Genomic DNA, 55,594 nt, shown 5'->3' on the forward strand with positions numbered 1-55,594 from the left:
GCGCCCACAGCCAAGTCTTTAATGCCATATATGGTATCGTCAATCACATCGTCAATACCATCATCAACTCCGTCAACGAAATCAATTACTGTCTTGCCGGCATTGATGATACTTTCACCGACGGACTTCAGCTGTTTTGCTTGTTCAAGCTGCACTGCGTACTGGAGCTGTTCAGGGGTAAGGTTCTCATATCCGACCTTCTTGGCAATGTCTAAATATTCATCTGGATCCGTCACACCGTCTGCTAGCTTCTTCTTTAAATCCTTGATTTCTCGCTCTTTAGCTTCGTCTTTCTTGATCTTCAAATAGGCTTCTGTCTGTTTCGAGATATCGCCTTTTTTCTTATGTATGTCACTTTCACGGTATGCCTTGGCATTGTAGTGGATAGGTGTAGCATTCTTACCCTTGCCAGTGGATTCCTCAAGCTTTTGGAAGTCCTTCTTGATGAATTGCTCGTTTGGCTCTGACTGGGCATATTCAGAAACAAGTGCTTCGTCAGCGCTGTCTATTTTATTGACTGTTTTTTTTGCGTTGGTTCTCCGTATCGGCGAGTTCGTCTTTAAAGGTTTCTGTCGAGAACAAATCAAGCGGAAGAATATCGTCGATATCATGTAGGATATCTTTCATCGCTTTCTTTTGTTCAGACATAATCGCTTTTGATTTTGTGTAAGCATTAGCCAGTTCGTGTTCTAAGAAGGATTCTTCTATATATGCATCAGATAAGCTGGCGTCCTCTAAAGTGCCTGAAATGCTTGTCAAGAAAGCAATTTTCATATCAAGTAAGTCAATCCAATTGTCAGCTACACCGGCGTGGTCTTGATAAAATGCTTTAATGTTGTCGGCGCCTTTGCCGGAAAACTCACTGTCATCTAAATCAGCTACAGCTTTAAAAGCTTTTTTTAGATTGACCATCTGCCTTCTTAATTCCTTGTATTCCTTTGCGCGTCTATCTGCTTCTGAAAGCAGTGATTTAGCTTCAAATACTTTCATGATCATATCCTTTCGTTTGAATAGCTCCAACAAGATTTTACCATGGGAAAATGAAGAAATAGACAGCTATGTGATTCAAAAGTGCGAAATGAATCATTTGATCTGTGTCAATTTCCCTATCCGGCTTATTTGTTTGGGAACTGATGACGCAGTCAGACGGTTCCAGCTGATGAATGGATTAAAGGCTGATGGCGTTTATGGGCCGAAAACGAAGCTAAGTTAGAGAGCTTACTTAAAAAAAACCTTCCTAATAAGTAAGGCTTTTATTCTCTTCTAAAATCGTAAGTATCTATATTAATATCTAAAACTTTTTTATTAATAGATACATGATCCTCGTCTATCCATGTAACTTTTGCATTCTCTTGATCATTTTCCCAATAAATATTTTTCTTCTTGCCATTCTCGGTATTTTCCAGTTCGCCTTTAACAGCGTAGTCAGTAGTAGCACCGCCGTTTGCTCTGTAAATATTGATTTTGTAGTCATTGTTTGGTGATGAATAAGATTCAAGATATTCACCTTTAGGCAGGCTGTTCATTGAAAAAAAGTGGTTGTATATAAAATATGAAAGAGCAAGGATAATCAACAACAATACAGATGAAAAGCCAATAATAACTCTATTTCGAGTTTTCTTTTTTAAAATTTCTAATTCCTTTTCAACAAACTGTTCTTTGTTATGCACTATATAGGCCTCCTATTTTTTGAGGAATTCCTCTAATAATAATAAATGATGTGAGAGTTTAATAGTTGGAATTTCCCTTAAAATAACCTTAAAGATGTCAAGTGAAATGGAATAATATTCATATTTATAGTTATATGGAGTCTCGGCAATAACTGAAGAGAGTTAATGTTGAAGAAAATTTTAATATCATTGAGTACTATTATCTATATGTGTTATAGGAATGAATCCTGAAAAATATTACAACTGATTTTTCTGCAAAAATTAAGCAAAACACAATTAAAATAGCTTATTATGCAATGAATGACAGTACTTATCCGATAGGGACAGGAAGAGAATCCGCCAGTAAGATAAAAACAGGTGGTCCATGGGATTACAAACTAAAATTCGGTCCCAAGAAAATATATATTTTTGACACAAAAGGTGGTTGTTACAACCCTACAGGAGAAGATTTAGGTAACATTCACTATAGTTATGTTGGTAGAGCTGCAGGTTTCTCTGATTCATTCTTAAGAACAGCTGCTGGTGCTTACCAAATTTATAGTGGTACAAGTAGAGTAAAGTGGTATAAATCTTATTTTAATGATCCACAAGATCAAAAGATGATTGATTTAGGATTACGAATTTACAAAAATAACTGGCTAATCACGAATTGGAATAAAGCAAGTATATCGTCCAAAAGCATAGATACATTTACTGTCCGGTCTGTTTCGCCTTAATCTATTACTAATTTATATAAACAGTTAGATGCTTTAAGTGTTAAGGAGAAAAGAGATTAGAGAAAGAGGAGGGCATTGCTTTTGTAAATATGTTGCAATACATGAATCAAATTTAATAAAATGAGAATTTATAAGTTTAGTTTAATGGAGGAATAGGAGGAGGGAAATGAGGAAATATTTTGGGATAGTGTCGCTTATCATCCTGTTATTTACATTGTGTTTTCTGCCTCATATTCATTGGGCGCTTGGAATGCTAGGAATTGTCGTTGGGAGTATTTTAGCAATCAAATCGCCTAAAGGAATTGCTAAGTATATTTCTTTTGTTATCCTAGCACTTTGTATTCTTTTCCTCTTATTTTTAATTGTGATGGGCGTTTTGATGGCAGGTCTAGTGGGAAATTAACGTTAATTTATAATGCGAATTGGGGAGCAGCTTGTTCATTTTCAGTCAAAATAAATGGGTTTTTATAAGAAATGCGTGTTAGCGAATTCTTTAAAATTTTAAAAATAAGACTTCTATTCGTGTCGGAATATAATCACTGCCTTAACAGGGGGAAGGTCGCTGGTTCGACTTTAATCGGAATTTACTGGCGGTTAGAGGCGCAATATCAATGATCCTAACAAGTTAAGGGATTAAACTCAACTCACTCTTGAACTCATAGAAAAAACACCTCCAAGTCTAATGTCGAATAACAATCATCCGTTTCAAACTTGAAGGTGTTTTTTGTTTGTCTTATTTTATGGGGCAACCCTTGCTCTTTAAAGATAAGCTTACTTACACTGACGGGGTTTGATAATAAGATACAATTCCTATTATTGTTAACACGATGAATATGGCTAGGATGCTCCACAATGTTATTTTTACGCCTTTTGTCATGTTATACCCCTCACTTTTTATTAAGTGCCAACTGGTCTCTCTGCTATTTGCATATCAGTTCCAACTGGTTTTTCGCTAAAATGGAAGTCTGACTGAGCAAACAAACCAGCGCCTGCAGCTAACCCGCTTACGATAATAGCTGTAACAGACACACGAAGTATTAATCTTTTCATCCCATTCCCTCCAACTGCCTCATTTTCTTTTCGGCTAAAATAGCTCGTTTGGAAAATTCAAGCCCATCCTTATAGCATTCTTTCGCCTCGCAGTATTGAGAGATAATCAAGGATAGATCATGCACACTGTCTAAGTCATTCTTTTCTTGAAGGAAATGAATATAACGCCAGCATTTCTCAATCGTTTCGTTTTGATTATCTTGAAGAAGTGCATAAATGATGTTTATTTTAGCCTCATACAATTTATTCTCTTTTTGCGTTAGATTTTCCTGTCCTTTTTTGTAATAATAGACAGCTTTATCTTTTTCACCCATGAGAAATAACTCTTTGGTAATCATATAGAGAGAGTTAATGTAATAGACTGATTGCCGCCATTCTTTATTTCTGATGGCTTTTCTCAGAGCGTTGAGACAGTTTTGGGATTTTTTTGCTGATGAGTATGTAATACTTAAATTATGATGGATTTGTGCTTCGAAAAATTGATCATCAAGAGTTTTTGACATCCTAATGGCCTGAAAATAAGCTTCTTCAGCTTTATCAAATTGGCCGAGATCTGTATAGTTAGTTCCTACAACCATTAGTGCGGTTGCATATTTCCTTTTGTAAAGTTCATTGCCTTTATAAATGGTGAGTGCGTTGTTAATATAATTTAATGAAACAATACTCTGGCGGAGCATCATGTACATAGATGCCACTTTAGAATAAAATTCAGCAGCTTCCATTTCATCAGGAATATTGGATAATTTTTTCTCAGCAATTTTAAATAGGCTGATGGCATTCTCGAAGTTTCGATTGTAGGATTCGTATAATGCTTCAAACAAAAAGAAATAATACTCTATCATGTTATCTGTTTTTTGAATGTTTCTTGCGTGTTCTTTGTTGAAGTAGGAATGCTTTGGGAAATCTGTTCCTTTCACTTGATACAGCATCATTTTATGTCTTTCTTTCAGCAGAGAGTGATACATCAATATTTCTTGATTTTCATCCAAGTCATCAAATAGAGAGCTGACCTTTTTTAAACATTTTTCAGCAGCCTCAACATTCTGCTGTTTAATAGCCATGTACCATTCATTTAAGGAATTAGCGATACACTCAGGAGCAAGTTTACTCATAATAAACCCCTCTTTCTGACAAAATACTCGATCAAATGTTAACACAACTCTAGCATGAAATATAATATATTGAAAAAATTTTCGGCATAACGCAATTTTTTAAGGAGACAATGTAATCGTTTTTAATAAGTGAGATAGTTATCACTGTGTCTAGCGTATTTTTTAGAAAGTGACTTAGCTCTCAAGTTTAACTAGATAAAGGAGAATACATGAAAACCCTTCACATTCTGTGAAGGGTTGGTTATTAATACTCACATACTTTGTCTTCGCACTCGGGCTTTTCGGTTGCATCCACAGTGAAAGATATAACTTCATCATTACCTTTATCATAGATACCCCAGATTTCTTTTTTCTTATTTCCATTGAGGTAACCATTAATTTCAATACCGCCCATTGGATTAATGTCAAAATCATCTGTGTAATCGACTCGTTTAATATCTTTATAGTTTGTTCCAATAAAATCATTCATTCTTTTTTTAGCCAAGGAATACAATTCTTCTTTTTTCGCTTCTTGCGTTTCAATTTTTTTGTCGTGTTGTTCCTTCATGAAAAGCCCTATAAATGTTATAAGAGCTAGAGTAGTAAGTGTAATTATGGCTTTCTTCATAAAACCATCCTTTCCGCCTTTATTTTACAATAGGATGGGGGGCTGTGTATATGAGTGATGCATATGACTATCTACGAGTTTGACAGGCGGTTGCAACAAAATGAAGAACTAAAAAACTGTTGGGTACGAGTCTGAAAACTCATTGCCAGAACCTAAAAGAAGACACAAAAAGCGCATCAGACTTTTCTTCAGCTCAACAAGTGATTGCAGAGATCTATGTTGCGTTATTTTTCTCCATTTGAAGGAAAGGCTAGCATTGGTGCAAAGGTTTAATGAAAATGCGGCTATGCTGACAACTGCCACAGAGAACAGAAGTTTTATTGTGAAGCTCATAAAGAAAAGACAAATTATTAAACGCTGACAATTACATAAAATTAAAAAAAGCAGGCGCCTATATAAAAAAGGTATAGGGCTGCTTTTTTGTTAAGTTTAAAGTTTTTGAAATTGTAATATAAAGCCAGCATATAAAGTCTTTTGATTGGTGTACAAATGGAGATCCTAAGTTCTTAAAAGGCTCCTTAATCGATAGAGGGGAGAGACGCTCAGCATACAGGGAAAACGCTTGGAGAAAAGTACTCCTTGCTGTGTTTTTCTATTTCTGCGGAGCACATTGTGTTATCTTTTTGCAATCAAATAAAGCGAGATGGCTCTTTGGGTTTGAACAGGATTATGAAGGATAATGGCCCATTGATTTCTTCTCCTTGGAAAGCTTGCGATTGCATACAATGGAGCAGTATCGCGTGGAGTGAATCCGCCATTCACCACGTTTATGCTCCTTCCTTCGAGATAACAAACAAGGTATTCACCGGGATTTATGATCTGCTGGTTCGTCCATGCGTAAGAATAAAAACCATTTCCGAGATCCTCAGCGGAAGATGGAGGGATAGTGCCATCTACATTCAATGTGATTTCTCTTCTTCGCTGTCTTTCTGAGTCTGGGCTTCTTTGAGAGGCAGGAGTATGTGTGAAGTGAGGGATTAACGCAGGACCATAAAAGTAATGATACAAAGCAACCACTCCTTAGTTTTACATTCATACCAATTGTATGCGGACGTTTTTCGTTCATTCCTGTTTTGTTTCATGTTTATTAAAAGAAAAGCCGTCTGTTGACAATACAGGTTAGTAGAATATGGCAGCTTCTGATGATAGAATTTATATATTAACTTCAATGAAGAAGATATACATAAATTCGATAGTGGAGGTAAAGTATGGCGAAAAAAATGGCGAAAACCAACGCGGTTCGTTTGATAGAACAGCAGAACATCTCCTATGAGTTATTAGGGTATAAAACAGAAGGCGGCCAACCGACAGATGGCATCTCTGTTTCAGAAAAAATCGGTTATTCCTCAGATTATGTATATAAAACATTGGTGGCAACAGCAGGCGCAAATCGCTATTACGTCTTTGTTGTACCAGTTGCTGAGGAATTGGATGTGAAAAAGGCAGCGAAAGCGGCAGGAGAAAAGAAAATAGAAATGATTGCCATGAAGGAGCTGCTGGGGGTGACAGGCTATGTTCGCGGGGGCTGCTCGCCAATTGGCATGAAAAAATGGTTTCCGACCTATATTGATTCAACCGCTGAATCACTTGATTTTATCATTGTCAGTGCAGGAAAAATCGGTATGCAGCTTAAGTTGGCGCCGCAAGATTTAGCCAAAGCAAGTGATGCGGTATTTGCAGAAATTGTATAGCTGGCAGCGAGAGAAAATACTACTCACATAAACTACACTTTTTATACATCTCGTTCAAATATGTTTCAAACCGTATTGAGGACGAAAATCTGAATGAAAGTCATGATGAGTTACAAGTATAAATCTGATGATTGAAGAACGAGATATATAGCTTAGTTATTTTTTAGCTTAACCCGAGAGGACGTACTGTCTTTTCCTGTGTTGGCTTTATGATTTTATATTTTTAAGAAATAGCAGCAGACCATCTGCAGCTTGGCCCGAAAGATCTGCTGTCTTAGAAGCGGCTTTCATCTGTGTGCCTGGACATTACTTCATCATGACAAGAAAGCGATGGTATTTCATGAACAAAGAAAATTTTAAAAACATACTTATGATTTTTGTAATATGCGCGAGCCTGCGGGAAACCGATGGTATGCGTATTGCAGATAGCTGGATTTTGAGTGAGCTCGTACGATTTTTGATTTGTATGGCTGTGTTTTTTGCCGTAACATTTCTATTAGATGCAGTTTTTCCAAACAAAAAAGAGTCACATTAATGTGTGGCTCTTTTTGCATCACATCATCTAATCAAAAACATCACAAATGAATCAATCATCATGATGAAAAACAGCAAGCAAAAATAAATGAGCGAGTAGACAAACATATCCTTTGCCCACTTCACGTCATCATCTGTTTTGAATCCCCGGATGCTTTTTTTAATCCATATGCCTCCCAGAACGAAGGCGGCTAAGAAATAAAATGGACTGATACGGTCGGGGCCGAGAGTAAAAGGAAATAATAGCGTGACTGGAACCAGAACCGCAATATATTGAATCATTTTTATTTTTGTTACATGATTTCCTTTTACAACAGGCAAGAGCGGGATGCCTGCTGCCTGATATTCCGCCTTGCGCCTGATCCCAATTGCCCAAAAATGCGGGGGCTGCCACAAAAACATGACCGTGTACAACAGCACCGCAGTCACATTGATATCTCCGGTTACGGCACAGTACCCCATCAATGGCGGCGCAGCTCCTGGGAAACTCCCAATAAATGTGCTCCACAACGAGGTTCGTTTCACCCATACTGTATAGATAACCGCATAAAAAATAAAGGCAGCCAGTCCGAGAAGGGCTGTGATCAGATTGAGGGAATACAGCATCGCAAGGCCTAAGATTCCTAAAACAGAGCCATACGTTAAGATCATGGCTGGCGGCATTTTCCCTGTGACTGAGGCTCTGCCGCGGGTGCGTGCCATTTTTGCGTCCATGTGCCGATCAAAAAAGTTGTTATAAACAGTCCCAGAAGCCATGACAAACGCGGTTCCAAGTATGGCTGTCGCCACTGTGATCAAAAATGCCATTACGGATAGCGGTTTTTCTGCACTTGCAAACGCAATCCAAAATCCACCGAAGGCTGCTATCGAGTTGGATATGATAATGCCGGGTTTTGCAAGTTGAATAAAATCGTAAATGGTTACCCGATTTGAAGGTTTTATGTATGGCGTTTCAGATATAGCCGCAGAATCACTTGTATTCTTCAAAATAGACGCCCCCTAAAAAAACTGCATACTATTGTCAGCGTAACAAGCTGGCTATGAAATCGCAAATTTTTCCTATATTTGTCAAGGTATTGTCGTTTTTAAAATGAAAAAAGGGAGCTGGACTGCCCCCATTTTGATGTAGTGTTTAGTATCCGTATCCTCCGCCATATCCTCCGCCGTAACCGTACCAAGGGTAGTAAGGCGGGCGTGGGCGCGGGTAATAATAAGGCGGGCGCGGATAAAAAGGTCTTGGGTAATAAGGGGGATAAAATGGCGGTCTCGGGCGCGGATAATAAGGCTGTCTTTCATCATAAGGTATCATTTGTTCAAGGATCTGTTCATTCAAAGAATAATCCAAGAGGAAAACCTCCCTAGTTTTTTATTCCTTTTACCATATTCTTGATGTTTATGTTAGGTGTATGTACATTCATGAAATCGGTTTTTTATGATGAAATCCTGGGAAAAGGATTGACAAGAACTACTAAATTTCATAGTATTACAAATGTGAAATAAATATTACTTTTATGTTACAAAATTATTTCTTAACAGATACAGTGCTTATTAATGAAAGAGAATTCGAAATGGTTACGAAAGAAGGAATTTGTGTTGTTGGCAAAAAGAATCAAATGGTTTCATATTTTAATCGCAGTTGTATGTGTGGCGGGCTTTATCGGCTTTTTCCACAATTCATTGAAAAAAGAACCGGTCATGAATAAAGTGAAAACTGATTCTCAGTATGGGAATGTGGAGATCGCCACAATGGTGAATGACGGGAAAACCTTCAATTACGCAGTTAACTATCCCGTTTTCAAAAATGAAAAAATAGATTCGGTTTTAAAGAGATTCGCAGAGAAAGAGATTCACCAATTTCAAAAAGAAACAAAAGGTGTCAATCAGGAGCATGCGACAAAACGAAACGAATTAAATGTTGATTATAAAATAGTCCATTATGCTAAGCAGACCGTAGCGATTGTATTTAATGAATATAAATATATCGGCGGTGCACACGGGCAAACTGTGAAAAAAACGTTTAACTATGATTTTAGTAAGCAAGCTTTTCTTTCAATTGATGATATTTTCAAAGAGGACGCCGACTATTTACATCAGCTTTCGTTAATCTCTTATCATGAACTGAAAAAGAATAAAGACATTGCTGCGAATGATGCGCTGTTAAAGGAAGGAACGGCACCGAAAAAAGAAAATTTCAGCCGCTTTGCCATCAAGGAGGATTATATCGAATTTTATTTTGATACATATCAGGTCGCAGCAGGCAACCTTGGAGAGCAATCGATTGCGGTTAAGAAAAGCGTTTTGAAAGACATTGTGAAAGAACAATATATGGATAAAGTAAAAAACAAAAATAAAATCAAAGAACATAAGCCGAAGAATGAAGTCATCTCTTTGCCTAAAGAGGAAACGGTTGATCCAAATCAAAAAGTCATTGCGCTTACTTTCGATGACGGCCCGAATCCTGCGACAACAAATCAGATTTTAGACTCCTTGAATAAATATAAGGGACATGCCACGTTTTTTGTTCTCGGGAGCAGGGTGCAGTATTATCCGGAAACGCTAAAAAGAATACTGAAGGAAGGAAATGAGGTGGGAAACCATTCATGGAGTCATCCGCTTCTTACAAGGCTTTCGATGAAAGAAGCGTTAAAGCAGATCAATGATACGCAAGATATCATTGAAAAAACAAGCGGATACCGTCCGACGATTGTCAGACCTCCATACGGCGGCATTAATGATGAGCTGCGCAGTCAAATGAAAATGGATATCGCGTTATGGGATGTTGATCCAGAAGATTGGAAAGACCGTAATAAAAAAACAATTGTTGACCGTGTCATGAGGCAGGCGGGAGATGGAAGAACCATCTTGATTCACGATATTTACAAGACCTCTGCTGATGCGGCGGTTGAAATTATCCAAAAGCTCACCGACCAAGGCTATCAATTGGTAACGGTCTCTCAGCTTGAAGAGGTAAAAAAACAAAGAGAAGCGAAGTAATACGAAAAGGCTGCCGCGGTTTGGGCAGTCTTTTTTCTTTTTAATACACCTCAGGCATTTGGGGCGGATTCCGAATACTTGCTGAAAACAGATTTTGGCCGGATGCAGCTTTAAGTTGCCGCCCACAGAATCTCTTTTTTTGTGTTGCGGGCCTACTTCGCATTACGATATCCCGTGAAAATCAAAAAAAGACGGCCGGGAGGATGGAGTTCTGGCCGTCTTTGATAAGAGATTAAGCTTTTACATCAATGGTTTTTCCGAGCGTTGGGTGCTGAATCATCTTTAAGGTTTGATCGGCATTTTGCTGGGCCGTGTCCAGCATCTTTTTCGTTAAAGCGATATCAACATTTTGGGCAAGGGATGCTTGATGCATCGCAACTGATAAAGCAGGAATATCCATCGTTCCACCTCCTATGCCTTACCTATCGGCGGTTTTGAATGATTTTACAGAGGAATACGGATTAATTTTCTCTCTTGATCATTATACTGGGCATTCCGTACACTTTTGAAAAATTCCGATGTTATAAAGCTGTTTTCAATGGAATAACAGCAAAGAGAGGATGAATATTGGTATATGAGGATGAAAAAAAGCGTCACATATTGTGTCGCTTTTTACTATTCAGAACAAACAGTTCGATAGCGGCACTGGCGGCAATTCCCATTGTATACGCTTCGATATCGCTCCATAAAAATCCGTACCCCAGCACAAGTCCACCAAGAGTCGTATCTCTGATCCTGTCGATCCATTCGGCGTGATACAGTTGGCTGAATTCAATAATAAAACAGAAAGAAAGACTGATAATGCCCGTCCTCATTGTTTTCAATTTTTGAAATAAAAACCCGCAGCCTGTAAAGATCATGGCAGCCCACAGCGAGTCTCCGAGATATGTATTGACGATATCAGGCAGAACACTGGAGAATGTTCTGGAGCCCAGCCCCAGACCTATGATCACAAAGGTGAGAGCTGCATATATCCATCGATTTCGTTTCATAGAAAACTGATCTCCCGTCTCTTTTCATCTCCCGTGTATTGTAAGGAATATAGCTTCTATTTGTCCAATAAAAAAGCGGCTGAGCAGCCGCGGAAAAGGGTTATTTTGCATGAAGATTTACATGGTCAGCGGTCTGGTCCTTGCCGATGACAAAATGAAGTTCATAACGGCCTGTGTCATATACATAGTCGATTTCATCAGTAAACGGGACGGTTAATATTCGATTAGCGGGACCTAATTGATTCTGAAGCACTTCCGGCGTTACCCCGCCTAAATTCAAGCGCCGTTCCACACTAGTTCCAAAATAGCGGATTTCTGAAATAGTCATGTCTTTATGATAGGAAAATCCATAGCCCGGGTTCCCCATATTCCAATGATATAAATCAAACTGATTGTCTCCTCCAGCTGGTCGTTCCGGTTCGCCTAATTGGGCGTGGACATCGCCTCTTGTACTTTTGTTAACCGTAAGGCCCTGCGCTTGCTGAGGCATTCCCCCTGTGTAGGCGGTGTTGTATAGATTTTTGACAAGCTCGGCTGCTGATTGGTTCGTGTTTTCAGAGAGCGGGGATGTTTGGGCTGCCGCCTTAGCTGGTGTTGAAAAGGAAGCTGCACCCAAGCCGGATAGAGAGCCTATCAGTGCTGCTGCCGCGGTTAAAACAGACATTGTTTTTTTCATGCAGATCCCTCCTTTTTCATTTACCATCTCGTTTCCCGGTGTTTATGCAATAAAACATGTGAATGCGCTATGTATGTTTTGTTGGTTTCTTGTAAGGGAAGAGAAATAGGTAATTCGGCGGTATATATATAAGTAAGAAAGGGGAATGGAGATGGCTGAACAGAAAAAAATCACTATTAACGGCGTTGAAATGGAAGCGTCCGAAGAACAGACGGTGCTGCAGCTTTTGAATAACAGCTCGATTGAAGTGCCGCAAGTTTGCTATCATCCAAGCTTAGGGCCGATTGAAACATGTGATACGTGTATTGTCAGCATCAATGGTGAGCTGAAGAGGTCGTGCTCCGCTGAATTAAAGGATGGGGATGTCATTGATACGCTTTCGTCTGATGTGAAGAAAGCACAGGTCATCGGGATGGACAAGATATTATATAATCACGAGCTTTATTGTACAGTTTGCGATTACAACAACGGAGGATGCGAAATACATAATACGGTGAAGGAAATGAAAATCAATCACCAAAGCATCCCGTTTGATCACAAGCCTTATCATAAGGATGAATCTCACCCGTTTTATCGGTATGACCCAGATCAATGTATTTTGTGCGGACGCTGTGTTGAGGCGTGCCAAGACGTTCAAGTAACGGAGACACTGACCATTGACTGGGAGCGGAAACGCCCGCGCGTCATTTGGGACAACGATGTGCCGATCAATGAGTCGTCTTGTGTGTCATGCGGCCACTGCTCAACTGTCTGTCCGTGTAACGCGATGATGGAAAAAGGAATGGAAGGGGAAGCAGGGTATTTAACCGGTATTGAGAACGAAGCACTCCGTCCGATGATCGAAATCACGAAGGGCGTTGAGACAGGGTACGGCTCAATCCTCACTATTTCTGATATGGAATCTGCCATGCGTGATGAACGAATCAAGAAAACGAAAACTGTATGCACCTATTGCGGTGTCGGCTGTAGCTTTGATGTCTGGACGAAGGGCAGAGATATTCTGAAAGTCGAGCCGCAGGAGGAAGCGCCAGCCAACGGAATTTCCACCTGTGTGAAGGGGAAGTTTGGCTGGGATTTTGTGAACAGTGAGGAGCGCCTGACGAAGCCGCTCATCCGTGAAGGCGATTCTTTCCGTGAAGCGGAATGGGAGGAGGCGTTTTCGCTGATTGCCAGCAAGTTCACAGATTTAAAAGAAGAGTATGGCCCAGATTCACTTGCTTTTATTACATCTTCTAAATGTACAAATGAAGAATCCTATCTCATGCAAAAGCTAGCCAGAGGGATTATCGGTACAAATAATGTTGACAACTGCTCCCGCTATTGCCAATCACCAGCGACGGCCGGCCTGTTCCGGACAGTCGGTTATGGCGGTGACTCAGGGTCAATTACAGATATCGCGCAAGCAGATCTTGTGTTGATTATCGGTTCGAATACATCCGAGTCACACCCGGTTTTATCTACACGCATTAAACGGGCCCATAAGCTGAGAGGGCAAAAAGTGATCGTAGCGGATATTAGAAAACACGAAATGGCAGAGCGCTCTGACTTATTTGTCCAGCCTCGTGCCGGTTCAGATATCGTCTGGATGAATGCGATCGCCAAATATTTGATTGAAAACGGCAAGGCTGATGAACGCTTTTTACGAGAAAAAGTGAACGGACGGGATGAATACGTGAAAAGCCTGGCGCCGTATACACTTGAATATGCCGAGGAGAAAACCGGCATAGATCGAGAAACATTGATCCAAATGGCTGAGATGATTAGCCAAGCTGACAGTGTGTGCGCATTATGGGCCATGGGAGTGACACAGCATATTGGAGGAAGCGATACGAGCACAGCGATCTCTAATCTTCTGCTTGTGACGGGTAACTACGGAAAACCGGGAGCAGGCTCTTATCCATTACGCGGCCATAATAACGTACAGGGAGCAAGTGACTTCGGAAGCATGCCTGACAAACTGCCGGGCTATGAAAATGTAACCGACGAAAAAGTCCGCCAAAAATACGAGCGGGTATGGGGCGTGCCGCTGCCGAAGGAGCCGGGCATGACCAATCACGAAATGATTGAAAAAATCCACTCCGGCCAGCTGAAAGCGATGTATGTAAAAGGAGAAGAGATGGGTCTGGTCGATTCCAATATCAATCATGTACACGCCGCATATGAAAAGCTTGATTTCTTTGTGGTTCAGGATATTTTCTTTTCACGTACAGCCGAGTTTGCTGACGTCGTTCTTCCTGCGAGCCCGAGCCTTGAAAAAGAGGGAACCTTTACGAATACAGAGCGTCGGATTCAGCGGCTGTATCAAGTGTTTGAGCCGCTTGGAGAATCAAAGCCGGACTGGCAGATTATTATGGAGGTTGCCAATAAACTTGGCGCCGGCTGGAACTATAAGCACCCTGGAGAGATTATGAAGGAAGCAGCTATGCTGTCGCCGATTTATGCCGGCGTCACCTATGAGCGTCTTGAAGGCTACAACTCCCTGCAATGGCCTGTAAGTGCTGATGGAAAGGATTCACCTTTACTCTTTACCGAGCGTTTCCCTTTCCCGGACGGCAAAGCCATTCTTTATCCTGTTCAGTGGACAGAGCCTGAAGAGTTCGGTGAGGAATATGACATCCATGTCAACAATGGGCGGCTCTTGGAGCATTTCCACGAAGGAAACCTGACCTACAAATCAAAAGGGATCTCGGAGAAAACACCTGAAGTGTTCTTAGAAATTTCTCCTGAACTCGCGGCAGAACGGGGGATTCAGGATGGAACTCTTGTCAGACTCACATCGCCTTTCGGAAATGTCAAAGTGAAGTGTTTGATTACTGATCGTGTCAAAGGGAAGGAAGTATATCTGCCAATGAACGATTCAGGGGAAGCGGCGATCAATCTGTTAACAGGCAGCCATGCCGATAAGGATACTGATACGCCTGCATACAAAGAAACGTCAGCTAAGATGGAGATTTTGAAGCAGGACGGAACCAATCCGCTGCCTAAGATCAATCACCGCAACGGCAATCCGCAGCCGCAAATTGGTGTGCAGGTGCAAAAGAAATGGGCGCGGAAGGATTATATTTTCCCTGGCGATGCTGTGAAAAGGGGGATTGGACATCGTGGCTAAAGCGATAAAGCGAATTCAGAAAATCGAGATAACGGAAGAAGATCAGCGAAAGCAGGACATGAAAGAAATTGAGGATGCATTAGTCGAAAATAAGGAAGCCATTCTTGAAACGCTGCAAATGCTGGGCCATATGAATGAGAGGGGTGTGCTCCCGTTGCTCCGCGGCCTCTTTGGCCAAGGAGATAAAGTCCTTGAGATTTTGGTGAAAAAGGCAGATACAGAGGAAACAGCCAACACGCTTAAAAATCTGCTTCTGCTGTTTGGAACACTCGGCATGCTGGACGTCAAACAGCTGGAGCCTCTCATTTTGAAGGTGAATGCGGGTGTGGCAAGCGCTGTGGAACAGAAGGACAGCGAAGAAAAAACAGGTTATTTTGATATCATTCGTTCGCTCAAAGACCCGGAAATCAACAAGTCAATTACACTGCTTTTCTCATTTTTAAAAGGAATGGGACAAGATACAAAGGAGATGGAACGAACGACGCAGCCCCCGGAACAACAAAAACAGCAGCAGGAACCCCGAGAGAAAAGAGATATGAATAAACGAGATTGACTATCTGTCCGAGCTGGCTGCTGCCAGTTCGGTTTTTTTTGATGAAAAGGACTAATGAACTAGTAAAAAATATCCAAACGCTAAAAAATAGTTAGTTGGCAATGGATAAAATAGATAAAAACGTTACTTTCTTACCTGTAAGGAAAAGGTAAAATCTGATTATAATAGAAATCGATTACTTTAGATGGGGGAACAGTCGTGAAAAAAGTCTTAATACTATTATTTGTCCTGACGATCGGGCTTGCGCTTTCCGCGTGCAGCCAATCGAGCGATGCGTCAGAAAAAGAAAAACCGAAAGAGAAAAAATCGGAAGAAGAGCTTAAAAAGGAAATCGATAAGGAATTGAAAAAACACGGTGAGCCGAAGATTAAACAAGATGATCAAATACATAAAATAGGAGAAATATTTAAAGCAGGACATACGAATTTTACAGTGAATAAAGTTGATAGCGTGCAAAAAGGTGAATATACGGAATTTGGAGGAGTAGCTGTAGATTCTAAGTCAAAAACAATAAAAGCTGATGAGGAACGGCTCATTATAGAAGTTACGATAGAAAACATAGGGAAAGACTCAATAAGCTACAATTTTATCGGGATAGACTTAAAAGACAAGAATGATCAATCAGTCCGGCCAGTGTTTTCTATAGAAGAGAAGGACAGATTGCTTATGGGAGGAACACTAGCATCAGGGAAAAAGGTTACAGGTGTACTTAGTTATGTCATCCCTAAAGGAGAGCAAAAACATTACACACTGGTATATAATCCGTTTTTAGCTACTGATTTAACAACCACTAAAGTTGAAGAAAGAGTGAAGGACAATATGGATTATTTGGTGAAATTAGATTAGAAATAGATTGACAGTTGCACGTTTTCATCAGTGGGAACGTGCTTTTTTTATAGTGGCAAATAACGTGAAAGGATGAGTGATAAACGTGCAAACCAAATGGCTGGAACGGGCGCTGCGGATTCGGGCAATCGCACAAGCGGGGCTTGCTTTTTCCAAGGATGTGTATGACAGGGAAAGGTACGAAGAATTGATGAGTCTCAGCACAGAGATGATGGCGGATTACTCGCAAACGGAAATGGAAGTCATCACTGATCTTTGGAAACATGAGAAAGGTTATCCGACTCCGAAAGCGGATGTTCGCGGCGCAGTATTCCGAGATGATCAGATTTTGCTTGTCCGGGAGAAGCATGATGAGCTGTGGTCGCTGCCGGGCGGGTTTTGCGAGATTGGTTTATCACCGGCTGAAAACGTAGTCAAGGAAATCAAAGAAGAGTCGGGATACAACACCGAACCGTCCCGCTTGCTGGCTGTGCTAGACAGCCATAAACACCCTCATCCGCCACAGCCTTTTCATTACTATAAAATCTTCATTGAATGCAGCATAACGGGCGGAGAGGGGGAAACAGGAATTGAAACGAATCATACCGCTTTTTTTCCTGAAGATAGGCTCCCGCCGCTTTCCTTAAAACGAAACACACCTTCACAGCTCAGTATGCTGTATAACTTTCTGCGTGATCCAGATAAAGAGACGATATTTGATTAAACAAAGAAAGAGCCAGAAGGCTCTTTCTTTGTTATAGCGCAATATGCTTTTCATTGGCAAGTTTCATAAGGGTCAGAACAGAATCGGCTTGTTTATGGCCGAGTTGCTGCTTTAATTTGTTTTCTTCAACTAATCGGCTGCCGTAAACCTTTACAGTTGCTTTGTCGACGACAGTATGCCAGTTTTCCTGATTTTTTCCTTCAGCAAGCGGTATTTCATGTCTCTCAGAAAAAGAGAACACAAATAGTACAAATGCGAGTGAAAGCAGGATGCCGACAATGTGTTTTTTTACATTAGTCTGTGCTGCCATGTTGTCCTCTCCTTCGCCTTTACCTTCTATTCAATCATAGCAGCAGCTTATTTTACATAATATAAAAGTCACTATTTACGTTAGTTCTATTAGCTTAAAACGGAGTGTTTTCCACCGGATTTCAAGCGATTTAATGTCAGTTAAGTTTGGATGCGTATGCCTAAAATCCCGTTTTAAGCCAAAGTTGAAGTGCTGAATAGAACAAAATTGAGATATTATGGTAAGATGGACAAAATTCGAGAGGGAATATATGATGCCTGCATCGGACATCATGAGCGCCTGCCTGCTGTAATCAATTTGTCTATATGTGATCGTCCCTCTCTTTTTTGAAAGCGGGAGGTGAAGAGAACGTCATTTACTGAATTCTTTCAAGGGGAGTGACAATGCATGAATGTGTTAAACCGCCGGCAAATTTTGCAGCGAGCGTTGCTCAATGGGAAAAATAAACAGGATGCGTATCATCCATTCCCGTGGTACGAATCGATGAGAAAGAATGCGCCTGTTTCCTTTGATGAAGAAAACGAAGTGTGGAGCGTTTTTCTTTATGATGATGTCAAAAAAGTCATTGGGGATAAAGAGCTGTTTTCCAGTCACATGCCGCAGCAGTCAAGCCCTATCGGGAATTCCATCATTAACATGGACCCGCCAAGGCATACGCAGATCCGTTCTGTAGTAAATAAAGCCTTCACGCCGCGTGTCATGAAGCAATGGGAACCGAGAATTCAAGACATTACAGATGAACTGATTCAAAATATTCAGGGACGAGACGAGTTTGACCTTGTGCGCGACTTTTCATACCCGCTTCCGGTGATCGTGATATCTGAGCTGCTCGGAGTGCCTTCAGAGCATATGGATCAGTTTAAAACATGGTCTGATCTTCTGGTCAGCACACCGAAGGACAAAAGTGAAGAAGCTGAAAAATCTTTTTTAGAAGAACGAAACAAATGCGAGGAAGAACTGGCCGCGTTTTTTGCCGGCATCATCGAGGAGAAACGAAATAAGCCGACAGAGGATATCATTTCCATTCTAGTGAAAGCGGAGGAAACAGGCGAGAAGCTGTCCGGAAAAGAACTGATTCCGTTTTGCACACTGCTATTGGTGGCTGGCAATGAAACCACAACAAACCTGATTTCAAATGCGATGTACAGCATATTGGAAACGCCAGGTGTTTACGAGGAACTGAGGAACCATCCTGAATTGATGCCTCAGGCAGTGGAGGAAGCCCTGCGTTTCAGAGCGCCTGCACCGGTTTTAAGGCGCATTGCCAAGCGGGATACAGAGATCGGGGGGCATCTCATTAAAAAAGATGATATGGTTCTTGCTTTTGTAGCATCTGCCAATCGTGATGAAGCGAAGTTCGATAAGGCCCACCTGTTTGATATTCATCGCCATCCTAATCCGCATATCGCGTTTGGCCACGGCAGCCATTTTTGTCTTGGAGCGCCGCTTGCCCGTCTTGAAGCAAATATCGCGCTAACATCTTTGATTTCTGCTTTCCCTCGTATGAAATACGTCAGTATCACACCGATTGAAAACAGCGTGATATACGGATTAAAGAACTTCCGTGTGAAAATGTAATAGAGAAGGAGACTGGTGATTCATGAAAAAGCATCATATTTCGATAATCAACATCCCGGCGTACGGGCATGTCAATCCTACGCTTGCATTAGTGGAGAAGCTTTGTGAAAAGGGGCATCGTGTCACGTATGCGACGACAGAGGAGTTTGCGCCCAGTATTCAGAAAGCCGGTGGAGAAGCGTTGATCTATCAAACATCCTTGAATCTCGATCCTAAGCAAATCAGGGAGACGATGGAAAAGAATGAGACGACGCTCAACATTTTGAAAGAATCACTCAGCATTCTCCCTCAGCTGGAGGATGTATATCAGGACGATCAGCCTGATTTGATCATCTATGATTTTATCGCGCTGGCGGGAAAATTGTTTGCTGACAAACTTCATGTACCGGTTATCAAGCTCTATTCAACATATGGCCAAAATGAATCCTTTCAGCTTGGCAGTGAAGAGATGCTGAAAAAGATAAAAGAAGCAGAGGCTGAATTTACAGCTTATTTGGAGCAAGAGCAATTGCCGCTTGTTTCATTTGAACAGATGGCTGTGCCGGAAGACTTAAATATTGTCTTTATGCCGAAATCCTTTCAGATTAAGAATGAGACGTTCGACGACCGTTTCTGTTTTGTCGGCCCATCTCTTGGAAAACGGACAGCAGAAGAAAGCTTGTCGATTAAAAAAGCTGATCGGCCACTTATGCTGATTTCATTGGGAACGGCGTTTAACGCGTGGCCGGAATTTTATAAGATGTGCATTGAGGCATTTAGGGATTCTTCATGGCAAGTGATCATGTCGGTCGGGACATCGATTGATCCTGAAAGTTTGGGTGACATCCCTGCTCATTTTACCATTCGCCAAAGCGTACCGCAGCTTGAAGTGTTGGCTGAGGCCGATTTGTTTATTTCCCATGGCGGGATGAACAGTACGATGGAAGCGATGAATGCGGGTGTGCCGCTTGTTGTCATTCCGCAAATGTTTGAGCAGGAGCTTACTGCAAAGAATGTTAAGGAATTGGGGCTTGGCGTTTATTTGCCGAAAGAAGAAGTGACGGTTTCCAGACTCCAGAAAGCGGCGAAGGATGTATCCAGTGACCGAGAAGTGCTAAGCCGCGTCAAGGAGATGCAAAAGGATGTAAAAGAAGCAGGTGGAGCGGAGCGCGCGGCGGTTGCGATTGAAGCATTTATGAAAAAATCCGCTGTCCCGCAATAAATCAAAAAACCGAAATCATATATTTGATTTCGGTTTTTTAGTTAAATATTTTTTTTCATCCCGCATCTCCGGCATTCTCTAAGAAATTTCCCGCTTTTTACAGAGCTTTTGAACAGCGTGTAATCACAGTTATCGCAGCGCCCGCTGTGAGCGTCAGGATATGCGTTGAATTCATAAATGATTGATGTATCGTAGCCTTTTGTTTCATATTCTTCTTTTTTTGTTTCCATGATTGAACCCCCGTTAGCAAACGTGTCTGCTGTTTATATTACAGCAAGCCTCCGGCGTATTCAATGGAATTTAGAGGCTTGAGTTTAGCTTGATTTCTCCCATAGTTTGCGCCACAATAACTTTATTAAGCTTGTATACATAAAAAAGCCTATGCAAAGAGGAGAGGAAACACGTATGGGAAAAGGATTGCATGGAAAGCGTGTGGTGATCGGGGGCTCCCGAAAAATAGAAGAAATCAGCACCATCATTGAAAAACAGGGCGGAACACCTGTCATCCGGCCTCTCCAAGGAACGGTTTACTTGGCAGAAAAGCAGGTAGAGCCTGACCTGAGAACATTTGTAGAGAAAAAGGCTGACTGGGTCATTTTCACGACAGGCATTGGCACTGAGACTCTTATTGATATGGCAGAGAAAATCGGTCTGAAAAACGAGTTTCTGCAAGCGATTCGTCAGGCAAAAGCAGCATGCAGGGGATATAAAACGCTGGCTGCGCTGAAAAAGCTTGGGATCACACCTGAAGCTTCGGATGAAGACGGGACAACAAGAGGCTTAATCCGTTCCTTGGAACCCCACGACTTTTCAGGTAAAACAGTCATGGTGCAGCTTCATGGAGAAAACGCGCCGGCCCTCATAGCATTTCTTGAGAAAAAGGGCGCGTCTGTCCTGTCGATTTTGCCTTACCAGCATATTCCGCCTGAGGCGGAAATGGTGGAGCGGTTATGCAGGGAGCTGATGAACGGTGAGATCGACGCTGTTTGTTTTACAACGGCCATTCAGGTTCGATCGCTGTTTAATTATGCTAAGAAGAGCGGCTATATCAACGAAGTAAAAACAGTATTCGAAGAGCGCGCCATTGCTGCGGCTGTCGGAAAAGTGACTGCTGAAGCACTGCGGGAAGAAGGCGTCACGAGACTGCTTGCGCCAGAGATTGAACGGATGGGCGCGATGATTGTTGAGCTGTCCAAGTATTATGAAGAAAAGGAATAACTAGACACCAAAAAATCCGCTTTTCAAGGAGAAAGCGGATTTTGTCTATCATCCATTCTTGAACAGTCTCACTCACATGCGAGCTTTTGCGGGTTATCCCTTACCATATCAGTAGCCCAGAAAAATAAAACAGTCGCAATGATGCCTGAGCTGACGGCAACGATAAAGGATTGAACGATTTGTTCTGCTGTCGGGAGACCGTCTGACCACAAGCCGTAAGCCGCAAATAGCAGCCAGAACAGAAGACTTGCCAAGGTCATTCCAAGCACGCGCTGAAATGTATCAAGCCGGCCGCCGTATTCTTTAAGCATTCTCCGATTCCCTAGCGGATAGGCAAAAGCCGCAATAACAACCGGCAGCACACTGAAGAGCAGCATCTTCCCAGAAAGAGCTTCAGCATGCTGAAGCTGTATCAATGCCGCTCCGATCAGAATGACGACGGACGTGCCAAGTGAAACAAGGGGAATCTTCTCCCGAACAAGCTGGGGACCGTCTGACATGTCTTTTTTTTATATAAAACAAAGGAGACAAGAGCACACCAGCTACAATGGTAATCTGCCAAGTTCCAGCTACAAGCCAACCTGGACCGTATCCAGCCGCAAATGTGATCGGCGCATAAAAAAGCACGAATCCGGCAAAACTCCATTTGATCCAAGATAACGGCTTTTTCCGCATCTTCTGTAAGAGAGGAGCGAATGTCCCTCTCATGATGACAATCAAACATAAAAACGGCACCATAAAAATAAAGCGCAGCGACGAGCTCCAAAGCCAGCTGCCTCCGGACAACTCCATCGCTCTGTTTAAAATAAAAGTTACAGCAAAAAAGAGCGAAGCCAATATTCCGACCACAATGGCTTTCATGATATCCCTCATTCTGGCATTATTTTTTCATACTATACTATTCGATAGCAGGCAGATCAATGGAATCGTGAGAAAAACAGCATGTTTTGCGAACTGCTATGTGTGGAAGACAAAAATAGGGAGGTGGTTTTGATGGGAATAGAGACGCAAACGCACTTTTTTCAGGATGACGGAAGGATTCCGAATCACCCTCATTATCCGCTCATTGTATATCAAGACGCACTCAAGGATACCCGCCAGGCAGAGCAGATCATCAATCGGCACGGCTGGTCAAACAGCTGGTCAGGGAGTGTTTTCCCATATCATCATTATCACAGCAATACGCATGAAGTTTTGATTGCAGTGCAGGGAGAAGCTGTCATTCAGTTTGGGGGAGAAAAAGGAGCCGCTATTTCTCTCAAATCCGGCGACGCAGTCGTGATACCAGCAGGAGTTGGTCATAAAAGGATAAGCGCAAGCGACGATTTTACGGTCATTGGCGCCTATCCGGAAGGCGCTCATTATGATGTGAAAAAAGGAGATTCAGATGAACGGGAGGAAGCGGTGAAACAGATCAGGCAGGTGTCATTACCAATGAAAGATCCGATTTCAGGAAGAAGAGAGCCTCTATTGGAAATATGGGCAAAAAGAAGGGGATAATATTGCTGGATTGTCAATAACTAGTGTTGAAGAAATGTTATGACATGGGCTCCATATAAATTAATTTCATAATCGAAGCAATTCGCGTTCAAATTTTGTTCAAAAAGTGTTATCATATAGAAGGTAATCGAATTGGAGTTTTTTGTGTTTGCTATTTTCAGAGAGAGTAAAGGATTTTTGACTTATTCAAAAGTTTATTTTTGAGATAAAAATAATACTGAATATGGCAAGATGAAAAACTGGGTAGTAAACACTTATTTTTGTAAATGATTGTGCATGAATTCACAATCCTTATTCTTATGCTTTCAAGCGTGAGAACAGGGAGAGGCACTACCCTTTCCAAAAAAATCTGCAAACTGCTTATAGTAAAGGAGAATTGGATATGCCAGAAACAATCGATCAAAAAAATGCGTCTGTCAGCCAAAGCCAGCAAGATCTTGTAGATCAGCTGCTAAAGCCAGAAGTTCAAGAGTCACTGACTGTTTTAGTTGACCAACTTCCAAAGCTGACTGAGTTAGTGAATATTTTAACGAAGTCTTATGATTTCGCTCAGTCTGTAGCAACTGACGAAGTGTTAAAAAGCGACACTGTCGGTGCGATCACTGAAATGCTTGAGCCAGTAAAAGAAACAGCGAAAGAAGTAGCTGCAACTGCAATCGAGGCGAAAGACCGTGCGGATACCAGCAGCGAAACGATTGGTCTTTTCGGCCTGTTGCGCATGCTGAAAGATCCTCAAGCTCAAAAGCTGTTCCGTTTTGCTAACAGCTACCTTGAAGTTATGAACGAACGCGAAAACCAAAAATAATCTTAGATTCAAATTGATATAAAGGACGGAGGATATACGATGTCAAAACATATTGTCATTTTAGGCGCTGGTTATGGCGGAGTTCTTTCTGCTCTAACAGTTCGCAAACACTATACAAAAGAACAAGCACGTGTGACAGTGGTAAACAAATACCCAACTCACCAAATTATTACAGAATTACACCGTCTTGCAGCAGGCAACGTGTCTGAAAAAGCGGTTGCAATGCCATTAGAAAAACTTTTCAAAGACAAAGACATTGATCTTAAAATCGCGGAAGTAGGCTCTTTCTCTGTTGATAAAAAAGAAGTTGCGCTTGCTGACGGTTCTACATTAACTTATGATGCGCTTGTTGTAGGTCTTGGTTCTGTAACAGCATACTTCGGCATCCCAGGCCTTGAAGAAAACAGCATGGTATTGAAATCTGCTGCCGATGCGAACAAAGTCTTCCAACATGTTGAAGATCGTGTGCGCGAGTACTCTCAAACGAAAAATGAAGCTGATGCAACAATCCTTATCGGCGGAGGCGGCTTAACAGGTGTTGAGCTTGTCGGTGAGCTTGCTGACATCATGCCGAACCTTGCGAAAAAATATGGCGTAGACCATAAAGAAATTAAATTGAAACTGGTTGAAGCAGGTCCGAAAATTCTTCCAGTTCTTCCGGATGATCTTATCGAACGCGCGACTGCAAGCCTTGAAAAACGCGGTGTTGAGTTCTTAACAGGCCTTCCTGTTACAAATGTAGATGGAAACGTGATTGATCTGAAAGACGGATCTAAAGTGATTGCCAACACATTTGTTTGGACTGGCGGCGTACAAGGTAACCCATTAGTCGGTGAATCAGGTCTTGAAGTGAACCGCGGACGTGCGACAGTAAACGACTTCTTGCAATCTACATCTCATGAAGATGTATTCGTTGCCGGAGACAGCGCAGTTTACTTTGGTGCGGACGGCCGTCCATACCCGCCAACTGCACAAATCGCATGGCAAATGGGTGAGCTGATCGGTTACAACCTATTCGCTTACTTAGAAGGCAAAACACTTGAAACATTCAAACCAGTAAACTCTGGTACACTTGCAAGCCTTGGACGCAAAGACGCGGTTGCTATTATTGGTGCTAATTCTACACCGCTTAAAGGTCTTCCTGCTTCCTTGATGAAAGAAGCAAGTAATGTACGATATTTGACACATATTAAAGGACTTTTCAGCCTAGCTTACTAATCCTTTATGAACTCGGACATTGCAGAAAGCATTCCTTATGGGATGCTTTCCAGCAATGTCTTTTTTTATTTTTGAAAGGAATGTTTTCGCTTGAAAAATAAACTGCAATACTCTATTACAGTTATGCGGAGGACAGCCGATGGGATCGAAGAGCTTTACATTATCAGGTGTGTGTCCGATTGATTGAGAGAAAGCCGTGCCGATCGCGATCTGCTACTGAACTCACTCAGATTCAGCATTCATCATATGTTAAATGAACAAGGGATTTGATCGTGAAATCAAATGTAAAGGGAACTAGGGATGCTCTGTCGATTCTTTTGATACCATCTATGAAGAAGGCTATCCTCCGAGAGGATAGCCTTCTTCATTAAATCAATTTTAAGCCGCTGATCAAAATGATAGACGCCATAATAAATTGCAGCGGACGCGGAGAGAATCGAGGGGAGAGATGGCTTCCAATCAGCACACCGGGAATTGAACCGAGCAGCAGGTTGGCTGCCAGCATGTAATCTACGCTCCCAAAACTTGCGTTCATAATACCAGCTGCGGTAACAAGAAGAAAGGCATGTGCGATATCAGTTCCGACAATCTGTGACGCTTTCATGTTAAATAAATAAATCATGGCAATGGCAAATAATGACCCGGAACCAATTGATGTTAATCCGACAATAAATCCAAACACGATCCCAATGAGAATCGTCAGCGTCCGCTTATTTTCAAGCGGCATCAGCTGCCAGCGGTTCGGGCGAAGTTTTCGATCCAAAAACAAACGAACGATGATTGAAATGGCGACTAGTGTTAACACATAGCCAAGAGCATGCTTAATAATATCTTCCTGGTGCTGATGAAAGGCGGGGAACAAATGCAGTATGCCAATGGCTAGCGAAGCACTCGGAATACTGCCGATGGCTAAGTATTTTACTAGTTTGAAGTTAATCGTTTTCTGCCGCCAATGCGAGGCAACGCCAAACAGCTTTGTGATCGAGTTATATACTAGATCCGTACCGACGGCGATGGAAGGATTAATTCCAAGCACAATTAAAAGAGGAGTCAATAAGGCCGCTCCGCCCACTCCCGTCAATCCGACTAAGGCTCCGACAAACAAACCCATCAATATGATGCTTACACTCATGATAAAGGCCTCCTGAAAACCCGACTATTTTTATCAGATTGTATATAATTAGGTCATGATTTTGTGCGTTATCTGCTTGAAATGTTGGTTTGCTCATATCTGTATTCAATTGCCCTATAATAAGTGTCTAGACAAGATTGGGAAGTGAGCCGGAGGCACAAAAAAAGATACCCTAAACAGGTATCTTTTTTCACGTTTTTCTTACATGCGCTGCTGATAGAAAGGAAGCTCTGTATGACCCATTTCCCGTACATACACAAACAAATTGCCTTTATGGTGAATTTCATGCTCCATTGCAAGCTGAAGAAGGGAGCTGCCTGTGACTTTTCTGCCGAAAACTGCTGTCAGATCAATTTCTCTGTCTAACTGCTCTTCAGTCAGCTGTTCAAGAATAGCGGTTGTTTTTTCTGTGTACATTTTTGCCAGCTTATTGAGGTCTGTTTCTGTATCTTCCTGTTTGTTTTGAAATGGTGAAGCATTGCCTTCTTTAATGACAGTTGCGAACAAGTGGAAAGACGTCAGAATGTGTTTGACAAGCTCTTCCGCTGACATTGACGTTTCAGCCGGTTTGTAGCTGTACTGGTCTTTACTGATTTTTTCAGCCAACTCATTGGTCACGTTTCGGTGAGATAAGAAATGACTGACAATTTGATTGGGTTGGTTCAATATGATCTCCTCCATATGTAAAAATAATGGTGCAATGAAATCCTATATCAACGGATATCAATTCACAAGTAATATGCTGTGGGATGAAACTAAATATGATGTCACTCGTATATATAACGTTAACAAAATTTGAAATGGAGTACAAACATGACAAACATACCTTTCATTTATCAGCATGAAGAAAAAGAAACGGAAAGAGCTGCTGCAGGATACGGTTCTTTCGGTTATCTGATCACACGGATTGAAAAGACGCTATATGATCAGTACGGTGTTTTTTATGAGCTCTATGCCAGTGATGACCCGAATACTGAATACTGGGAGCTTCTTGAAGAAGATGTCCGCAGCGGTTCAATAGAGTCTGAGCATGTGGCTTATATATTTGAAAAGCTTGAAAAGAAAACATTTGCTTACGATGAAGATGAAAAAGAGCCGGATTATACCGTCCATAAATCGATAAGAAACAGTGTATATGCATATCCAGAAAAGGGGGTTGCTTTTGCCAGAATTCCATATTTTCAAGATGGGAGTATTATAAGTTTCGATTGTCTGTTTGCAGTGAATGATGAAAAGATGCGTGCATTCCTAGAGGAAGTCAGACCGCGTCTCTGGGAACAAAGCAAGCAGAAAGTGACCGTTTTTACGGATGAAGATGGAGGGATGTCAAGAGAGCAGGAAGCCATTGTCAAAGAGGTTCAACGGAGTCAGGTGATCATGGAGCCTCAATTGAAAAAAGAGATATACAGATCAATTGATCAGTTTTTTCATAGTGATAAATCGTTTTATCAAATGTATGATATTCCTTACAAGCGCGGTATTCTATTATATGGACCGCCCGGAAACGGAAAGACGACATTAGTGAAATCAATCGCAGGCAGTATCGATGCACCTGTTGCCTATTGGCAAATTACTGAATTTACGTCAAGCGAGACAATAGAAGAAGTGTTTCAGGCGGCGAGACGTCTTGCTCCTGCCGTTCTGGTCATCGAGGATATAGATTCGATGCCGGAAGATGTGCGATCCTATTTTCTCAATACACTAGACGGCGCAACATCAAAAGAGGGGCTGTTTCTCATCGGTACGACAAACTATCCCGAAAAGATCGATCCAGGTTTGATGAATCGTGCAGGACGGTTTGACCGTGCTTATGAAATCGGGCTTCCGGATGAAGAATTGCGGCTGGAATATATGAAAATGAGAGGCTTCGACATCTTTATGAGTGAAGGGGAAATAAAAAAAACTGCAAAGCTTACAGATGATTTTTCCTTTGCACAGCTGGGAGAATTATATGTATCTTCAGCCCTTCAATGGCACCAAGAAGGAAACCTTCAGATTGAAACCATGGTGAACGACATGACAGGAGAGCATAGGAAAAGCCGGCAGGGAAGCTGGATGGAAAGAAACAAAGTTGGTTTTCACTAAAAGAAAGCACGGGTTTTGAAAAACCTGTGCTTTTTTGTTGCGGTTAGCCGAAATTTGACAATTGCGGTCTTTTTGCGTTCTTCTTTTTCTTGAAAATATGATAAAATATGACATATAACAGGTAAGTCAAAAAGGGGGGATTAATTGAAGATGAAGCAGACGATTCCATCCTCATTTGTCGGGCTTAAAATTAATGAATGGTATACCCATATCCGGCAGTTCCACGTTGCTGAAGCCGAACGGGTCAAGCTCGAAGTAAAAAGAGAAATTGAGGATATGGAAGAAGATCAAGATTTGCTGCTGTATTATTCTTTAATGGAGTTCAGACATCGAGTCATGCTGGATTACATTAAGCCTTTTGGAGAGGATACGTCGCACCTTGAGTTTTCAGAATTATTAGAAGACATTGAAGGGAATCAGTACAAGCTAACAGGGCTTCTCGATTATTATTTTCATTTTTTTCGAGGCATGTATGAATTTAAGCAGAAAATGTTTGTTAGTGCCATGATGTATTATAAACGGGCAGAAAAGAATCTCGCCCTCGTTTCGGATGATATTGAGAAAGCCGAATTTGCTTTTAAAATGGCTGAGATTTTTTACAATTTAAAACAAACCTATGTTTCGATGAGCTACGCCGTTCAGGCAGTAGAAACCTACCAAATGTATGAAACATACACCGTCCGCAGAATCCAATGTGAATTCGTTATTGCAGGAAATTATGATGACATGCAGTATCCAGAAAGAGCATTGCCCCACTTAGAACTGGCTTTAGATCTTGCAAAGAAAGAAGGCAATCCCCGCCTGATCAGTTCAGCCCTGTATAATCTCGGAAACTGCTATGAGAAAATGGGTGAACTGCAAAAGGCAGCCGAATACTTTGAGAAATCTGTTTCTATTTGCAAGTCGGAAAAGTTCGATAATCTTCCGCATTCTATCTACTCTTTAACTCAGGTTCTGTATAAACAAAAAAATGATGCCGAAGCGCAAAAAAAGTATCGTGAAGGATTGGAAATCTCCTGTCAATACGGTGATGAATTATTTATGAAGCTTTTTCGATTTTTACATGCGTTGTACGGGGAAAATATTGACACAGAATCAGTCTCACATACCTTTCAATTTCTTGAAGAACATATGCTGTATCCTTATATTGAAGAGCTGGCACATGATGCTGCCCAATTCTATATAGAAAACGGACAGCCTGAAAAAGCCATTTCATTTTATGAGAAAATGGTGCACGCACAAAAACAAATCCAGAGAGGAGATTGTTTATATGAAATCTAAATGGATATCAGGTTTGTTGCTCATTGCGGTCGGGTTCAGCTTTACTCAGGTGATGGTCCATGCAGGAGAAACAACAGATACAGAGGGGAAAACATTTCATATTGCGGCACGAAATCAAACATGATCATAACAAAAAAGACCCGCAGGGGTCTTTTTTATATCAGCTTCCATTCTTTTATGGTCAGCTCGGAAGATCCGTTAGCCACAAGCGGATCTGTATATCCGATTTCCGCCGCTTCTTCCAGCGAACCTGCTTCGATAACATAGGCTCCGCCTGTGGCGTCGCTGAATGGCCCAAATATTTTTAAGCGCTTTTCGTCCTGTAAGCGGTCCAAAAATTCATAGTGTCCGGCCGCATGCTCCTGATTAAATTGTTGTGTTCTCGTTGTTAGCATTAAGTATGTATTCATGATCATACACTCCTTTTGAATACTATTTTAACACTATTATCCATATAGCGGTGACGAAAGATACGCATTTTTCGTCCTACGAATGCCACCTATTGATGAAAAAGAAAAAGGAGAGATGATAGGTGAGCATTCAAGTAAAGAAAAATTTGGTCTCAGAAGCAAAATACGCGCTGAAGTGCCCCAATATGATGTCAGCTGAATACATTACCATTCATAACACGGCAAATGATGCGTCAGCGGCTAATGAAATCAGCTATATGGTTGGGAACACCAACTCGACAAGCTTTCATTTTGCAGTGGATGATCAAGAGGTGATTCAAGGTCTGCCGTTAAATCGAAATGCCTGGCACACGGGTGATGGCACAAACGGTCCAGGAAACCGCAAATCAATTGGTGTTGAGATTTGCTACAGCAAATCGGGAGGTCAAAAATATGAAAAGGCCGAAGCCTTGGCGATTTCTTTCGTGGCTCAGGTGCTGAAAGAGCGCGGCTGGGGAATAGACCGGGTGAGAAAGCATCAGGACTGGAGCGGAAAGTACTGCCCGCACCGTATTTTATCAGAAGGGCGGTGGGATCAAGTAAAGGCGGCAATTGAAAAGGAACTAAATAGAAGCGCGTCAGCAAAAAAGGTATCAGTTCCTTCTTCGGTTTCTGAATACCATGTGAAAAAAGGCGATACACTGTCAGGGATTGCCGCATCACACGGAGTCAGTATGAAAACACTGCAAAGCATTAATCATATCACTGACCCGAATCATATCGTAGTCGGTCAGGTGATCAAACTGCCGCAGACGGCATCTGCTTCTAAAAGCCATGCCGCATCCTCATATCCGCTCCCATCCGGAGTGATTAAAGTGACAAGTCCTCTGACGAAAGGGACAAACGTAAAACAAGTGCAGACCGCTTTAGCAGCTCTTTACTTTTATCCTGATAAAGGTGCGAAAAATCATGGGGTTGACGGCATGTATGGCTCGAAAACTGCAAATGTCGTGAAACGATTTCAGTCTGTCAATGGATTAACGGCAGATGGGATTTACGGTCCGAAAACGAAAGCGAAAATAGCGGAAAAGCTATAATCAAAAAACGGAAGCTGCCAAGCTTCCGTTTTTTCTTCTTACATACAAACTGCGGCAAGCACCTTTTGAATATCATAAATGCTTTCATCTTTTTTAAACTGCTTTGAGACAGCTGGAAGTTCCGCACCCGAGATCCAAATTTTCAGCTCTGAATCAAGGTCAAAGCGGCCAGCAGTCTCCACGCTGAATCTAGAAATGCTTTTGTACGGAATCGATTGAAATTCTGTTTTCTTGCCGGTGATTCCCTGCTTATCTACAAGAATAAGCCGCTTGTCAGTAAAGACAATTAAGTCACGAACCAGCTTAAATGCGGCCTCGACACTCTCATCATTCAGTAAAATAGGAGCCAGCTCTTTTTTTACCGCATCTGTTGACAATGTTGACGCATTTCCAATTAATCCATCAATAAATCCCATCCTATCTCTCCTCATTCGTATTTTATTACATCATACAATAAAAAAGGTTTTCATTCATAGACGAGTAGAGTAAACTGGTGCTGATTGAAAAAGGAGAGCGTTTAACATGAAAGATATATATGACAGCTTTGCAGCCCTTTCTGCTTCTGAGTCGGAGTACCGGATTATATATGAGGAGAAAAACGGAAGTGAGCTTATTGTTCTCGGTCCCCACGGCGGAAGAATAGAGCCTGGCGTCAGTGAACTGGTGCGGGCATTTTCGGATCAGTGTTCCATTTATTTGTTTGAAGGTGTGAAGCAGCGAAACAACCGTTCTTTACACCTGACAAGCACACGTTTTGACGAGCCGCTGGCTTTAGAAAAAGTGAATGCCCATCATTGTGCATTGGCATTTCACGGATATCATGATCCGAATACCCCGCACACATTGGTTGGAGGCGCGAATCGGAAAAAAGCAAGGCTCATTTGTGAGCGGCTGAATGAAGCGGGCTTCAGCGCTGAGCTCACGAGTGAGAAAGACGGGCTGGCAGGTATTCATCCGAAAAACATTGTCAATCGGACGAAAAGGGAAATGGGACTGCAATTAGAAGTCAGCACGGCACAGCGAAAGGAATTGTTCTGTAATTTTGGCTGCTGTGATGAATGCTACACACGAAGCGGTCTGTTCTATCGATATGTGGAGGCTGTTAAGCTTGGCTTTTATGAATAAATGAAGCGGACCTGCACGATTGGCCCATTCCTTCATACGCTGAGGCTGTGCGAAAGTGTAGGGAGGAATGAAGATGTTTTACCATATTAAAGAGCTTCAATATCAAGCAAAGCCAGCACATCCCGATCCGGTATATGCGAAAAAGCTTCAAGAAGTGCTGGGCGGCCAATACGGTGAGATCAGCGTCATGATGCAATATTTGTTTCAAGGTTTTAACTGCCGTGCAGATGCGAAATATAAAGATTTGCTTTATGATATCGGGACAGAAGAGATCGGGCATGTGGAAATGCTTGCCACGATGATCTCGAGACTTTTGGACAACGCACCGGCTGATGTGCAGGAAAATGCTTATAAAAGTGACCCGGCTGTTGCAGCTGTGTTGTCTGGGATGAATCCGCAGCATGCCATTGTCGCCGGTTTAGGTGCAATGGCAGCTGATAGTGAAGGATATCCATGGAATGCGAAATACATTATTTCTAGCGGTAATTTGCTGGCGGATTTTCGCGCAAACTTAAATGCGGAATCGCAAGGGCGCCTTCAGGTGACAAGGCTTTATGCCATGACTGATGATCCTGGGGTGAGAGATATGCTGTCATTTTTGATTGCGAGGGATACTTATCATCAAAATATGTGGTATGCGGCCATAAAAGAGCTGGAAGAAAGGGAACGGGATATAGTCGTTCCGACGACGTTCCCGCGAGAGCTTGAAAAGCAGGAAGTGTCCTATGATCTGTTTAACTTTTCCAGAGGGGATGAGAGCTCACAAGGAAGATGGGCTCATGGCGAAGCCTTTGACGGACGGGGCGAGTTCAGGTATATCCCTGCTCCAATTGCGTTCGCATCTGCACCTCATCTCAAACCGGCGCCAATGTGGCTGCAGAATACCATCCCTCCAATGTCAAAATGCTAGTTTTTCTGCCGTGCTGAAGACATTTGTCTTCAGCACGTTTTCGATCAGTTGTATTTGCCAGTATGATATAACGCTTTTTCTTCAGCAACCTGCAAGTGCTGCTGATCGCTTTCTTCGTAGACATGTGGCCGTTTGTGTGATAATAAGTAAGAAAGCCGCTTCTGAAATTGAATACCTGCTTTACGCCGTTCAAACATTTCAAGCCTTTTTTCCGCAAATTCCTTTGTTACCCGGAACACCGTTGCGATTGTAGCGAGCGCCTGGCTCCTCCATTGCGGCAGTTCCATTTGCAACAGCATAAAGGTTGGCACACAGAAGTGGTACATAAATTGATTCGCCTGAAATTCCTGCAATTCTCTGAAGAGCTTGCTCATCTGAAAGTGATTGCCTGCATGCTTTAACACGTGGCACAGTTCATGCCCAAAATCCTCCCATTGTTCTTCCCGTGATTTTCTCTGATTCAATACGATACTGTACATGCCGTCGTATTTGACCATCATGCTCCCCGTATCCTCAAAATGAACCCAAATATCGAGGTCCTTTGCGATTTTCAGCATGTCAATGTGATGAGGGGAAGTAATACCCAGCCGGCTGTATACATTTTTTACGTATTCCTCCAGATGTGATAAGTAATTGCCCAATTGAACACTCCCTTTCGAACGTATGTTCTATTTTTAGCGAGAAAGAAAAGCCCTTATAGGACTGGAAAGTATGTTGAAATCTTTCCCTTTTCTAAAAGAAATAAACAGCTTTTTCTTTATATCGGTCTATTTCTTATATGTTTTAGAGAACAGGGAAAGAATTATTTATTTTTTGGTTTGCGGTTTTTCTCTTTTTCTTTTAAATAGTTGATAAATTCGATAGCTTGCTGTTTGCTTTCTGGGGAAAAATCCTGCATATCCCGGTATGCGAGCTGCAGGTCTGGATCTGAGAATGTATCATCGTCGGAATTTTTTTCTTTCCCTGTTAGCAAGTAATCAGTCGTTACTTGAAAGTAATCAGCCAGCTTTTGCAGTGTGTCATAATCAGGTTCGCTTCGCCCGTTTTCATAGTGGGAATATCGTGCCCGTGACACACCGATATGTGATGCGATTTCTTCCTGTGTCCTTTTCCCTCTGAGACTCTTCAATCTGGCGCCTATCATGCTATGACCTCTCTTTTTTAAACTCCCTAAGTTACTTTTGATTATAGATACAATCTGTATCAAAATAAAGTTATGATAAAAAAAGTATCAAAAATAACTTGATGATACGGAATGTATCGTTTATACTTGGTAACAGTTGATACAAAACGTATCGAAAACAGATTAGGGGGAGTGATCATATGTATCCCATCCACATTGTTTTTAGTGAAAATCCCATAGATCATCGCCATCTTGGACAATCCGGCGGCACCATCTCGTTTACGGCTTGCGGTCTTCCGGTGTTTCGCTTTGAAACGGAAAACAGTTTCAAACATATATGATGTTAAAAGGAGATGCGGCTTACAATGAAAACCGATAAAAGCTATCCTTTTCCAATGTATTCAGGACTGTTAAATTCAGAACATTATGACAAAATAGGTCCGTCACTATGGCTGTTTCTCTGGTTCATCAGCTCAACAACAAAAGAAATTGAAAAAGGCGGTGTCAGCTGGGGAATTGTGCTTGGCCATAAGCCGTTAAAAGCGAGAGAGATGGCGGCTGTTTTCGGCGTAAGTGAAAAAACTGTCAGAAGATGGTTGGAACTTCTCGAAACCCATGAGTACATAAAAGCTGTCCGTGCTCCATATGGATTGATGATTTCAGTAAAGCGTTCTAAAAAATTCAGCTTCAGATCGGACAAAACGGCACACCGGAGCACAATGGAACGGCCATTTCCGCCGCAGACACCGGACAAAGATGTCCGCTCTAATATAGATAAAACAAATATAAATACTGCTGCTGATGATGCAGTGGATCACATTGCGAAGCGATTTACACAATTACGGTCGGCTCAAGAAGGACGCACCGTGTATCCTTCCTCAAGAGATTATGAAGCCATCGCCCGTATTGTCGCCATCGGCGTTCCATTAACGCAAACAATCAAATGGCTTGAGGAATGCTTTCAAGCCTTTGAAAACCGGCGGACAGCCGCTTCGGAAACAATTAAGGCCTTTCGCTACTGCTCGAAATTCATTGAAGATCGATTTTTCGCGCAGCAAGCCAAAAAGGATGCCGCAATTCAACATGAGAGGATGGAAAGACATGACAAAACGAACAATCGAGCACATTTTGGACGAGCTGCAAAGAGGGAGACGTCCATTACTGGCGGACAAACCGGCCGAATCAGACGCAAGCCGGTATGATTGCCCGCAATGCAAGGATCAGGGAGGTTATCTCATCCGGCAAAACGATCTGGAAGTCTGGACGATGTGCAGCTGCACGACAGAACGGAAGGTAAAGCGGCTGCTCGGTGCCAGCGAGATTACGCACGCCTTCAGACAGCTGGACTTCAGAGGATTCCGCACGGAGGGAAAGCCGCAGGCCATAAAAGACGCGTTTGAATGTGCAAAAGAGTATGTGGCCGATTACGAAAATATTAAGGACAGCCGAAAAAACAGCATGGCTCTTCTCGGGCAGCCGGGATCGGGGAAAACGCACCTTTTGACTGCTGCTGCCAATGAATTAATGAGAACACGCCATGTGCCGGTCATTTATTTTCCGTTCGTGGAAGGTTTTACTGATCTGAAAGATGACTTTGACCTCTTGGAACAGAAGCTGAACCGAATGAAGCAGGCAGGTTTGCTGTTCATAGATGACCTGTTTAAACCGGTTAACGGCAAACCGCGCGCAACAGACTGGCAATTAGAGCAAATGTATTCGGTGCTTAACTACCGCTACTTAAATCATAAACCAATTTTGCTTTCGAGCGAGCTGAGGATTGAAACACTTGTTGGAGTTGATGAAGCGCTCGGCACGAGAATTTATGAAATGTGCAGTGATTACTTGGTAATCATCAAAGGAACAGCGTACGAGCTGAATCATAGATTGGAGGGGATCAGATAATGTGCAAGCTTTGTCAAACAAAAAAAGTCATTGTGGAGCATACCGAGATTGGAGCCGTTTTTCATCCATGTCCGAACTGCCGATCCGGAACTGATTTAACACCGGTCATTCGAAAGCTGGAGCAAATGCTGGCCGCGGGAAAAGCGAGGCTGAATATCTATGATTAAACAACTGACTGCTCTAATTGCTTTGCTGTTTAGGGCAAAAAGAACCGAAAAAAACATTGAAAAATGGTATAAGGACGACGGGAAGTGAAAGTGTTGGCAAAAACAAAACAAGCGGAGAAAAGCCCAGCGCCGTGGCGTGCTGTCCCGTGCGGGGAGGCGAAACCGATTTATATTTATTCAGCGTACAGCGAAGAAGAAAAAGAAAGATTCCCCTATTCAAACGGCCGGCTGATTGCCGCTGTATTTGACCCGAGCTCTTATTCGCAAACAAGCAATGCCGCCTTGATGGCGGCTGCGCCTGAACTTTTGGAAGCGTCTCAAGCAGCTCTTGATTTTCTGAAAGGGAATTCTGTTCATTCAAAGGAGCGCATCATTCAGTTATTAGAAAAAGCCAAAACAAGCGCTGCGCCGAAAAGGGAGGAAAAGAAGCATGATCAATCCTAAAAAACTATTAAATATCAATTCTATCACACTGGGGAGCCAGCTGGAGAACGGGAAAATCCGTGTGATTATTATGGATGGAATCAAGCAAGAAGCATGGATCACAGAAGCACCGGAACACGGTAAAACACTTGTTGAAACGAGAAAGGGAGACCTTGCCCGCGTGGAATTTGAAATCGGCTATAAATTAAATTAAAGCAAAAACAGAATACGTCCAAGACGGAAAGCCTGCGGACACTGATCAACTGCACAGCATTTGTGCGTTGATTGGTGTCCGTTTTTTATTGCCAAAATGAGGAGGATCATAGAATGCAAGACTTACTATTTGAATATAAACGCACGTTAAAACAAACAAGAATACAATATAAATCGCTCGCTGAAGCAGATGAATCTGTGCTCTCGGCTGAAGAGCTGAAGGATAAAAAAATCATCAGAAATATAATTACCGACCTTGAATATGTAACAGAATGGCTTGAAAAAGGTAGGCAGCCCGGCATCAGACGGGCGATTGACCGGCGTGACGCTTACCAGAGGCTGATGATCAAGGACCCGAGAATCATCGAATCATTTTCCAGTGCTATGATGTTCGAGCCGGACGGACAGATATCAGAAGAAGATCGAGAAAGAATCCGAGAAGCGTTATCGCTGTTAACGGACAGAGAAAAAGAAATGTTTTTGCTGCATAAGGTAGAATGCTTTTCTTATGAGCGGATTGCTGATCTTCTTGGCGTAAAAAAATCGACTGTGCAAACGACCATCAAACGTGCAATTGGAAAGATGCAAAGACAGCAGGTAGAAATGAATTGCTCGCTTGCCTGAAAACTTGTCATACGTTTGCCACCTATAAGTGAATAGAGCATGACACATAAGCGGCTGGCAAGAGCAGCCGCTTTTATGAATAGACATCCATGCTGGAGGTGGCGGTGATGCCGTAGCATGAAAACACAACTGCGCGAACAAGCATTAGCAATCTATCAACAATATCAGGGGAAAGTCACAAACAGGGCGATTGCGGACACAATCGGTGTTTCTGCAAAAACAATCGGCACTTGGAAAAAACAAGACAAATGGAAAGAGGCCTTATTTTCTGAAGCCGGAAATGAACAAAAACAGTACCGTGTAGACAATGATGAATTAAATGAACGTCAGCGGCTGTTTTGCCTGTATTACGTCAAAAGCTTCAATGCTACACAGTCAGCAATCAAAGCGGGCTATTCTCCAGACAGCGCCCATGTGACGGGCAGCCGGCTGTTAAAGAATGAAAAGGTCGCTGCTGAAATCAGGCGCATTAAAAAAGAAATGGTCAATGAAATGTTTATTGAAGCGATGGACGTGCTGCAGGTTTATATCAAGATCGCGTTTGCGGATATTACAGACTATGTGACCTTTGGAAAAAAAGAGGTCCAGGCTGTCGGGAAATCGGGTCCGCTGTTTGACGAAGATGATAACCCAATTATGAAGGAAATCAGCTTTGTCGATGTCAAAGATTCCGGACTCGTTGATGGCACAATTGTGACAGAAGCGAAGCTCGGCAAAGAAGGCATCGCCATCAAACTCGCCGATAAAATGAAGGCGCTCGAGAAGCTGTCCTTATATTTTGATTTGTTTCCGGATCAATTGAAACAAAAAATCGAAAACGAAAAATTAAAGCTTGCCAAACAAAAAGCGGCGAAAACAGATGACAGCCAAGAGCCGATTGAAATCATGATTAAACGAAAAGAGGACAAGCCATGATGGTAAAAGAAATCAACCCTCATTTCGAAGATTACGTGTTCAATTGGGAGCAGACGTACCAATTTCTCGTCGGCGGCTACGGCTCATCCAAAAGCTATCATACCGCATTGAAAATCGTGCTAAAGCTGCTGAAGGAAAAGCGGACTGCTCTTGTCATCCGCGAGGTGTTCGATACCCATCGGGATTCGACCTTTGCTTTGTTTCAAGAGGTGATTGAAGAGCTCGGTCTCACAAGGGCTGTGGCCTCTCTTTCTTCCCCGCTGCAGCTGCGCTTTCAAAACGGCAGCCGGATCATGTTTAAAGGAATGGATAATCCGGCGAAATTAAAATCAGTTCATAACATTTCATTAATATGGATTGAAGAGTGCTCAGAGGTGAAGTATGAAGGCTTTAAGGAATTAATCGGACGTCTTCGCCATCCTGAGCTGAAGTTGCACATGATCTGCACCACCAATCCCGTCGGCACCTCCAATTGGACGTACCGGCATTTTTTTCGGGATGAACGCAATAACCGATTTGTGCTGGATGACAGTGAGCTTTACGAAAAGCGGACGATTGTAAAGGGAGATACGTATTATCATCATTCCACAGCAAACGATAATCTCTTTCTTCCGCAAAGCTATGTGAAACAGCTTGACGGACTCAAGGCGTATGACCCAGACCTATATCGAATTGCCCGTAAAGGACGATTCGGCGTCAATGGGATCAGGGTACTGCCGCAGTTCGAGGTGCTCCCGCATGAACAAGTAAAAGAACACATCGCAGCTATCAGCAAGCCGATATTTCGCACAGGCATGGATTTTGGGTTTGAGGAATCCTATAATGCTGTCGTCAGGCTTGCTGTCGACCCAGAAAAAAAACATCTCTACATTTATTGGGAGTATTATCAAAACAAAATGACAGATGACAGGACGGCTGAGGAGCTGCGTGAGTTTATTGACACACAGGAATTGATCAAAGCCGACTCCGCTGAGCCGAAAAGCATCCAATATTTCCGCCAGCAAGGCTTTCGAATGGTCGGAGCCAAAAAATATCCGGGCTCCAGGCTTCAATACACCAAAAAAGTAAAACGATTTAAAAAGATCTTCTGTTCGGACCGCTGTGAAAATGTCATCTATGAGCTCAAAACGCTGACGTACGCCAAAGATAAAAACGGCGCGCTGATTGAAGATGAATTCACGATTGACCCGCATACGCTTTCTGCTATTTGGTATGCGCTCGATGACTATGAGGTTGCTGACATGAAAGAGACAGCAGACAAACGAATCCGGCCGAATCGGGAAAGGAGGAGATCATAAATGACGAACAATCAAACAGTCAGAGCGACTGTATTCAAAGCCAATGCCGCCGCTCCTCAGACAAAGCAAATCTATGAAGATGACTTTTCTGAGCTGTACGGAGATGATATTATCGCCCCGCCCTACAACCTGACTGAGCTCAAAACCATTGCTGAATATTCAACGATACTTCAGCAATGCATAGATGCGTACAGGGTCAATATTACAGGTTTTGGCTTTGATGTTGAGTATACATTTGATTTCAATGCGAGTGACGTCGATCAGACGAAAAAGAAAAGAGCAGAAAAAGACTGGGGCAGACTAGAGGCCTTTTATAAATGTCTTCATTTTGACGAATCAGCCGAAATGATTGTAGGCTATGCCATCGAAGACAGAGAAAAAACAGGCAATGGATTTATGGAAGTGTTGCGCGACGGGATGGGGAAACCGGCCGGCATTGAATATTTAGATGTGAAAAATATGCGTGTATGCGGAGCCGGTGAACCGATCGAGGTCTCTTTTTCATATGAAGAAAATGGGAAAGTGAAACGGATCAAAAGGCAAAAACGTTTCCGGAAATATGTGCAGATGATCAATGGAAAGAAAGTATTTTTCAAGGAATTCGGCGATCCGCGAAAAATGGACATGCGCACAGGTGAATATGTACGTGCATTGGCAGAGAAGTATCAAGCGAATGAAGCCATTCACCTCAAAATCGGAAGCGGCGTATACGGTGTGCCCCGCTGGGTCGGAAATATCGTCAATTTATACGGAGCCCGAAAAGCAGAAGAGCTCAATTTTATGTATTTTAAGCAAGGCCGTCACGTACCCGCTGCCATCACAGTGGAAAACGGGATGCTGTCGGAAGCTTCTTACCGGGAGCTGCAGGAGTACATGAATGATCTTGAAGGCGTGGAAAACGCCCATAAATTTCTCCTGATTGAAGCGGAAGGAATCGCGAAAGAGAAGGATCTTCACGGGGGCGAGGATATTACGCCGGTGTCCGTGGAAATCAAATCCTTGGCGGAGATTCTCCAAAACGACGCCTTGTTTCTTGAGTACGATGAAAAAAGCAGAAATAAGCTGCGCTCGGCGTTCCGCCTCCCGCCGCTGTATACAGGCGAGGCTCATGAATACAACCGGGCGACAGCTGATACCGCCAGAAAAATTACGGAGGAGCAGGTCTTTCAGCCAGAGCGAAAAACGCTCGTAAATAAACTGAACACACTGCTTCTGCCGGAGCTGAATATCCATGACGTCAGGCTGACATTAAAAGGACCGGACTTTCGTGATCCGCTTGAGATTGCGAAAGTGCTCGGTCCTTTTATTACAGCCGGAGCGGTTTCGCCGAATGATTTGCGCGACCTTGCAGGGCGGGTGCTTGGCAAAACGCTGGAGGAGTGGCCTGAGGAGGCCTATAAACGGCCTGCAGGGCAGGATGCGGAAAAAACAAACCTGACTGCGCTCATGCAGGAGCTGAAAGAAAGCATCGAAGCTATGAAAACATCCTGAAGGGAGGTGAACCAAGCGGGTGGCGCGGGAATTGAAAAATGCCAAAATCAGCTTTGTCAGCTATGTGGACAAGGCGGCTAACCAGACAGAATTTTTCTTTACAAAGTCAGACGGACCTCCGTCATTTGAAAAAAAGGTTCGGCTGTTTACTAAAAGTGAGCAGGATGAACAAAAGCTCGTGTACGGAATTGTATATGAGCCTGAGGTTCCAGATGCCCACGGCGATTTTATGACCGCTGAGGAAATTGAAAAAGCGGCGCACGGCTTTCTCGCGGAGGCGCGGGAGATTGATATAAACCACAGCTTTGAAGGCGGAACCGGCGTCGTAGTCGAGTCGTATGTGGCCCCCGATGACTTTATGATTGGGTCAAAGCGAATTGCAAAGGGATCGTGGGTGCTCGTGACGAGAGCGTCTGACGAGGTGTGGGAACAGATCAAGGCTGGAATCATCACAGGCTACAGCATGGCAGGCACTGCTGATGTGTATGAGGAAGAGCCGGTTGAAAAAGCGGGATTCCTCAGTGTATTCAAGCAGATGCTGGCTGACAAAACAGGGAAGGAGACTGAAGCAATGAGAAAAGATGACATGAAAGAATCATTCGAGAATGCGCTTTATCCTCTGCTCAAACGGCTTGAGAGGATTGAAAAAAATACAGACACGGAGGAAAAGCCTGAGCAGACGGGTGATGACGAGCGTCTGAAAAAGCTCGTTGAGGATATGCTTGCCCCGCTGATCGAGCGCATCGAGGCGTTGGAAAAAGCGCGAGGCGCGTCTAAGCAGACAGCGGACGATGCGGGCGGCAATACAGAGCAAGTGAAAAAATCAATCTGGAGCGGACTGCTGTAAAACCAGTCAAGGAGGAGGAAATCAATTGAGAAATCAAGAGATCATTCAGAAAGCGGAAATGTCGCTTTCTGCTTTAAAAAGCGGCGGACTTATGAACCCTGCGCAAGCATCGGCTTTTATCCGCATGGTGCAAAACACGCCGACCATTTTCAATGAATCCCGCGTGATTCAAATGGAAAATGACTCGCAAAAATTTGAGAAAATCGGCTTCGGCCAGCGTATTCTGCGGGCTGCTCAAGAAGGAAAAGCACTGCCAAAGGACCAATTGACAGTTCCGACGACAAGCACTGTTCAGCTGAACACGAAAGAAGTCATTGCGGAAATCAACATTACGTATGACACACTTGAAAACAATATTGAAAAAGACGGCCTGCAGCAGACGATTATGCAAATTTTAGCGGAGCGCGCCGCAGTTGATATTGAAGAGCTGATTGTAAACGGTGATACAGCATCAGATGATCCTTATTTGGCGCAGCTGGATGGCATTCGCAAACAAGCGGTGTCCCATATCGTTGACATGAACGGTGAAGAATTGTCCAGATCGACATTCAAGAGAGGCTTAAAGGCTGTCCCGTCGAAATATTTGCGTATCCCTCAAGAATTCAGATTCTATACGTCTCACGGCTTAGAAGTTGAATGGAAGGACCGCGTAGCAGACCGTCAGACAAACCTTGGGGACCAAGCTGTTCAGGGCGGTTTATCAACAGCGTTCGGCATACCGGTCAAAGGGGTATCCAATATGCAGCCGTACACAGTCGGTGAAGGAGACGCGCAATATGACGCTTCTGATATCATTCTCACACATCCGAAAAATATCATTCTCGGCTTCTCCCGCAATATCCGAATTGAAGTCGACAAAGACATCCGCGCCCGTAAATTCGTTATCGTTTTAACGGCCAAACTGGACAGCAAGTTTGAGGAAGAGGATGCATGCGCGAAATTAATTAACGTAAAAGAATAATAGAAACGGGGTGGTCAGCTCATGCTCATTGAACCGACTGACGTAGCCTCCTATTCGGTCTATGATCGGGTGAAAAACAGGCCGGAAAAACTGCTGGCGCAGGATATCATCGAAGCGGAGGCAGAGGCAGCTCTCATCACGGGACACCGCTTTGAAGACAGTGTGTACGACCCGCTGCCCGCTAAGGCGAGATTGGCTTTATTGAAGCTTGCCCAATATTTTGCGCTTGTCAACAGTGACGAATCAGCCGCATTCAGCTATCAGTCTGAAAAGATGGGAGACTACTCCTACACGCTTTCTGGACAAGGCGGGATTCAGCGGCCGGAGGTGTATCACTTGCTTGAAGATTTTATGGCACCTGGATACGTTTCTGAGTCTTCCAGACTGAAGGTGAGATCTTTATGAGCTATCAGCACATGCTCATTCACCGCTGTGACATTTATCATGAAACAGCAAAAACGCCATCATCAGCCCGGTTTGGAATTCCCGCTGATAAGCTGCAGCCGGTCATTTCATATCCGGACACACCCGATGAACGAGATGTTCCTTGCTATTTTACCGAAAAAACGCAGCAGCTGATCCAGAAGGAACCGGATCAAACTGTATATCACAGCTTTCTCGTCCATTTTCCGTTGTCAGCGGACATCCGTGTGAACGATAAAATCATGTGGGAGAATCATCGCTATATACTAAAGCTGCCAAAAAGGATCAGACATCATCATTGGGAAGTCGTCGCAGTCAGAGATGAAAGGCTATGAAAATAACAGGACTGAAACAGCTAAACAAGTCATTAAAAGAAGCGGCTTCAGGCGGCTTTTCACGTCAGGCGACCCGTTGGCTTGAAGAATGCGGGCAAGATTTTCTGGAGCTCGTCCAATCTGAACTCATCAGCACACAAACGATTGATACAGAAAAACTGCTCAGCTCGTTCGAGAAAGGCGCTGAGGACAATCTTTGGATTGTGCAAAGCGGCGGGCTTTCACTTGAAGTAGGCACACAGCTTGATTACGCCTCATTTCTTAATGACGGCCATTGGACGACAAAAGAAGATGTGAGATGGGTTCCGGGGCATTTCACAGGCTCACAGTTTCTATATGATCCCGCGGCTTCAACGGGAATGGCGCTCAAGAGGAAATGGATACCGGGCACGAGCTACTGGGATCATGCGCTGCTCTTATATGAACAGCTATTTGAAACATCGCTGGAAAGAAAACTGCGACAGTGGCTGAAAAAGCTGTGAAGGAGGAGCAGGATGAACAGTGAAACAGGATCGATCATGGCATTTTTGTACAGCCAATGGTCTGTTCCCATTTATGAACGTAAGCTCCCTGATCAGTTTCAGGTGCCGTCATTATACGTCCCATCGCCATCTGTTTTTGAGGAAACAGATACGGTCTCCACATTTAAAAAAACCTACAGTCTCAATGTGAAGCTGTTTCATCATGACTCCGTTCAGGCGCTTGATGAAGCGGACAGGCTCGCGGATGCCGTCAGAGAAGCGAGAAATATGATTCCGCTTCTCAATGAATCCGGTGAGAAGACGGGGGATATGATTCGCATCACCCGAATTGAGACAAGGGTAGGAGACAGGGGCGAGGCGGTTATGGTGATCAGATGGAGCAGCCGATATTATTATCACAAAACAGAACAGCCTGTTTTACAGGAGATCGAAATGAACAGCGGGGTGAAATAAACGGTGACAAAGAACAAACAACAGAAAAAGGCTGTACATACAGAGAGCCGGGAAGCGCTTTTTGATACAGCGGATTTGATTAAGCACGCGAAGGAACTGTTCGGCGTTAAGCCGGATATCCTTCAGGGGGCTTTATTTGGCGTGGACAAGACATATATGACGAAATCAGAGGCAAGACAATTGATTCAAACATTTCTAACCAAGGAGGTCATGTCATCATGAATGGCGGAACATTTACAACAGGCAAAGAAAAAGAACGTGCAGGCATTTATTTTAATTTTAAAACGACGGCTCAGGAGCGGGTGTCACTCGGTGAACGGGGGACAGTCGCACTTCCGGTCGCATCAAGCTGGGGAGAAGCGAAAACGTTCGTCTCCATTTCCAGCGTTGAAGACCTCAACAAAAAAGTGGGCCTCAGCATTGACGACCCGTCTTTATTGCTTTTGCGTGAAGCGAAGAAAAATGCGAAAACGGTATTAATGTACCGTCTTACTGAAGGTGTCCGAGCATCTGCCGATATTGCTGAAGGCGTCAAAGCGACTGCGGTATACGGCGGTTCAAAAGGAAATGACATTATCATCCGCGTGAACCCAAATGTGCTGGATGCGGCTGCTTTTGATGTCACAACGTATATGGATGAATCAGAGGTTGATAAACAGACTGTCAAAGAGGCTAAAGAATTAAAAGCCAATGGCTATGTCACCTTTAGCGGAAAAGGCGATCTTTCTTCGACAATTCCACTCACCGGAACAGAAGAAGACGCTTCAGCTGTGACACTGGATGCATCTGCGGGAATCCGTTTGTCTGGCGGAACAGATAAAGCGCCTGTCAACTCCGACTATACAGATTTCTTAGCGGCTGCTGAAACGGAGAACTTTGATGTGATTGTGCTGCCTGTTGCCGAAGGTGATCAGCTGAAGGCGACATTTGCAGCGTTTATTAAGCGCCTGCGGGACGGACAAGGACAAAAAGTACAAGGCGTCACAGCTTATTATGCTGGTGATTATGAAGGTATCATCAATGTAACAGAAGGTGTCCTGCTTGAAGATGGCACCGAAGTTACGCCTGATAAAGCAACAGCTTGGGTAGCTGGAGCGAGCGCAGGAGCAACCTTTAATCAATCACTTACATTTGTAGAGTATGAAGGCGCCGTCGATGTGTTGCACCGTCTTGATCACGATGCGATTGTTGACCGTCTGGGCAAGGGTGAATTCTTATTCACATTCGATGCCCGCGATAAATCCGTCAGCGTAGAAAAAGACATTAACTCACTCGTCACGTTCACAGCTGAGAAAAACAAAAAGTTCGCGAAAAACAAAATTGTTCGTGTCCTTGATGCTGTGAATAACGATTTAACACGCGAGCTGAAAAACTTAATTAAATCAAGGAAAGGCAGCGGAAGCGATATCCCGGCGTCTGAAGACGGACTGCAGTATGTGAAAACAATGATCACGCAATACATGACGACTCTTCAGGATGCGGGCGGTATCACTGGCTTTGATTCCGATGAGGATATCACCATTTCAATGAATGAAGACCGTGATGGCTTCTTGATTGACCTGGCTGTACAGCCTGTCGACGCAGCAGAAAAATTCTACTTTAATGTGGAGGTAAACTAATATGGCATTAAAAGCACAGAACACAATCTCAGGAAAAGAAGGGCGTTTATTTCTCAACGGCGAAGAAATGGCGCACATCAAAACATTTGAAGCAAACGTCGAGAAAAACAAGTCTGAAGTAAACATTATGGGCCGCCGCATGACAGGCCATAAAACAACAGGGGCAAACGGAACTGGAACAGCGACGTTCTATAAAGTCACATCCAAATTTGTGCTATTGATGATGGATTACGTGAAAAAAGGCAGTGACCCTTACTTCACCCTCCAAGCCGTCCTTGATGATCAATCCTCTGGACGAGGCACAGAGCGTGTCACGCTATACGACGTCAACTTCGACTCTGCCAAAATCGCAAGTCTTGATGTTGACTCAGAAGCATTAGAGGAAGAAGTTCCATTTACATTCGAAGACTTCGACGTGCCTGAGAAGCTATCTGACACGTTTTAATTACCACTAAACCAACATCCATAAGCAGGTCTTTCTGAGAAAGGCCTGCTTTTTACAAAATGAAACCAAACAAAAGATAAGGGAGTTTTTCACATGAGCGAAAAGAACGAAAACGTATATGATCTTTCCTTTTTTATGCCGGGTAAAACAATTGAAGCTGAAGAAATCAAAGTGCCGATCTCAAAGCGTTTTGTTGATAAAAAAGGGAATGTCATTCCGTTTATTTTAAAACCAATTACAACCGAACGAATTGATGAATTGGAAAAAGAAAATACTGTATTTAAAAATGTGAAAGGCCGCGGCCGCGTCAAAGATTTAGACTCTCAGCGCTTTTATGCGAGAATTGCCATCGAATCTACTATTTATCCTGATTTTCGTTCAAAAGATTTAAGGGAAGCTTACAAAACAGCGGATCCCGTAGAAGTTGCCAAACGCGTGCTATCAGTAGGGGGCGAGTATGCGAATTGGCTGAATAAAGCAATTGAAATCAACGGTTTTGAAGATGATCTTGAAGATCTAGAAGAAGAAGCAAAAAACTAGTAAAGGATGGCGATAAGGAAGCAGTGTATTTGTATTATGCGATGCATGAGCTTCATTATTCGCCATCCCAACTTCTTGAATTATATGAAGCGCCTAAACACTTTAAAGCGCTTTTATTTGGGTTAATAGGCTATAAGTTAGACCTATTAGAAAAAGAATCAAAGAGAGGAGGGAACTAAGATCGCAAAACTAACAGCCCGTTTTGATCTCGAAGACAAAGTATCTAAAAAACTAAAACGGATACATAAAGGATTCCAAGAGGTCGAAAAAAAAGTCAAGACCATCAATCGACAAATCAAAATCAGCATCAGAGCAGAAGATCAGGCATTTTACCGTCTGAGAAAAATAAATGATTACATCATTTTAAAATTCGCGAAATCACTAGAAATCAAAGTGGTACTTGATGACCAAGCAACTGCAAGGCTGGAAGCGATTGAACAAAAACTAAAACGGCTGCCGAAAGAAACAAAGCTGACTGTATCTTTAGTAGACCGAACAAAAACTGCGTATAAAAAAATACGGAAGTTGCTATCTAACCAAAAGTTATCATTCCTTTTCGTTCCAGAAGACAAGGTTACGTCAACAGTTAAAAAAATGATTGGTTATATTAAGAAAAATATAAAAAACGGTTATACAGTTAAATTAAAAGTCATCGATGAAATCACCAAAACAGTGAATCGATTAACAGCACTTTTGAGGAAATTTGAAAAAACGTATTCTGTAAAGGTTGTTGTGAAAACAAAAGTATCAGACAAAATCAATAAAAAAGAAAGCCCGATTAACAAAGAGAAATCTAAGGAAGGATCAGACAAATCCTCGGACAAAAGCTCTGATCAAAAACCCGGCTGGGTTGGGAAAATAAAGGGATGGCTGAAGGATTGGTGGACAAAATCCGCTTGGCCTTGGATTAAGGATACACTCAACGAAATCGGAAAAGCTTTTTTAGATCGTTTCAAAGAAAGATTATTAGAAAAGCTGAAAAATGATGTGTTTGATAAGATCATTGATAAAATTTTAGGCCCGCAAAAAAAGAAAGATTCTGGCGGGGGTTCTGAAAAAGATAAAAAAGTCCTTAATCGTAATACAGGTGGTAAATGTTGCTGCGGCTGTGAAGGCGGCAGCACAAGACCAGGCTCTAAAAAGAAAAAAACATATCGAAAAAAGAAAAGCCCGACAAAGGCTCCAAACAGAACACTTAAGGTTCCTGGTGAGGTAATAAAAAGACGCAAGAGCGGCACATCTGGTAAAAGTGCATCTAGGACTTCAGGTTCGAAGGGAAAGAACTGGATCGGAAGTTTAAAATCACTAGGAAAGGATTCATCCAAACTCGGAAAAGCATTCAGAGGAATGAAAAAGGCTGTTCCATACGTAGGATCCGCCCTAGAATTGTTCGATCTAGCTGGAACCAATAAAGATAATGCCGGCGAAAAGGTTGGTTCAATTGGAGGCCGCATCGCCGGAGCGGAAGCGGGCGCAACTGCAGGCGCAGAAGCAGGTGCGGCGATCGGTTCGTTGGCAGGTCCAGAAGGTACAGCAATCGGCGGCGCAATCGGCGGAGTCGGAGGCGGTTTAGTAGGCGGAATCGGCGGTGAAGAAGCAGGTAAGAACATTGGTAAGATGTTTGATACTTCTCAAATAAAAGAGAATATTTCAAATACACTATTTAATGGTGATTGGTGGAATGAAAAATGGACAGGGGTCAAAACAACAACAGGAGATACTCTAGACGGGCTTGATGATACATGGACTGATTTAAAAGATACAGCTTCTACTAATTTTTTTGACTCCAATTGGTGGGCTGAACAAGCTGGTTATGCATACGGTGCATTAGAGTCTACACTTTTCAATAGTGATTGGTGGGGCGGAAAATGGGAATCTGTAAAAAGCTGGACAAAGGATAAGTGGGATCAAGCTTCTTCTGTATGGGAGTCTGTTAAATCAAAAGTAAAAGAAACAGTCTTTGATAAAGATTGGTGGGGTGGAAAATGGGAAGGTGTCAAAGGCTGGACAAAAGAAAAATGGGAAAACACAAAGTCGATTTGGAAAAAATTCACATCAACACTTGAAGACAGCCTATTTAATAAAGACTGGTGGTCTAAAAAATGGGATTCAGTAAAAGAGTGGGGGAAAAACATATTAGGAGATTCTTGGGATGCAGTAAAGTCTGCAGGCGGAAAAGTAGTGAAAACTGCTCAAAAAGTGGGCGGTGGAGTGACGTCTTGGGTTAAAGAAAAGGTAGAGCATATTCAAAAAGGAAGAGAGAAGGCTCACAAAGACTTTGGAATGAAAGCTGATAAAAACGCCACAGGCGGTTACATCACCAAACCAACCATCTCTTGGATCGGTGAAGCCGGCAAGGAATTCGTTATTCCGGTTGATAACAACCGAGGCCGAGGTAAAATGCTTCTTTCACAAGCAGCATCTAAGCTCGGTATGCAAGTTGTAGACGATATGGGAGCCGCTTCATCTTCAGCTGCAAGTCCAGTATCGAGTTCAGGAGGAGCAGCTGCCAGCCCGGTATCAGGATCAGCTTCTCCATCAATGAACACTGCAAATCTTACAGGCCAAGCGTCCGCACTCGGACAGCAATTTTCAGAAGGCATTGGCAAAGGCATCAGCAAAGAGCCGGTCAATATGGAAGACTGGAAAAAGAAAAACATCAATACGCCATTTACACAAATGATTTCTGCTTCATCCAATTACGGTAAACAAATGGTAAGCGGGTATGCCAAGGGTCAAAACGGAACTGCAACCGGTACAGACGGCTATCTGCAAACGAAAGTCAAAACACCATTCCAGAACACTGTGAATAAATCCTCTTCATGGGGAACCGGTACGATCAAAGGGTTTGCTTCAGGTCAAAATACTTCACAAACTGGCACTGATCAGTACGTTAATACTCATGTGAATAAACCGTTTGTCCGTTCGAAGGAATCCTCAAACGGCTGGGGCAGCGGCATGATCGGGAATTTTGTTTCAGGTATGACTTCTAAGACAAGTGAAGTCCACGGAGCCGCCAAGGAACTCGCGAAAAAAGTTGAGAAGGCATTTCGTGAAGAGCTGGATATCCATTCACCATCCCGCGTTATGATGAGTTTGGGGCGTTTTGCTTCAATTGGTGTTGTCAAAGGCCTTGGCTCAGTGGATGTGAAAAAATATGCTGAAAAACAAGCTGGATCACTGGCCGCTGCTTACTCAGGAATGGGTGCGATGAGCGGTAATGTGAAACAGTGGATTATGGCGGCTCTCATGGCCACAAAAACACCGATGAGCTGGCTTCCTGGACTCATGACGATTGCGCAGAATGAATCAGGAGGCAATCCGAACGCAATTAACCTGTGGGACAGCAATGCAAAAGCGGGGCATCCATCACAAGGGCTTATGCAGACCATTCCGAGCACCTTTAATGATCATAAAGCACAAGGCATGGATAATATTAAAAATCCGATCCACAACGCAGCTGCGGCGATCGGCTACATTAAAAGCAGATACGGGTCAATTAATAACGTGCCGGGCATAAAAAGCATGAATCATGGCGGTCCCTATGTCGGTTATGCCAACGGCGGGCTGATCACAAAAGAACAAATCGCCCGTGTCGGAGAAGGAAACAAGCGGGAGTGGATCATTCCGGAGGAGCGGGGCATACGCGGCCGCTACCTCCTTCAGAGGGCGGCGCAGGCTCTTGGTATGGAAGTGACAGATCCATCTCAATCCCAGCAGTCTGAGCTTTCATCAGGACAAGTGTCAGCAGTTACATCCGGTACACGGCAAACGAAACAAACGGCCGGAACGAAAGAAATTAAGATTGAGTTTAACGGCGATCAGCATTTCCATAATGGACAGGACGCCGAAACCCTTGCGGCGAAAATCAAACAGGCGCTTATAGACGAGCTGCAAAAGGATATCAATATTGGAACGAAGGGAGTCGTTGCATTTGACTAAATCCGTATATGAATTTTGGATTTCACAAGGGAAGGACAAACTGCGGCTCCCCGTTCTTCCCGACCAGCTGAATATTTCAAATACGGTTCAAAATGAGTCGGTTAAAGTAGCCAAATTCGGTGATCTTACATTTATTGACGAACAGGGAGCGAAAGAAATTTCGTTCTCTTCGTTTTTTCCGAAGAAATACAGTCCGATAGCTGAATATCAAAACTTTCCGTCCCCGGAAAATGCAATAACAAAAATTGAAAAATGGATGAAGGCCAAAAAACCGGTCCAGTTTTTGATTACGGGCACTAAAGTGAACATGACATGCAGCATTGAAAGTTTTTCCTATAGCGAAGGCCAGCAGGATATCGGTGATCGCTCATTTGATATTCAATTTAAAGAATATAAAACCGCTTCCCCTCGGAAAATCAAACAAAAGAAAAAAACAAAGGCAAAACGTCCATCAAAGGCTTCTCCGAAAACCTATACAGTGAAAAAGGGAGATACGCTATGGGACATTGCCGGCAGATTTTACGGGAATAGTACGCAATGGCGCAAAATTTGGAACGCCAATAAAACGGCCATGATCAAACGGAGCAAACGGAACATCAGGCAGCCGGGCCACTGGATTTTCCCCGGCCAAAAATTAAAGATACCGCAATAATACCGCAATGAAACAGGTGATGTATGATGATAGAACTGTTCGTCATTAAAGACACAGAATGGCTTGAACTGGTAGCGGAAAGTGTATCACTGGAAGGCCATCGTTATCAGGCGCCGCGCTCCATTGAAGCGACCATCGTCATCAAACAAGGCAACCAGACGTATTATAGCGTTACAGAAGGTGATACGGTCTTGTTTAAGTGGAAGGGAAAAGAGCTTTTTCGAGGCATCGTTTTTGCAAGAACACCGGACGAGCATACACTTGCTTTCAGTGCATACGATATGCTTCAGTATCTGGTCAAAAACCAGGATGTGTACGTCTTTTCCAACCAGAGAGCTGATCAGATGATCAAAAGAATAGCCAATGATTTTCAAATTCCGACAGCCTCGATAGCGAATACAGGCCATACGATCAAAAGCCTTGTCATTAAAAATGATACGACACTGTATGACATCATCTTAAAAGCGTTGAAACAGACGAAAAGGCAGACAGGACGGCATTACCAGCTGTATTCGGAAAAAGGAAAGCTCGGTTTGCGCGCTTGGCCAGATCCGTCAGAAGTATGGGTGCTGGAAACCGGCGTTAATATTACGGGCTATCAATACAGCACTTCTATTGATGACACTGCAACACGGGTGGTGCTCCGCCGGCAGAATGACAAGAAGACGTATAAAGCGTCTGCCAAAGACAGTTCAGGCTTAAATAAATACGGCGTGCTTCAATATACAGAAACGGTCACAGATGATATCAACCAGGCACAGCTTCAGCGGCGGGCAGATGTGCGTCTTGCTGAAAAAAAGGGCGTGAAAAAAGAACTGAAAAATATTCAGGCGGTCGGTATTCCGGAAGTGCAGAGCGGCTTGCCTGTCTATATTTCCATTCCGGAGGCCGGGATCAAAAAGACCTATTGGGTAGACACAGACCGGCATGAGTTTAAAGGAACGAAACATACGATGACAATTGATGTTGTTGAAAAGAACACCATACCAGAAGGAGCGTCCTGATGAGATTGAGTGAAGCGATTAAACACTTGGCCGTCGGCGCAGTTGGCGCAGAGTCACCGGTGGAGCTGCTCCCTGCTGAGGTGGTTTCAGTTTCCCCTGTTAACATCAGATTAAATGAAAACAGTAAATTGATCATACCCTCTGACGCCCTTATCATCCCGAAACGGATGCAGGCCGGCGAAGATGATGCACTCAAGCCAGGGGATCGTATCATGACTGTGGCTCTGACTGGCGGCCAATCGTTTTTTATTTTAGATAAAGTATAGCCAAACCGCTTCAGAACGAAGGGGTTTTATTTAGCATGTAAAAGGAGTGGGCATCATGGCCCTGACACCAGAGGTGAAGTTTGAAGATATCGAAGATCAGAGCGAAGTGATTGAAACCTCGCAAACGTACAAAATAGATTTTGAAAACGAAAGAATTACAAATGAACTGATTACCGGGCTTGAAGCGATTAGGCAGTTCGTGTATATCGCTTTACAGACAGAGCGCTATGCATATTCCGTATACAGCCATAATGTCGGTAATGAGCTGCAGGACGTGCTGACAGATCATGAGACGACTGATGCCTATAAAAAAATGGAGATTCCAAGACTGATTGAAGAGGCACTGGTTTATGACGACCGGATATCTGCTGTAACAGATTTTGAGATCGAAAAACAAGGCGATGCATTTCATGTTTCCTTTGTGGTGGAGACAGATGAAGGGACGCTTGAAATTGAGGAGGTGATTGGCGCAAATGTTTGAAGATCAGACCTTTGAAGAGATTATGGAGCGTATGCTGAACAGCATCTCCGCAGATATTGATACAAGAGAAGGCAGCGTCATTTATAATGCGTTAGCTCCTGCGGCAGCCGAGCTTGCGAAGTCATATATATGGCTGGATACAGTGCTTGAGCTTGTCTTCTCTGATACCGCACAAGGCGAGTTTTTAGACCGGCGCGCAGCGGAAGCGGGTATTGAGCGGACTGCCGCGACAAAGGCGGTCAGAGCGGGAGAATTTACGTCTGGTGTGACCATTCCCATAGGCTCCCGCTTCTATGTGGATAATCTTTATTTTCAATATACAGCAGATGGCACGCTCATCTGTGAAACACCGGGTGAAGCAGGGAACGCCAATCTGACTGGACGTCCTTTATTGTCACTGGATACCATTCCGGGTTTAGAAACAGCCTTAGTCAAAGAAATACTCATTCCGGGTCGTGAGGAAGAAGGAGACGACAGCTTAAGAGAACGATATTTTATAAGGGTTCGACGTGAGGCTGTCAGTGCCAATAAAATGCATTATAAAGAGTGGGCTGAGGAAGTGGATGGTGTTGGAAAAGCAAAGATTTTCCCGCTTTGGAAAGGGGAAGGCACAGTCAAAATTGTCGTCACGAATGCCAAGCTTGAGCCGGCTTCTGAAATCTTAATTCAAAAAGTAAAGGATTATATCGACCCTGAGCCAGGACAGGGTGAGGGGCAGGCGCCAATTGGAGCTGTTGTCACAGTGGAAAGCGCGGTTTGGAAGAAAGTTGAGATTTCTGCCGAAGTGCTGCCTGAAATCAATCACTCGATAGATGAAGTGAAGTCAGAAATTGAAGAGGGTGTTTTACATCTCTTTAAGAAAATGGCGTTCGAAGACAACATCATCCGTTTATCTCAAATAAACAATATCGTCTATAACTCACCATCAGTCAGTGATTATGCCAATATTAGAATCAATGGCAGCTCTGAAAATCTAGTGCTGAGCGACGTGGAAATTCCTAAGCTGGGGCAGGTGAAGATCATTGAGCAAACAAGATGATATGAAAGCGTACCTGCCCCCGTTTCTTACGAGTCTGAAAGAAATGGCCGAGCTGCTGAAAGCGGAAGCGCCAGAGTTTGAGAAACAGAATAACAGCATATTTGATCTGACGGATCAGCTTTTCGTGCCGACAGCGACATGGGGGCTCAGCCGCTGGGAGAAGATTTTAAATGTGCCGCGGGAATCAGGAGATACAGATGAGATCAGACGATTGCGGTTGATTTCAAAAATGTCGAACATCCCGCCAATTACCTATAAAGCCATTGAGCAGGCGGTCAATCGTTTTTTGAAAAAACCGTCAGCACAGGTCCGCCTGCTGCCCGGTGAATACCGATTTAACGTGGATATCAATATTGATGACCTTCAGCACATGAATGAGCTGATTGAAGCAATCGAAAACATGAAGCCCGCTCATTTGGCGTATACGCTCAGAAGCGGATTAAATGAGAAGCTTCACATAAAAGATACAGTCATCCTGAATCACCGCAGATACCGAACAGCCAGTGAGCTGAAGGTCGGTTATTCGGTCACCCTTAACAACAATGAGGTGGTTTTACTTTGATTTCAACCATATACAGAGAACGTGCAGCGGCAGATCTAAAAAGCAGAATTGATCACGTTCTGCTTAACGGACAAAAAACAGACATAGCAGAACTCACCATTGACGGAGCGACAGTTACCGTTCTGACAAGACGTGAGGAAGAAATCAAGCATATCGAAACGGTACAAATTGTTGACGAACTGGGCAACATCATTACAGAAAGAAAAACAAACCTTGACGTCAGCAAAAACAGAACACTCGATTTTAGATTTACTTTTGAGGTGGTGTAAACATGGCATACGAAGA

General features: G+C 43.1%; 67 protein-coding genes and 4 pseudogenes (1 of these 71 cut by a window edge). 51 read left to right on the plus strand and 20 right to left on the minus strand.

The genetic code is table 11. The features are described 5' to 3' along the window. Positions 1 to 990: pseudogene (locus tag BTW01_RS18340) on the minus strand (ribonuclease YeeF family protein); the annotation flags it as partial. A gap of 139 nt (positions 991 to 1,129) precedes the next feature. Here BTW01_RS18340 and BTW01_RS01200 point away from each other — a divergent pair. Continuing rightward, positions 1,130 to 1,248, plus strand: a pseudogene (locus BTW01_RS01200) (peptidoglycan-binding protein); the annotation flags it as partial. 5 nt (positions 1,249 to 1,253) lie between these two features. Here the strand turns inward: BTW01_RS01200 and BTW01_RS01205 are convergent. Further along, positions 1,254 to 1,670 carry a DUF5412 family protein gene (locus BTW01_RS01205; RefSeq protein ID WP_162101221.1) on the minus strand — a complete coding sequence of 139 codons (417 nt, stop codon included), beginning with the start codon at positions 1,668 to 1,670 and terminating at the stop codon, positions 1,254 to 1,256. 296 nt (positions 1,671 to 1,966) lie between these two features. On the opposite strand from BTW01_RS01205, the gene BTW01_RS01210 reads away from it, so the two are divergent. Together BTW01_RS01210 and BTW01_RS01215 are read left to right on the plus strand one after the other, a co-directional pair. After that, positions 1,967 to 2,386, plus strand: coding sequence for a polymorphic toxin type 44 domain-containing protein (locus tag BTW01_RS01210; protein ID WP_162101222.1), 420 nt, complete (start codon positions 1,967 to 1,969; stop codon positions 2,384 to 2,386). Positions 2,387 to 2,552: 166 nt separating this feature from the next. Beyond that, positions 2,553 to 2,789: a hypothetical protein gene (locus BTW01_RS01215; protein ID WP_162101223.1), complete on the plus strand. Its 237-nt coding sequence runs from the start codon at positions 2,553 to 2,555 to the stop codon at positions 2,787 to 2,789. A 494-nt stretch (positions 2,790 to 3,283) separates the two neighbouring features. On the opposite strand, the gene BTW01_RS18235 is transcribed toward BTW01_RS01215, so the two are convergent. The 4 genes from BTW01_RS18235 to BTW01_RS01230 all read right to left on the minus strand — a co-directional run bounded on the left by BTW01_RS18235 (position 3,284) and on the right by BTW01_RS01230 (position 6,163). Then, positions 3,284 to 3,436 carry a hypothetical protein gene (locus tag BTW01_RS18235; RefSeq protein WP_202923583.1) on the minus strand — a complete coding sequence of 51 codons (153 nt, stop codon included), beginning with the start codon at positions 3,434 to 3,436 and terminating at the stop codon, positions 3,284 to 3,286. Further along, positions 3,433 to 4,593, minus strand: coding sequence for an aspartate phosphatase (locus tag BTW01_RS01220; protein ID WP_238391385.1), 1,161 nt, complete (start codon positions 4,591 to 4,593; stop codon positions 3,433 to 3,435). Before BTW01_RS01220 ends, BTW01_RS18235 begins: the two co-directional genes overlap by 4 nt. Before the next feature lie 199 nt (positions 4,594 to 4,792). Further along, positions 4,793 to 5,155: a DUF1433 domain-containing protein gene (locus BTW01_RS01225; RefSeq protein ID WP_162101224.1), complete on the minus strand. Its 363-nt coding sequence runs from the start codon at positions 5,153 to 5,155 to the stop codon at positions 4,793 to 4,795. A gap of 615 nt (positions 5,156 to 5,770) precedes the next feature. After that, positions 5,771 to 6,163: a hypothetical protein gene (locus BTW01_RS01230; protein WP_162101225.1), complete on the minus strand. Its 393-nt coding sequence runs from the start codon at positions 6,161 to 6,163 to the stop codon at positions 5,771 to 5,773. 200 nt (positions 6,164 to 6,363) lie between these two features. Here BTW01_RS01230 and ybaK point away from each other — a divergent pair, with 200 nt between their 5' ends. After that, positions 6,364 to 6,846, plus strand: coding sequence for a Cys-tRNA(Pro) deacylase (gene ybaK / locus BTW01_RS01235; RefSeq protein WP_162101226.1), 483 nt, complete (start codon positions 6,364 to 6,366; stop codon positions 6,844 to 6,846). Positions 6,847 to 7,404: 558 nt separating this feature from the next. Here ybaK and cyoE read toward each other — a convergent pair. Continuing rightward, a complete protein-coding gene (cyoE, locus tag BTW01_RS01240) occupies positions 7,405 to 8,367 on the minus strand; it encodes a heme o synthase (RefSeq protein ID WP_162101227.1) in 963 nt (320 codons plus the stop codon). Positions 8,368 to 8,512: 145 nt separating this feature from the next. Further along, positions 8,513 to 8,725 carry a spore coat protein gene (locus tag BTW01_RS01245; RefSeq protein WP_162101228.1) on the minus strand — a complete coding sequence of 71 codons (213 nt, stop codon included), beginning with the start codon at positions 8,723 to 8,725 and terminating at the stop codon, positions 8,513 to 8,515. Positions 8,726 to 8,973: 248 nt separating this feature from the next. Here BTW01_RS01245 and BTW01_RS01250 point away from each other — a divergent pair, with 248 nt between their 5' ends. After that, positions 8,974 to 10,374 carry a polysaccharide deacetylase family protein gene (locus BTW01_RS01250; protein WP_162101229.1) on the plus strand — a complete coding sequence of 467 codons (1,401 nt, stop codon included), beginning with the start codon at positions 8,974 to 8,976 and terminating at the stop codon, positions 10,372 to 10,374. 232 nt (positions 10,375 to 10,606) lie between these two features. Here BTW01_RS01250 and BTW01_RS01255 read toward each other — a convergent pair whose 3' ends face one another. The 3 genes from BTW01_RS01255 to BTW01_RS01265 all read right to left on the minus strand — a co-directional run bounded on the left by BTW01_RS01255 (position 10,607) and on the right by BTW01_RS01265 (position 12,042). Further along, positions 10,607 to 10,774, minus strand: coding sequence for a YjfB family protein (locus BTW01_RS01255; protein ID WP_162101230.1), 168 nt, complete (start codon positions 10,772 to 10,774; stop codon positions 10,607 to 10,609). Between the two features lie 193 nt (positions 10,775 to 10,967). Beyond that, the gene (locus BTW01_RS01260; protein ID WP_162101231.1) at positions 10,968 to 11,366 is read right to left on the minus strand and encodes a DUF2809 domain-containing protein; all 399 of its coding nucleotides are present in this window, start codon (positions 11,364 to 11,366) and stop codon (positions 10,968 to 10,970) included. A 100-nt stretch (positions 11,367 to 11,466) separates the two neighbouring features. Further along, positions 11,467 to 12,042 (minus strand): YjgB family protein, encoded by a 576-nt coding sequence (locus BTW01_RS01265; RefSeq protein WP_162101232.1) that lies wholly within the window; start codon positions 12,040 to 12,042, stop codon positions 11,467 to 11,469. Positions 12,043 to 12,193: 151 nt separating this feature from the next. Here BTW01_RS01265 and fdhF point away from each other — a divergent pair, with 151 nt between their 5' ends. From fdhF to BTW01_RS01285, 4 genes are all read left to right on the plus strand, one after another. Next, positions 12,194 to 15,151: a formate dehydrogenase subunit alpha gene (fdhF, locus tag BTW01_RS01270; RefSeq protein ID WP_162101233.1), complete on the plus strand. Its 2,958-nt coding sequence runs from the start codon at positions 12,194 to 12,196 to the stop codon at positions 15,149 to 15,151. After that, positions 15,144 to 15,704: a DUF1641 domain-containing protein gene (locus tag BTW01_RS01275; protein ID WP_162101234.1), complete on the plus strand. Its 561-nt coding sequence runs from the start codon at positions 15,144 to 15,146 to the stop codon at positions 15,702 to 15,704. The genes fdhF and BTW01_RS01275 overlap by 8 nt, the downstream gene beginning before the upstream one ends. A gap of 198 nt (positions 15,705 to 15,902) precedes the next feature. Continuing rightward, positions 15,903 to 16,550: a DUF4352 domain-containing protein gene (locus tag BTW01_RS01280; protein ID WP_162101235.1), complete on the plus strand. Its 648-nt coding sequence runs from the start codon at positions 15,903 to 15,905 to the stop codon at positions 16,548 to 16,550. Positions 16,551 to 16,626: 76 nt separating this feature from the next. Next, positions 16,627 to 17,253 carry an NUDIX hydrolase gene (locus BTW01_RS01285; RefSeq protein WP_162101236.1) on the plus strand — a complete coding sequence of 209 codons (627 nt, stop codon included), beginning with the start codon at positions 16,627 to 16,629 and terminating at the stop codon, positions 17,251 to 17,253. Positions 17,254 to 17,284: 31 nt separating this feature from the next. Here BTW01_RS01285 and BTW01_RS01290 read toward each other — a convergent pair whose 3' ends face one another. Further along, positions 17,285 to 17,563: a hypothetical protein gene (locus BTW01_RS01290; RefSeq protein WP_162101237.1), complete on the minus strand. Its 279-nt coding sequence runs from the start codon at positions 17,561 to 17,563 to the stop codon at positions 17,285 to 17,287. Between the two features lie 387 nt (positions 17,564 to 17,950). On the opposite strand from BTW01_RS01290, the gene BTW01_RS01295 reads away from it, so the two are divergent. Both BTW01_RS01295 and BTW01_RS01300 read left to right on the plus strand, forming a co-directional pair. Continuing rightward, on the plus strand, positions 17,951 to 19,141 hold the full coding sequence (locus BTW01_RS01295; protein WP_162101238.1) for a cytochrome P450: 1,191 nt from the start codon (positions 17,951 to 17,953) through the stop codon (positions 19,139 to 19,141). A 22-nt stretch (positions 19,142 to 19,163) separates the two neighbouring features. Beyond that, positions 19,164 to 20,342 (plus strand): macrolide family glycosyltransferase, encoded by a 1,179-nt coding sequence (locus tag BTW01_RS01300; protein ID WP_162101239.1) that lies wholly within the window; start codon positions 19,164 to 19,166, stop codon positions 20,340 to 20,342. Between the two features lie 41 nt (positions 20,343 to 20,383). Here the strand turns inward: BTW01_RS01300 and BTW01_RS01305 are convergent, their stop codons facing one another. Continuing rightward, positions 20,384 to 20,572 (minus strand): hypothetical protein, encoded by a 189-nt coding sequence (locus BTW01_RS01305; protein WP_162101240.1) that lies wholly within the window; start codon positions 20,570 to 20,572, stop codon positions 20,384 to 20,386. A gap of 175 nt (positions 20,573 to 20,747) precedes the next feature. Here BTW01_RS01305 and BTW01_RS01310 point away from each other — a divergent pair, with 175 nt between their 5' ends. Next, positions 20,748 to 21,560: a uroporphyrinogen-III synthase gene (locus BTW01_RS01310; protein WP_162101241.1), complete on the plus strand. Its 813-nt coding sequence runs from the start codon at positions 20,748 to 20,750 to the stop codon at positions 21,558 to 21,560. Positions 21,561 to 21,637: 77 nt separating this feature from the next. On the opposite strand, the pseudogene BTW01_RS01315 reads toward BTW01_RS01310, so the two are convergent. Further along, positions 21,638 to 22,421 (minus strand): annotated as a pseudogene (locus tag BTW01_RS01315) (multidrug resistance efflux transporter family protein); the annotation flags it as partial. Positions 22,422 to 22,553: 132 nt separating this feature from the next. Between BTW01_RS01315 and BTW01_RS01320 the strand changes: the two are divergent. The 3 genes from BTW01_RS01320 (at position 22,554) to BTW01_RS01330 (ending at position 25,083) form a co-directional block, all read left to right on the plus strand. After that, positions 22,554 to 23,060 (plus strand): cupin domain-containing protein, encoded by a 507-nt coding sequence (locus BTW01_RS01320; RefSeq protein WP_162101242.1) that lies wholly within the window; start codon positions 22,554 to 22,556, stop codon positions 23,058 to 23,060. A 382-nt stretch (positions 23,061 to 23,442) separates the two neighbouring features. After that, positions 23,443 to 23,865 (plus strand): DUF1641 domain-containing protein, encoded by a 423-nt coding sequence (locus BTW01_RS01325; protein ID WP_162101243.1) that lies wholly within the window; start codon positions 23,443 to 23,445, stop codon positions 23,863 to 23,865. A 39-nt stretch (positions 23,866 to 23,904) separates the two neighbouring features. Beyond that, positions 23,905 to 25,083 carry an NAD(P)/FAD-dependent oxidoreductase gene (locus BTW01_RS01330; protein ID WP_162101244.1) on the plus strand — a complete coding sequence of 393 codons (1,179 nt, stop codon included), beginning with the start codon at positions 23,905 to 23,907 and terminating at the stop codon, positions 25,081 to 25,083. 367 nt (positions 25,084 to 25,450) lie between these two features. Here BTW01_RS01330 and BTW01_RS01335 read toward each other — a convergent pair whose 3' ends face one another. Beyond that, a complete protein-coding gene (locus tag BTW01_RS01335) occupies positions 25,451 to 26,215 on the minus strand; it encodes a sulfite exporter TauE/SafE family protein (protein WP_162101245.1) in 765 nt (254 codons plus the stop codon). 201 nt (positions 26,216 to 26,416) lie between these two features. Then, a complete protein-coding gene (locus BTW01_RS01340; RefSeq protein ID WP_162101246.1) occupies positions 26,417 to 26,881 on the minus strand; it encodes a DinB family protein in 465 nt (154 codons plus the stop codon). 147 nt (positions 26,882 to 27,028) lie between these two features. Here BTW01_RS01340 and BTW01_RS01345 point away from each other — a divergent pair, with 147 nt between their 5' ends. The 3 genes from BTW01_RS01345 to phrA all read left to right on the plus strand — a co-directional run bounded on the left by BTW01_RS01345 (position 27,029) and on the right by phrA (position 29,705). Then, on the plus strand, positions 27,029 to 28,300 hold the full coding sequence (locus BTW01_RS01345; protein WP_162101247.1) for an ATP-binding protein: 1,272 nt from the start codon (positions 27,029 to 27,031) through the stop codon (positions 28,298 to 28,300). Positions 28,301 to 28,444: 144 nt separating this feature from the next. Beyond that, positions 28,445 to 29,581, plus strand: coding sequence for a response regulator aspartate phosphatase RapA (gene rapA / locus BTW01_RS01350; protein WP_162101248.1), 1,137 nt, complete (start codon positions 28,445 to 28,447; stop codon positions 29,579 to 29,581). Then, a complete protein-coding gene (gene phrA / locus BTW01_RS01355) occupies positions 29,571 to 29,705 on the plus strand; it encodes a phosphatase RapA inhibitor PhrA (protein WP_162101249.1) in 135 nt (44 codons plus the stop codon). Before rapA ends, phrA begins: the two co-directional genes overlap by 11 nt. Before the next feature lie 31 nt (positions 29,706 to 29,736). Here phrA and BTW01_RS01360 read toward each other — a convergent pair whose 3' ends face one another. Beyond that, positions 29,737 to 29,991, minus strand: coding sequence for a YciI family protein (locus BTW01_RS01360; RefSeq protein ID WP_162101250.1), 255 nt, complete (start codon positions 29,989 to 29,991; stop codon positions 29,737 to 29,739). Positions 29,992 to 30,113: 122 nt separating this feature from the next. On the opposite strand from BTW01_RS01360, the gene BTW01_RS01365 reads away from it, so the two are divergent. Then, on the plus strand, positions 30,114 to 31,067 hold the full coding sequence (locus tag BTW01_RS01365) for an N-acetylmuramoyl-L-alanine amidase (RefSeq protein ID WP_162101251.1): 954 nt from the start codon (positions 30,114 to 30,116) through the stop codon (positions 31,065 to 31,067). 38 nt (positions 31,068 to 31,105) lie between these two features. Here BTW01_RS01365 and BTW01_RS01370 read toward each other — a convergent pair whose 3' ends face one another. Continuing rightward, positions 31,106 to 31,483, minus strand: coding sequence for a PH domain-containing protein (locus tag BTW01_RS01370; protein WP_162101252.1), 378 nt, complete (start codon positions 31,481 to 31,483; stop codon positions 31,106 to 31,108). A gap of 106 nt (positions 31,484 to 31,589) precedes the next feature. Between BTW01_RS01370 and BTW01_RS01375 the strand changes: the two genes are divergently transcribed. Together BTW01_RS01375 and BTW01_RS01380 are read left to right on the plus strand one after the other, a co-directional pair. Further along, positions 31,590 to 32,192, plus strand: coding sequence for a poly-gamma-glutamate hydrolase family protein (locus BTW01_RS01375; protein WP_162101253.1), 603 nt, complete (start codon positions 31,590 to 31,592; stop codon positions 32,190 to 32,192). 73 nt (positions 32,193 to 32,265) lie between these two features. Next, positions 32,266 to 33,102, plus strand: coding sequence for a manganese catalase family protein (locus BTW01_RS01380; protein ID WP_162101254.1), 837 nt, complete (start codon positions 32,266 to 32,268; stop codon positions 33,100 to 33,102). Between the two features lie 44 nt (positions 33,103 to 33,146). On the opposite strand, the gene BTW01_RS01385 is transcribed toward BTW01_RS01380, so the two are convergent. Beyond that, positions 33,147 to 33,743 (minus strand): ImmA/IrrE family metallo-endopeptidase, encoded by a 597-nt coding sequence (locus BTW01_RS01385; RefSeq protein ID WP_162101255.1) that lies wholly within the window; start codon positions 33,741 to 33,743, stop codon positions 33,147 to 33,149. A 161-nt stretch (positions 33,744 to 33,904) separates the two neighbouring features. Further along, positions 33,905 to 34,246 (minus strand): HTH-type transcriptional regulator Xre, encoded by a 342-nt coding sequence (xre, locus tag BTW01_RS01390; protein WP_162101256.1) that lies wholly within the window; start codon positions 34,244 to 34,246, stop codon positions 33,905 to 33,907. Between the two features lie 179 nt (positions 34,247 to 34,425). Here xre and BTW01_RS01395 point away from each other — a divergent pair. The 30 genes and pseudogenes from BTW01_RS01395 to BTW01_RS01540 form a co-directional block, all read left to right on the plus strand. Then, positions 34,426 to 34,604 (plus strand): annotated as a pseudogene (locus BTW01_RS01395) (hypothetical protein). Then, complete coding sequence (locus tag BTW01_RS01400) at positions 34,591 to 35,427, plus strand: phage portal protein (RefSeq protein WP_162101257.1); 837 nt, start codon at positions 34,591 to 34,593, stop codon at positions 35,425 to 35,427. The pseudogene BTW01_RS01395 and the gene BTW01_RS01400 overlap by 14 nt, the downstream one beginning before the upstream one ends. Continuing rightward, complete coding sequence (locus BTW01_RS01405; RefSeq protein WP_162101258.1) at positions 35,327 to 36,127, plus strand: ATP-binding protein; 801 nt, start codon at positions 35,327 to 35,329, stop codon at positions 36,125 to 36,127. The genes BTW01_RS01400 and BTW01_RS01405 overlap by 101 nt, the downstream gene beginning before the upstream one ends. Beyond that, positions 36,127 to 36,294 carry a hypothetical protein gene (locus BTW01_RS01410; protein WP_162101259.1) on the plus strand — a complete coding sequence of 56 codons (168 nt, stop codon included), beginning with the start codon at positions 36,127 to 36,129 and terminating at the stop codon, positions 36,292 to 36,294. Before BTW01_RS01405 ends, BTW01_RS01410 begins: the two co-directional genes overlap by 1 nt. Before the next feature lie 84 nt (positions 36,295 to 36,378). Further along, positions 36,379 to 36,738 carry a phage portal protein gene (locus BTW01_RS01415; protein WP_162101260.1) on the plus strand — a complete coding sequence of 120 codons (360 nt, stop codon included), beginning with the start codon at positions 36,379 to 36,381 and terminating at the stop codon, positions 36,736 to 36,738. Next, positions 36,725 to 36,931: an XtrA/YqaO family protein gene (locus BTW01_RS01420; protein WP_162101261.1), complete on the plus strand. Its 207-nt coding sequence runs from the start codon at positions 36,725 to 36,727 to the stop codon at positions 36,929 to 36,931. Before BTW01_RS01415 ends, BTW01_RS01420 begins: the two co-directional genes overlap by 14 nt. Before the next feature lie 113 nt (positions 36,932 to 37,044). Continuing rightward, the gene (locus BTW01_RS01425; RefSeq protein WP_162101262.1) at positions 37,045 to 37,554 is read left to right on the plus strand and encodes a sigma-70 family RNA polymerase sigma factor; all 510 of its coding nucleotides are present in this window, start codon (positions 37,045 to 37,047) and stop codon (positions 37,552 to 37,554) included. 117 nt (positions 37,555 to 37,671) lie between these two features. Beyond that, the gene (gene xtmA, locus BTW01_RS01430) at positions 37,672 to 38,469 is read left to right on the plus strand and encodes a phage terminase small subunit (protein ID WP_162101263.1); all 798 of its coding nucleotides are present in this window, start codon (positions 37,672 to 37,674) and stop codon (positions 38,467 to 38,469) included. Beyond that, positions 38,466 to 39,767 (plus strand): PBSX family phage terminase large subunit, encoded by a 1,302-nt coding sequence (locus BTW01_RS01435; RefSeq protein WP_162101264.1) that lies wholly within the window; start codon positions 38,466 to 38,468, stop codon positions 39,765 to 39,767. Before xtmA ends, BTW01_RS01435 begins: the two co-directional genes overlap by 4 nt. Continuing rightward, on the plus strand, positions 39,768 to 41,258 hold the full coding sequence (locus BTW01_RS01440; protein WP_162101265.1) for a phage portal protein: 1,491 nt from the start codon (positions 39,768 to 39,770) through the stop codon (positions 41,256 to 41,258). A gap of 19 nt (positions 41,259 to 41,277) precedes the next feature. Further along, positions 41,278 to 42,105 (plus strand): XkdF-like putative serine protease domain-containing protein, encoded by an 828-nt coding sequence (locus BTW01_RS01445; RefSeq protein ID WP_162101266.1) that lies wholly within the window; start codon positions 41,278 to 41,280, stop codon positions 42,103 to 42,105. Positions 42,106 to 42,130: 25 nt separating this feature from the next. Next, entirely contained in the window at positions 42,131 to 43,066 is a 936-nt protein-coding gene (locus BTW01_RS01450; protein ID WP_162101267.1) for a phage major capsid protein, read from the plus strand. A 21-nt stretch (positions 43,067 to 43,087) separates the two neighbouring features. After that, positions 43,088 to 43,471 carry a DUF3199 family protein gene (locus tag BTW01_RS01455; RefSeq protein ID WP_162101268.1) on the plus strand — a complete coding sequence of 128 codons (384 nt, stop codon included), beginning with the start codon at positions 43,088 to 43,090 and terminating at the stop codon, positions 43,469 to 43,471. After that, positions 43,468 to 43,824: a YqbH/XkdH family protein gene (locus BTW01_RS01460; protein ID WP_162101269.1), complete on the plus strand. Its 357-nt coding sequence runs from the start codon at positions 43,468 to 43,470 to the stop codon at positions 43,822 to 43,824. Before BTW01_RS01455 ends, BTW01_RS01460 begins: the two co-directional genes overlap by 4 nt. Beyond that, a complete protein-coding gene (locus tag BTW01_RS01465; protein WP_162101270.1) occupies positions 43,821 to 44,306 on the plus strand; it encodes an HK97 gp10 family phage protein in 486 nt (161 codons plus the stop codon). Before BTW01_RS01460 ends, BTW01_RS01465 begins: the two co-directional genes overlap by 4 nt. 12 nt (positions 44,307 to 44,318) lie before the next feature. Continuing rightward, the gene (locus BTW01_RS01470; protein ID WP_162101271.1) at positions 44,319 to 44,759 is read left to right on the plus strand and encodes a phage tail terminator family protein; all 441 of its coding nucleotides are present in this window, start codon (positions 44,319 to 44,321) and stop codon (positions 44,757 to 44,759) included. Positions 44,760 to 44,762: 3 nt separating this feature from the next. Further along, positions 44,763 to 44,981 carry a hypothetical protein gene (locus BTW01_RS01475; RefSeq protein WP_162101272.1) on the plus strand — a complete coding sequence of 73 codons (219 nt, stop codon included), beginning with the start codon at positions 44,763 to 44,765 and terminating at the stop codon, positions 44,979 to 44,981. After that, on the plus strand, positions 44,978 to 46,378 hold the full coding sequence (locus BTW01_RS01480) for a phage tail sheath family protein (protein WP_162101273.1): 1,401 nt from the start codon (positions 44,978 to 44,980) through the stop codon (positions 46,376 to 46,378). The genes BTW01_RS01475 and BTW01_RS01480 overlap by 4 nt, the downstream gene beginning before the upstream one ends. Before the next feature lies 1 nt (position 46,379). Then, positions 46,380 to 46,823, plus strand: coding sequence for a phage tail tube protein (locus tag BTW01_RS01485; protein ID WP_121591709.1), 444 nt, complete (start codon positions 46,380 to 46,382; stop codon positions 46,821 to 46,823). A 93-nt stretch (positions 46,824 to 46,916) separates the two neighbouring features. Then, positions 46,917 to 47,363, plus strand: coding sequence for a phage tail assembly chaperone (locus BTW01_RS01490; protein WP_162101274.1), 447 nt, complete (start codon positions 46,917 to 46,919; stop codon positions 47,361 to 47,363). Positions 47,364 to 47,392: 29 nt separating this feature from the next. Further along, on the plus strand, positions 47,393 to 47,542 hold the full coding sequence (locus BTW01_RS01495) for a hypothetical protein (RefSeq protein ID WP_162101275.1): 150 nt from the start codon (positions 47,393 to 47,395) through the stop codon (positions 47,540 to 47,542). 1 nt (position 47,543) lies between these two features. Further along, positions 47,544 to 51,305 (plus strand): transglycosylase SLT domain-containing protein, encoded by a 3,762-nt coding sequence (locus BTW01_RS01500; RefSeq protein WP_162101787.1) that lies wholly within the window; start codon positions 47,544 to 47,546, stop codon positions 51,303 to 51,305. After that, positions 51,298 to 51,957: a LysM peptidoglycan-binding domain-containing protein gene (locus tag BTW01_RS01505; protein ID WP_162101276.1), complete on the plus strand. Its 660-nt coding sequence runs from the start codon at positions 51,298 to 51,300 to the stop codon at positions 51,955 to 51,957. The genes BTW01_RS01500 and BTW01_RS01505 overlap by 8 nt, the downstream gene beginning before the upstream one ends. A gap of 26 nt (positions 51,958 to 51,983) precedes the next feature. After that, positions 51,984 to 52,961, plus strand: coding sequence for an XkdQ/YqbQ family protein (locus tag BTW01_RS01510; protein WP_162101277.1), 978 nt, complete (start codon positions 51,984 to 51,986; stop codon positions 52,959 to 52,961). After that, complete coding sequence (locus BTW01_RS01515; RefSeq protein ID WP_162101278.1) at positions 52,961 to 53,227, plus strand: DUF2577 family protein; 267 nt, start codon at positions 52,961 to 52,963, stop codon at positions 53,225 to 53,227. The genes BTW01_RS01510 and BTW01_RS01515 overlap by 1 nt, the downstream gene beginning before the upstream one ends. Before the next feature lie 55 nt (positions 53,228 to 53,282). Next, a complete protein-coding gene (locus tag BTW01_RS01520; protein ID WP_162101279.1) occupies positions 53,283 to 53,708 on the plus strand; it encodes a DUF2634 domain-containing protein in 426 nt (141 codons plus the stop codon). Beyond that, positions 53,701 to 54,747 (plus strand): baseplate J/gp47 family protein, encoded by a 1,047-nt coding sequence (locus BTW01_RS01525; protein WP_162101280.1) that lies wholly within the window; start codon positions 53,701 to 53,703, stop codon positions 54,745 to 54,747. Before BTW01_RS01520 ends, BTW01_RS01525 begins: the two co-directional genes overlap by 8 nt. Beyond that, positions 54,731 to 55,309 carry a YmfQ family protein gene (locus tag BTW01_RS01530; protein ID WP_162101281.1) on the plus strand — a complete coding sequence of 193 codons (579 nt, stop codon included), beginning with the start codon at positions 54,731 to 54,733 and terminating at the stop codon, positions 55,307 to 55,309. Before BTW01_RS01525 ends, BTW01_RS01530 begins: the two co-directional genes overlap by 17 nt. Further along, positions 55,306 to 55,578, plus strand: coding sequence for a hypothetical protein (locus BTW01_RS01535; protein ID WP_162101282.1), 273 nt, complete (start codon positions 55,306 to 55,308; stop codon positions 55,576 to 55,578). Before BTW01_RS01530 ends, BTW01_RS01535 begins: the two co-directional genes overlap by 4 nt. Before the next feature lie 2 nt (positions 55,579 to 55,580). Further along, positions 55,581 to 55,594, plus strand: partial view of a terminase gene (locus BTW01_RS01540; RefSeq protein ID WP_162101283.1) — the start only. It continues 2,050 nt past the right edge of the window; only the first 14 of its 2,064 coding nucleotides appear in the window; it begins with the start codon at positions 55,581 to 55,583; its stop codon lies beyond the right edge, outside the window.

Source organism: Bacillus sp. SKDU12, assembly GCF_010093085.1.
GTDB lineage: Bacteria > Bacillota > Bacilli > Bacillales > Bacillaceae > Bacillus > Bacillus mexicanus.

Excerpts from the sequence above, each read along its gene's own strand:
- BTW01_RS01455 (WP_162101268.1), top strand. The coding sequence starts at position 43,088 with ATGCTCATTGAACCGACTGACGTAGCCTCCTATTCGGTCTATGATCGG.
- ybaK (WP_162101226.1), top strand. The coding sequence starts at position 6,364 with ATGGCGAAAAAAATGGCGAAAACCAACGCGGTTCGTTTGATAGAACAG.
- BTW01_RS01435 (WP_162101264.1), top strand. The coding sequence starts at position 38,466 with ATGATGGTAAAAGAAATCAACCCTCATTTCGAAGATTACGTGTTCAAT.
- BTW01_RS01515 (WP_162101278.1), top strand. The coding sequence starts at position 52,961 with ATGAGATTGAGTGAAGCGATTAAACACTTGGCCGTCGGCGCAGTTGGC.
- BTW01_RS01425 (WP_162101262.1), top strand. The coding sequence starts at position 37,045 with ATGCAAGACTTACTATTTGAATATAAACGCACGTTAAAACAAACAAGA.
- BTW01_RS01380 (WP_162101254.1), top strand. The coding sequence starts at position 32,266 with ATGTTTTACCATATTAAAGAGCTTCAATATCAAGCAAAGCCAGCACAT.
- BTW01_RS01225 (WP_162101224.1), bottom strand. The coding sequence starts at position 5,155 with ATGAAGAAAGCCATAATTACACTTACTACTCTAGCTCTTATAACATTT.
- BTW01_RS01310 (WP_162101241.1), top strand. The coding sequence starts at position 20,748 with ATGGGAAAAGGATTGCATGGAAAGCGTGTGGTGATCGGGGGCTCCCGA.
- BTW01_RS01210 (WP_162101222.1), top strand. The coding sequence starts at position 1,967 with ATGAATGACAGTACTTATCCGATAGGGACAGGAAGAGAATCCGCCAGT.
- BTW01_RS18235 (WP_202923583.1), bottom strand. The coding sequence starts at position 3,436 with ATGAAAAGATTAATACTTCGTGTGTCTGTTACAGCTATTATCGTAAGC.
- BTW01_RS01215 (WP_162101223.1), top strand. The coding sequence starts at position 2,553 with ATGAGGAAATATTTTGGGATAGTGTCGCTTATCATCCTGTTATTTACA.
- BTW01_RS01420 (WP_162101261.1), top strand. The coding sequence starts at position 36,725 with ATGATCAATCCTAAAAAACTATTAAATATCAATTCTATCACACTGGGG.
- BTW01_RS01490 (WP_162101274.1), top strand. The coding sequence starts at position 46,917 with ATGAGCGAAAAGAACGAAAACGTATATGATCTTTCCTTTTTTATGCCG.
- BTW01_RS01465 (WP_162101270.1), top strand. The coding sequence starts at position 43,821 with ATGAAAATAACAGGACTGAAACAGCTAAACAAGTCATTAAAAGAAGCG.
- BTW01_RS01290 (WP_162101237.1), bottom strand. The coding sequence starts at position 17,563 with ATGGCAGCACAGACTAATGTAAAAAAACACATTGTCGGCATCCTGCTT.
- BTW01_RS01410 (WP_162101259.1), top strand. The coding sequence starts at position 36,127 with ATGTGCAAGCTTTGTCAAACAAAAAAAGTCATTGTGGAGCATACCGAG.
- BTW01_RS01485 (WP_121591709.1), top strand. The coding sequence starts at position 46,380 with ATGGCATTAAAAGCACAGAACACAATCTCAGGAAAAGAAGGGCGTTTA.
- BTW01_RS01400 (WP_162101257.1), top strand. The coding sequence starts at position 34,591 with ATGAAAACCGATAAAAGCTATCCTTTTCCAATGTATTCAGGACTGTTA.
- BTW01_RS01320 (WP_162101242.1), top strand. The coding sequence starts at position 22,554 with ATGGGAATAGAGACGCAAACGCACTTTTTTCAGGATGACGGAAGGATT.
- BTW01_RS01305 (WP_162101240.1), bottom strand. The coding sequence starts at position 20,572 with ATGGAAACAAAAAAAGAAGAATATGAAACAAAAGGCTACGATACATCA.
- BTW01_RS01520 (WP_162101279.1), top strand. The coding sequence starts at position 53,283 with ATGGCCCTGACACCAGAGGTGAAGTTTGAAGATATCGAAGATCAGAGC.
- xtmA (WP_162101263.1), top strand. The coding sequence starts at position 37,672 with ATGAAAACACAACTGCGCGAACAAGCATTAGCAATCTATCAACAATAT.
- BTW01_RS01325 (WP_162101243.1), top strand. The coding sequence starts at position 23,443 with ATGCCAGAAACAATCGATCAAAAAAATGCGTCTGTCAGCCAAAGCCAG.
- BTW01_RS01260 (WP_162101231.1), bottom strand. The coding sequence starts at position 11,366 with ATGAAACGAAATCGATGGATATATGCAGCTCTCACCTTTGTGATCATA.
- BTW01_RS01300 (WP_162101239.1), top strand. The coding sequence starts at position 19,164 with ATGAAAAAGCATCATATTTCGATAATCAACATCCCGGCGTACGGGCAT.
- BTW01_RS01470 (WP_162101271.1), top strand. The coding sequence starts at position 44,319 with ATGAACAGTGAAACAGGATCGATCATGGCATTTTTGTACAGCCAATGG.
- BTW01_RS01345 (WP_162101247.1), top strand. The coding sequence starts at position 27,029 with ATGACAAACATACCTTTCATTTATCAGCATGAAGAAAAAGAAACGGAA.
- BTW01_RS01510 (WP_162101277.1), top strand. The coding sequence starts at position 51,984 with ATGATAGAACTGTTCGTCATTAAAGACACAGAATGGCTTGAACTGGTA.
- BTW01_RS01265 (WP_162101232.1), bottom strand. The coding sequence starts at position 12,042 with ATGAAAAAAACAATGTCTGTTTTAACCGCGGCAGCAGCACTGATAGGC.
- BTW01_RS01335 (WP_162101245.1), bottom strand. The coding sequence starts at position 26,215 with ATGAGTGTAAGCATCATATTGATGGGTTTGTTTGTCGGAGCCTTAGTC.
- BTW01_RS01375 (WP_162101253.1), top strand. The coding sequence starts at position 31,590 with ATGAAAGATATATATGACAGCTTTGCAGCCCTTTCTGCTTCTGAGTCG.
- xre (WP_162101256.1), bottom strand. The coding sequence starts at position 34,246 with ATGATAGGCGCCAGATTGAAGAGTCTCAGAGGGAAAAGGACACAGGAA.
- BTW01_RS01525 (WP_162101280.1), top strand. The coding sequence starts at position 53,701 with ATGTTTGAAGATCAGACCTTTGAAGAGATTATGGAGCGTATGCTGAAC.
- phrA (WP_162101249.1), top strand. The coding sequence starts at position 29,571 with ATGAAATCTAAATGGATATCAGGTTTGTTGCTCATTGCGGTCGGGTTC.
- BTW01_RS01440 (WP_162101265.1), top strand. The coding sequence starts at position 39,768 with ATGACGAACAATCAAACAGTCAGAGCGACTGTATTCAAAGCCAATGCC.
- BTW01_RS01370 (WP_162101252.1), bottom strand. The coding sequence starts at position 31,483 with ATGGGATTTATTGATGGATTAATTGGAAATGCGTCAACATTGTCAACA.
- BTW01_RS01295 (WP_162101238.1), top strand. The coding sequence starts at position 17,951 with ATGAATGTGTTAAACCGCCGGCAAATTTTGCAGCGAGCGTTGCTCAAT.
- BTW01_RS01405 (WP_162101258.1), top strand. The coding sequence starts at position 35,327 with ATGACAAAACGAACAATCGAGCACATTTTGGACGAGCTGCAAAGAGGG.
- fdhF (WP_162101233.1), top strand. The coding sequence starts at position 12,194 with ATGGCTGAACAGAAAAAAATCACTATTAACGGCGTTGAAATGGAAGCG.
- BTW01_RS01480 (WP_162101273.1), top strand. The coding sequence starts at position 44,978 with ATGAATGGCGGAACATTTACAACAGGCAAAGAAAAAGAACGTGCAGGC.
- BTW01_RS01330 (WP_162101244.1), top strand. The coding sequence starts at position 23,905 with ATGTCAAAACATATTGTCATTTTAGGCGCTGGTTATGGCGGAGTTCTT.
- BTW01_RS01255 (WP_162101230.1), bottom strand. The coding sequence starts at position 10,774 with ATGGATATTCCTGCTTTATCAGTTGCGATGCATCAAGCATCCCTTGCC.
- BTW01_RS01460 (WP_162101269.1), top strand. The coding sequence starts at position 43,468 with ATGAGCTATCAGCACATGCTCATTCACCGCTGTGACATTTATCATGAA.
- BTW01_RS01360 (WP_162101250.1), bottom strand. The coding sequence starts at position 29,991 with ATGAATACATACTTAATGCTAACAACGAGAACACAACAATTTAATCAG.